Annotated in this window: 55 protein-coding genes, 4 tRNA genes and 1 pseudogene (1 of these 60 running past the window's edge); 32 read left to right on the top strand and 28 right to left on the bottom strand. The window is 70.6% G+C overall.

Annotation, left to right across the window (positions count from 1 at the left end; translation table 11 throughout):
* Window positions 1-527 carry the 3' portion of a protein translocase subunit SecF gene (gene secF / locus F0415_RS10670; protein WP_149861222.1) on the top strand. 409 nt of this gene lie to the left of the window's left edge, so the window shows 527 of its 936 coding nt (coding positions 410-936); its start codon lies off the left edge, out of view; the stop codon is at window positions 525-527.
* Between the two features lie 242 nt (window positions 528-769).
* Here secF and F0415_RS10665 read toward each other — a convergent pair whose 3' ends face one another.
* Genes F0415_RS10665 through F0415_RS10650 form a run of 4 tightly spaced genes read right to left on the bottom strand, consistent with a single transcriptional unit; the run spans window position 770 to window position 4,459 of the window.
* Window positions 770-1,123 carry an EF-hand domain-containing protein gene (locus F0415_RS10665; protein WP_149861206.1) on the bottom strand — a complete coding sequence of 118 codons (354 nt, stop codon included), beginning with the start codon at window positions 1,121-1,123 and terminating at the stop codon, window positions 770-772.
* Entirely contained in the window at window positions 1,113-2,198 is a 1,086-nt protein-coding gene (rlmM, locus tag F0415_RS10660) for a 23S rRNA (cytidine(2498)-2'-O)-methyltransferase RlmM (RefSeq protein WP_149861205.1), read from the bottom strand. The genes F0415_RS10665 and rlmM overlap by 11 nt, the downstream gene beginning before the upstream one ends.
* On the bottom strand, window positions 2,149-2,706 hold the full coding sequence (locus tag F0415_RS10655) for a nucleoside deaminase (protein WP_149861204.1): 558 nt from the start codon (window positions 2,704-2,706) through the stop codon (window positions 2,149-2,151). Before F0415_RS10655 ends, rlmM begins: the two co-directional genes overlap by 50 nt.
* 1 nt (window position 2,707) lies before the next feature.
* Window positions 2,708-4,459 carry a glutamine--tRNA ligase/YqeY domain fusion protein gene (locus F0415_RS10650; RefSeq protein ID WP_149861203.1) on the bottom strand — a complete coding sequence of 584 codons (1,752 nt, stop codon included), beginning with the start codon at window positions 4,457-4,459 and terminating at the stop codon, window positions 2,708-2,710.
* 132 nt (window positions 4,460-4,591) lie between these two features.
* On the opposite strand from F0415_RS10650, the gene F0415_RS10645 reads away from it, so the two are divergent.
* Window positions 4,592-6,778: a diguanylate cyclase gene (locus tag F0415_RS10645; protein WP_149861202.1), complete on the top strand. Its 2,187-nt coding sequence runs from the start codon at window positions 4,592-4,594 to the stop codon at window positions 6,776-6,778.
* 30 nt (window positions 6,779-6,808) lie between these two features.
* Here the strand turns inward: F0415_RS10645 and F0415_RS10640 are convergent, their stop codons facing one another.
* From F0415_RS10640 to oxyR, 5 genes are all read right to left on the bottom strand, one after another.
* Entirely contained in the window at window positions 6,809-7,453 is a 645-nt protein-coding gene (locus tag F0415_RS10640; protein ID WP_149861201.1) for a hypothetical protein, read from the bottom strand.
* 85 nt (window positions 7,454-7,538) lie between these two features.
* A complete protein-coding gene (locus F0415_RS10635) occupies window positions 7,539-8,120 on the bottom strand; it encodes a DUF3501 family protein (protein ID WP_149861200.1) in 582 nt (193 codons plus the stop codon).
* A 69-nt stretch (window positions 8,121-8,189) separates the two neighbouring features.
* A complete protein-coding gene (locus tag F0415_RS10630; protein ID WP_149861199.1) occupies window positions 8,190-8,609 on the bottom strand; it encodes a rubrerythrin family protein in 420 nt (139 codons plus the stop codon).
* A 147-nt stretch (window positions 8,610-8,756) separates the two neighbouring features.
* Window positions 8,757-9,170, bottom strand: a complete 414-nt coding sequence (rnk, locus tag F0415_RS10625; protein WP_246149942.1) for a nucleoside diphosphate kinase regulator — start codon at window positions 9,168-9,170, stop codon at window positions 8,757-8,759.
* Between the two features lie 98 nt (window positions 9,171-9,268).
* Window positions 9,269-10,210 (bottom strand): DNA-binding transcriptional regulator OxyR, encoded by a 942-nt coding sequence (gene oxyR, locus F0415_RS10620; RefSeq protein WP_149861197.1) that lies wholly within the window; start codon window positions 10,208-10,210, stop codon window positions 9,269-9,271.
* A 180-nt stretch (window positions 10,211-10,390) separates the two neighbouring features.
* Between oxyR and ahpC the strand changes: the two genes are divergently transcribed.
* The 4 genes from ahpC to prmC all read left to right on the top strand — a co-directional run bounded on the left by ahpC (window position 10,391) and on the right by prmC (window position 14,124).
* Entirely contained in the window at window positions 10,391-10,954 is a 564-nt protein-coding gene (gene ahpC / locus F0415_RS10615) for an alkyl hydroperoxide reductase subunit C (protein ID WP_149861196.1), read from the top strand.
* A 132-nt stretch (window positions 10,955-11,086) separates the two neighbouring features.
* Complete coding sequence (ahpF, locus tag F0415_RS10610; RefSeq protein WP_149861195.1) at window positions 11,087-12,664, top strand: alkyl hydroperoxide reductase subunit F; 1,578 nt, start codon at window positions 11,087-11,089, stop codon at window positions 12,662-12,664.
* A gap of 54 nt (window positions 12,665-12,718) precedes the next feature.
* Entirely contained in the window at window positions 12,719-13,291 is a 573-nt protein-coding gene (locus F0415_RS10605; protein WP_149861194.1) for a Pycsar system effector family protein, read from the top strand.
* Window positions 13,291-14,124: a peptide chain release factor N(5)-glutamine methyltransferase gene (gene prmC / locus F0415_RS10600; RefSeq protein WP_149861193.1), complete on the top strand. Its 834-nt coding sequence runs from the start codon at window positions 13,291-13,293 to the stop codon at window positions 14,122-14,124. The genes F0415_RS10605 and prmC overlap by 1 nt, the downstream gene beginning before the upstream one ends.
* A gap of 10 nt (window positions 14,125-14,134) precedes the next feature.
* Here prmC and F0415_RS12790 read toward each other — a convergent pair whose 3' ends face one another.
* The 4 genes from F0415_RS12790 to F0415_RS10580 form a co-directional block, all read right to left on the bottom strand.
* Window positions 14,135-15,844 carry an OmpA family protein gene (locus F0415_RS12790; RefSeq protein ID WP_188310367.1) on the bottom strand — a complete coding sequence of 570 codons (1,710 nt, stop codon included), beginning with the start codon at window positions 15,842-15,844 and terminating at the stop codon, window positions 14,135-14,137.
* 56 nt (window positions 15,845-15,900) lie between these two features.
* Window positions 15,901-17,793, bottom strand: coding sequence for a 1-deoxy-D-xylulose-5-phosphate synthase (dxs, locus tag F0415_RS10590; protein ID WP_149861191.1), 1,893 nt, complete (start codon window positions 17,791-17,793; stop codon window positions 15,901-15,903).
* A gap of 97 nt (window positions 17,794-17,890) precedes the next feature.
* Window positions 17,891-18,901 (bottom strand): hypothetical protein, encoded by a 1,011-nt coding sequence (locus tag F0415_RS10585; RefSeq protein ID WP_149861190.1) that lies wholly within the window; start codon window positions 18,899-18,901, stop codon window positions 17,891-17,893.
* A gap of 83 nt (window positions 18,902-18,984) precedes the next feature.
* Complete coding sequence (locus F0415_RS10580; protein ID WP_149861189.1) at window positions 18,985-19,632, bottom strand: HNH endonuclease; 648 nt, start codon at window positions 19,630-19,632, stop codon at window positions 18,985-18,987.
* A gap of 110 nt (window positions 19,633-19,742) precedes the next feature.
* Here F0415_RS10580 and pip point away from each other — a divergent pair, with 110 nt between their 5' ends.
* Window positions 19,743-20,690, top strand: coding sequence for a prolyl aminopeptidase (gene pip / locus F0415_RS10575; protein ID WP_149861188.1), 948 nt, complete (start codon window positions 19,743-19,745; stop codon window positions 20,688-20,690).
* 22 nt (window positions 20,691-20,712) lie between these two features.
* On the opposite strand, the gene F0415_RS10570 is transcribed toward pip, so the two are convergent.
* From F0415_RS10570 to F0415_RS10560, 3 genes are all read right to left on the bottom strand, one after another.
* Window positions 20,713-21,258 carry an NUDIX hydrolase gene (locus F0415_RS10570; protein ID WP_149861187.1) on the bottom strand — a complete coding sequence of 182 codons (546 nt, stop codon included), beginning with the start codon at window positions 21,256-21,258 and terminating at the stop codon, window positions 20,713-20,715.
* A 67-nt stretch (window positions 21,259-21,325) separates the two neighbouring features.
* The gene (locus F0415_RS10565) at window positions 21,326-22,204 is read right to left on the bottom strand and encodes a 5'-3' exonuclease (protein WP_149861186.1); all 879 of its coding nucleotides are present in this window, start codon (window positions 22,202-22,204) and stop codon (window positions 21,326-21,328) included.
* A complete protein-coding gene (locus tag F0415_RS10560) occupies window positions 22,201-22,767 on the bottom strand; it encodes a nitroreductase family protein (protein WP_149861185.1) in 567 nt (188 codons plus the stop codon). The genes F0415_RS10565 and F0415_RS10560 overlap by 4 nt, the downstream gene beginning before the upstream one ends.
* Window positions 22,768-22,899: 132 nt before the next feature.
* Between F0415_RS10560 and F0415_RS10555 the strand changes: the two genes are divergently transcribed.
* Both F0415_RS10555 and F0415_RS10550 read left to right on the top strand, forming a co-directional pair.
* On the top strand, window positions 22,900-25,167 hold the full coding sequence (locus tag F0415_RS10555) for a DUF1631 family protein (protein WP_188310366.1): 2,268 nt from the start codon (window positions 22,900-22,902) through the stop codon (window positions 25,165-25,167).
* A gap of 64 nt (window positions 25,168-25,231) precedes the next feature.
* Window positions 25,232-26,335, top strand: coding sequence for an NAD(P) transhydrogenase subunit alpha (locus F0415_RS10550; protein ID WP_149861183.1), 1,104 nt, complete (start codon window positions 25,232-25,234; stop codon window positions 26,333-26,335).
* A 38-nt stretch (window positions 26,336-26,373) separates the two neighbouring features.
* Here F0415_RS10550 and F0415_RS10545 read toward each other — a convergent pair whose 3' ends face one another.
* From F0415_RS10545 to F0415_RS10530, 4 genes are all read right to left on the bottom strand, one after another.
* A complete protein-coding gene (locus F0415_RS10545) occupies window positions 26,374-27,015 on the bottom strand; it encodes a DUF3106 domain-containing protein (RefSeq protein WP_149861182.1) in 642 nt (213 codons plus the stop codon).
* Window positions 27,012-27,368, bottom strand: a complete 357-nt coding sequence (locus tag F0415_RS10540; protein ID WP_149861181.1) for a hypothetical protein — start codon at window positions 27,366-27,368, stop codon at window positions 27,012-27,014. Before F0415_RS10540 ends, F0415_RS10545 begins: the two co-directional genes overlap by 4 nt.
* Window positions 27,365-27,913 (bottom strand): RNA polymerase sigma factor, encoded by a 549-nt coding sequence (locus F0415_RS10535; protein WP_149861180.1) that lies wholly within the window; start codon window positions 27,911-27,913, stop codon window positions 27,365-27,367. Before F0415_RS10535 ends, F0415_RS10540 begins: the two co-directional genes overlap by 4 nt.
* Before the next feature lie 69 nt (window positions 27,914-27,982).
* Complete coding sequence (locus F0415_RS10530) at window positions 27,983-28,318, bottom strand: hypothetical protein (RefSeq protein WP_149861179.1); 336 nt, start codon at window positions 28,316-28,318, stop codon at window positions 27,983-27,985.
* 129 nt (window positions 28,319-28,447) lie between these two features.
* Here F0415_RS10530 and F0415_RS10525 point away from each other — a divergent pair, with 129 nt between their 5' ends.
* Together F0415_RS10525 and F0415_RS10520 are read left to right on the top strand one after the other, a co-directional pair.
* Window positions 28,448-28,741: an NAD(P) transhydrogenase subunit alpha part 2 gene (locus tag F0415_RS10525; RefSeq protein ID WP_149861178.1), complete on the top strand. Its 294-nt coding sequence runs from the start codon at window positions 28,448-28,450 to the stop codon at window positions 28,739-28,741.
* Window positions 28,738-30,126 (top strand): NAD(P)(+) transhydrogenase (Re/Si-specific) subunit beta, encoded by a 1,389-nt coding sequence (locus F0415_RS10520; RefSeq protein WP_149861177.1) that lies wholly within the window; start codon window positions 28,738-28,740, stop codon window positions 30,124-30,126. Before F0415_RS10525 ends, F0415_RS10520 begins: the two co-directional genes overlap by 4 nt.
* A 19-nt stretch (window positions 30,127-30,145) precedes the next feature.
* Here the strand turns inward: F0415_RS10520 and F0415_RS10515 are convergent, their stop codons facing one another.
* Window positions 30,146-30,583: a hypothetical protein gene (locus F0415_RS10515; RefSeq protein ID WP_149861176.1), complete on the bottom strand. Its 438-nt coding sequence runs from the start codon at window positions 30,581-30,583 to the stop codon at window positions 30,146-30,148.
* A gap of 42 nt (window positions 30,584-30,625) precedes the next feature.
* Between F0415_RS10515 and sufT the strand changes: the two genes are divergently transcribed.
* The 3 genes and pseudogenes from sufT (at window position 30,626) to F0415_RS12725 (ending at window position 33,622) form a co-directional block, all read left to right on the top strand.
* Complete coding sequence (gene sufT, locus F0415_RS10510; RefSeq protein WP_149861175.1) at window positions 30,626-31,180, top strand: putative Fe-S cluster assembly protein SufT; 555 nt, start codon at window positions 30,626-30,628, stop codon at window positions 31,178-31,180.
* Between the two features lie 390 nt (window positions 31,181-31,570).
* Window positions 31,571-33,259: pseudogene (locus F0415_RS10505) on the top strand (S8 family peptidase); the annotation flags it as partial.
* Window positions 33,248-33,622: a proprotein convertase P-domain-containing protein gene (locus tag F0415_RS12725; protein WP_246149943.1), complete on the top strand. Its 375-nt coding sequence runs from the start codon at window positions 33,248-33,250 to the stop codon at window positions 33,620-33,622. The pseudogene F0415_RS10505 and the gene F0415_RS12725, both read left to right, overlap by 12 nt.
* A 72-nt stretch (window positions 33,623-33,694) precedes the next feature.
* On the opposite strand, the gene F0415_RS10500 is transcribed toward F0415_RS12725, so the two are convergent.
* From F0415_RS10500 to wrbA, 3 genes are read right to left on the bottom strand one after another with little or no spacing between them, the layout of a single operon-like run.
* The gene (locus F0415_RS10500; RefSeq protein ID WP_149861174.1) at window positions 33,695-34,183 is read right to left on the bottom strand and encodes an asparaginase domain-containing protein; all 489 of its coding nucleotides are present in this window, start codon (window positions 34,181-34,183) and stop codon (window positions 33,695-33,697) included.
* 28 nt (window positions 34,184-34,211) lie between these two features.
* Window positions 34,212-34,580 carry a DUF2069 domain-containing protein gene (locus tag F0415_RS10495; RefSeq protein WP_149861173.1) on the bottom strand — a complete coding sequence of 123 codons (369 nt, stop codon included), beginning with the start codon at window positions 34,578-34,580 and terminating at the stop codon, window positions 34,212-34,214.
* Window positions 34,577-35,170 carry an NAD(P)H:quinone oxidoreductase gene (wrbA, locus tag F0415_RS10490; RefSeq protein ID WP_149861172.1) on the bottom strand — a complete coding sequence of 198 codons (594 nt, stop codon included), beginning with the start codon at window positions 35,168-35,170 and terminating at the stop codon, window positions 34,577-34,579. The genes F0415_RS10495 and wrbA overlap by 4 nt, the downstream gene beginning before the upstream one ends.
* Before the next feature lie 67 nt (window positions 35,171-35,237).
* On the opposite strand from wrbA, the gene F0415_RS10485 reads away from it, so the two are divergent.
* The 6 genes from F0415_RS10485 to F0415_RS10460 all read left to right on the top strand — a co-directional run bounded on the left by F0415_RS10485 (window position 35,238) and on the right by F0415_RS10460 (window position 43,444).
* A complete protein-coding gene (locus F0415_RS10485; protein ID WP_149861171.1) occupies window positions 35,238-36,518 on the top strand; it encodes a YihY family inner membrane protein in 1,281 nt (426 codons plus the stop codon).
* Window positions 36,515-37,099 (top strand): TlpA disulfide reductase family protein, encoded by a 585-nt coding sequence (locus F0415_RS10480; protein WP_149861170.1) that lies wholly within the window; start codon window positions 36,515-36,517, stop codon window positions 37,097-37,099. Before F0415_RS10485 ends, F0415_RS10480 begins: the two co-directional genes overlap by 4 nt.
* Window positions 37,100-37,207: 108 nt before the next feature.
* Window positions 37,208-38,308, top strand: a complete 1,101-nt coding sequence (locus tag F0415_RS10475; protein WP_149861169.1) for a sensor histidine kinase — start codon at window positions 37,208-37,210, stop codon at window positions 38,306-38,308.
* Window positions 38,305-39,111, top strand: coding sequence for a LytR/AlgR family response regulator transcription factor (locus F0415_RS10470; protein WP_149861168.1), 807 nt, complete (start codon window positions 38,305-38,307; stop codon window positions 39,109-39,111). The genes F0415_RS10475 and F0415_RS10470 overlap by 4 nt, the downstream gene beginning before the upstream one ends.
* A 110-nt stretch (window positions 39,112-39,221) precedes the next feature.
* Window positions 39,222-42,338, top strand: a complete 3,117-nt coding sequence (locus F0415_RS10465) for an efflux RND transporter permease subunit (protein ID WP_149861167.1) — start codon at window positions 39,222-39,224, stop codon at window positions 42,336-42,338.
* Entirely contained in the window at window positions 42,335-43,444 is a 1,110-nt protein-coding gene (locus F0415_RS10460) for an efflux RND transporter periplasmic adaptor subunit (RefSeq protein WP_149861166.1), read from the top strand. The genes F0415_RS10465 and F0415_RS10460 overlap by 4 nt, the downstream gene beginning before the upstream one ends.
* A gap of 1 nt (window position 43,445) precedes the next feature.
* Here F0415_RS10460 and ppk2 read toward each other — a convergent pair whose 3' ends face one another.
* Genes ppk2 through hemA form a run of 4 tightly spaced genes read right to left on the bottom strand, consistent with a single transcriptional unit; the run spans window position 43,446 to window position 47,110 of the window.
* Entirely contained in the window at window positions 43,446-44,225 is a 780-nt protein-coding gene (ppk2, locus tag F0415_RS10455) for a polyphosphate kinase 2 (RefSeq protein WP_149861165.1), read from the bottom strand.
* Between the two features lie 19 nt (window positions 44,226-44,244).
* A complete protein-coding gene (gene moaB / locus F0415_RS10450; RefSeq protein WP_149861164.1) occupies window positions 44,245-44,766 on the bottom strand; it encodes a molybdenum cofactor biosynthesis protein B in 522 nt (173 codons plus the stop codon).
* Window positions 44,763-45,848, bottom strand: coding sequence for a peptide chain release factor 1 (prfA, locus tag F0415_RS10445; protein WP_149861163.1), 1,086 nt, complete (start codon window positions 45,846-45,848; stop codon window positions 44,763-44,765). Before prfA ends, moaB begins: the two co-directional genes overlap by 4 nt.
* Complete coding sequence (gene hemA, locus F0415_RS10440) at window positions 45,845-47,110, bottom strand: glutamyl-tRNA reductase (protein WP_149861162.1); 1,266 nt, start codon at window positions 47,108-47,110, stop codon at window positions 45,845-45,847. Before hemA ends, prfA begins: the two co-directional genes overlap by 4 nt.
* A 98-nt stretch (window positions 47,111-47,208) precedes the next feature.
* Between hemA and F0415_RS10435 the strand changes: the two genes are divergently transcribed.
* The 12 genes from F0415_RS10435 to F0415_RS10380 all read left to right on the top strand — a co-directional run.
* The gene (locus tag F0415_RS10435) at window positions 47,209-48,873 is read left to right on the top strand and encodes a tetratricopeptide repeat protein (protein WP_149861161.1); all 1,665 of its coding nucleotides are present in this window, start codon (window positions 47,209-47,211) and stop codon (window positions 48,871-48,873) included.
* Window positions 48,870-49,469: a lipoprotein insertase outer membrane protein LolB gene (lolB, locus tag F0415_RS10430; RefSeq protein ID WP_149861160.1), complete on the top strand. Its 600-nt coding sequence runs from the start codon at window positions 48,870-48,872 to the stop codon at window positions 49,467-49,469. Before F0415_RS10435 ends, lolB begins: the two co-directional genes overlap by 4 nt.
* Window positions 49,466-50,329: a 4-(cytidine 5'-diphospho)-2-C-methyl-D-erythritol kinase gene (gene ispE, locus F0415_RS10425; RefSeq protein WP_149861159.1), complete on the top strand. Its 864-nt coding sequence runs from the start codon at window positions 49,466-49,468 to the stop codon at window positions 50,327-50,329. The genes lolB and ispE overlap by 4 nt, the downstream gene beginning before the upstream one ends.
* Before the next feature lie 23 nt (window positions 50,330-50,352).
* Window positions 50,353-50,430: transfer RNA gene (locus tag F0415_RS10420), tRNA-Gln, on the top strand.
* A 49-nt stretch (window positions 50,431-50,479) separates the two neighbouring features.
* On the top strand, window positions 50,480-51,436 hold the full coding sequence (locus F0415_RS10415; RefSeq protein WP_149861158.1) for a ribose-phosphate diphosphokinase: 957 nt from the start codon (window positions 50,480-50,482) through the stop codon (window positions 51,434-51,436).
* 132 nt (window positions 51,437-51,568) lie between these two features.
* Window positions 51,569-52,252: a 50S ribosomal protein L25/general stress protein Ctc gene (locus F0415_RS10410; RefSeq protein WP_149861157.1), complete on the top strand. Its 684-nt coding sequence runs from the start codon at window positions 51,569-51,571 to the stop codon at window positions 52,250-52,252.
* A gap of 51 nt (window positions 52,253-52,303) precedes the next feature.
* Window positions 52,304-52,885: an aminoacyl-tRNA hydrolase gene (pth, locus tag F0415_RS10405; protein ID WP_149861156.1), complete on the top strand. Its 582-nt coding sequence runs from the start codon at window positions 52,304-52,306 to the stop codon at window positions 52,883-52,885.
* A gap of 13 nt (window positions 52,886-52,898) precedes the next feature.
* Window positions 52,899-53,990 carry a redox-regulated ATPase YchF gene (gene ychF / locus F0415_RS10400; protein ID WP_149861155.1) on the top strand — a complete coding sequence of 364 codons (1,092 nt, stop codon included), beginning with the start codon at window positions 52,899-52,901 and terminating at the stop codon, window positions 53,988-53,990.
* A 73-nt stretch (window positions 53,991-54,063) separates the two neighbouring features.
* A tRNA-Tyr gene (locus tag F0415_RS10395) sits at window positions 54,064-54,149 on the top strand.
* A 30-nt stretch (window positions 54,150-54,179) separates the two neighbouring features.
* Window positions 54,180-54,253, top strand: a tRNA-Gly gene (locus tag F0415_RS10390).
* 35 nt (window positions 54,254-54,288) lie between these two features.
* Window positions 54,289-54,364: transfer RNA gene (locus F0415_RS10385), tRNA-Thr, on the top strand.
* 54 nt (window positions 54,365-54,418) lie between these two features.
* On the top strand, window positions 54,419-54,545 hold a 127-nt coding region (locus tag F0415_RS10380; RefSeq protein WP_231698746.1), incomplete at its 3' end, for a GTP-binding protein.

Genomic DNA, 54,545 nt, shown 5'->3' with positions numbered 1-54,545 from the left:
ACGCGGCCGTGTTCGTGCTGCTGGGCTTTCTGGCCTACATTGCCGCCCGCTTCGAGTACAAGTTCGCGGTGGCGGCGGTGACGGCGACCTTCGGCGACATCCTGCTGGTCTGCGGCTGGTTCGCTTTCAACCAGCACGAGTTCGACTTGACGGTGCTGGCCGGCATCCTGTCGGTGATGGGGTTTTCGATCAACGACAAGATCGTGGTATTCGACCGCGTGCGCGAGAACTTCCGTCTGCTCAGCAAGATCGAGCCGAAGGAGGTGCTGAACCGGTCGGTCAACCAGACACTGTCGCGCACGGTGATCACGTCGTTCGTGGCCTTCCTGACCGTGCTCGCCCTGTACATCTACGGCGGTGCTTCGCTCAAGGGCATGGCCGAGTCGCAGATGATCGGCATCGTGATCGGCACCTTGTCTTCGATCCTGGTGGCCTGCCCGATCCTGCTGCTGCTGGGCGTCACCAAGAAGGACCTGATGCCAAAGGCGAAGACGGACGTCGAGGCGGAGCTGGCCCGTCGGCCCTGATCTCCCGCCGCATCGCCTCCGGACGGGGTCGCTTCGGCGGCCCCGTTCTTCATTGACGCGGGTTCACGCGGATCCTTTTTGCTTCGCGGGCTGCCGACTCGGCTGACCAGGGCTTCGCCGGTGCCTGCCGGTTCGCGGTGTGTTGTCTGCGCCGCGGCCGAGGCGCCGGCGAAGCTCCGGTGAGCCGATTCAGCAGCCCGAGAACCAGGAACGATCGCGTCCATCCGCGTCGAAAACCGCGTTCAGCGCCGTGGCGGAGAAAGGAGTTCGGCGCGGCTGAGATAGCCGTCGCCATCGGCGTCCTGGCGGTGGAACTGGGCGCTGAAGCGCTCGCGGTGCTGCTCGATCGTGATCGTGGGCGCGTCCGGGATGTGCTGCTCGTGCGGAGCCAGGATGCCGTCGCCGTTCACGTCCATCTGCCGGAACGCGAAACTCATCCGTTCCAGGAACTCCTGCAGCGACACCCGTCCGTCCCCGTCCAGGTCCACCCGCGAGAAGTAGTCGTCGCTGGTGCCGGCCAGCGCGGCGGCGGGCAGGTACAGGGCCAGCGCGAGCGCCGCGCGGCGGCACCACGGCCGGACATGCTCAGCCAGCATAGACGGTGATTTCCTCGCGGTCGTGGTAGAGCTGGCGTGCGCGGACATCGAGCGGCCGGCCGGCCGCGTCGGCGAACAGCGCCAGGCAGTCGCGGGTCTCGATCCAGCGCTTCTTCATCGGCAGCTTGAGGTTGAAGATGGCTCGCCGGCACCAGCCCTCGCGGAACCAGGTAGCCATGCGCGCCGCGACTTTGCGCGGCGACTCGACCATGTCGCAGACCATCCAGTCCAGCGGCTTGGGCGGTTGCCAGCGAAAGCCGTCGGCGCGCAGGTGCTCGATGATGCCGGTGGCCAGCGCCGTCTCCGCCATTGCCCCGTTGTCGATGGCGAACACGCGCACGTGCCGGCGCGCCAGCACCCAGCTCCAGCCGCCCGGTGCCGCGCCCAGGTCGGCGGCGAGCATGCCCGGCCTGAGCCAGGCCTCCCGCTCGGTCGGAGAGAGCAGGCAAAGCAGGGCTTCCTCCAGCTTGAGCGCCGAGCGGCTGGGTGCTTCCGGGTGTGCGCGCAGGCGCGGTATCCCCAGCGGCCAGGGCGCGGCATCGTCGGGGTCGGCCAGGCCCAGCAGCAGATGCTCGCCGGCGACCAGCAGCACGTGCAGGCGCGGCAGGCGCGGGTCGGGTTCGGCGGTGAGGTAGCCGCGCCGGCGCAGGGCCGGGCGCAGGGCGTTGCCGAAGGCCCGGGCCAGGCCGGCCAGCGGCTTGCCGGCTTCGGAATCGGGATGTTCGACCCAGAGCTCGCCGAAACGGCCGCGCCCCGACAGCGCCTCCAGCACCGGCGTGATGCGGTCCGCGGGGTCCAGATCGGGCAGGTCGGCCAACAGGCGCAGCTTCTGTCTGGCGAACACCAGCAGACGCCAGGGCAGGGCACGTGACAGCGTGGCTCCGTCCTCGACGCCGAGGAGCTGCACGAAGCCGCGATCGCGCTCGGCGCGGACATAGGCATGGAGGCCGGCCGCCGCCGCCCGTTCGCCCAGCTCCGCCGCCAGCTCGGGTTCGAAGCCGGCCCGGCAGTAGGCCAGCAGGCCCTCAGTAGACAATGCCGTCCTCGCCGTAGTCGCGCAGCACGTCGCGGGCATGGTCACGCATGAGGTCACGCCGTACCTGGATGCCGCGCCTGCCCAACTCGCCAATCCAGTCGGCCGGCAGCGGACCTTCGTCGAAACCGGCCAGTTCCTGCACGTCCTCGGCGCGGGCGCCGATCAGCAGCTCGTCCACGCCGGCCCAGACCAGGGCGCCGTAGCACATGCTGCAGGGCTGGGCGGAACTCGCCAGGACGATGCGGTCGCCGTCTTCGTTCAGGCGGTAGCGCTGCATGCGCTGCTGGCTGGTCGCCAGCGCCATCACCTCGGCATGTGCGGCCGAGCAGTTGTGCGGCACCACCCGGTTCACGCCGACCCCGATCAGCCGGCCCTCGCCAGTGAACACCGCCGCGCCGAACGGACCGCCACTGCGGTGGTCCACGTTCCGCCGCGAGAGCTGGATGGCCAGGGCGATCCGGCTGTCGTCGTCGGGATAGAGCCGCTGGCTGTCCACTTCCTCGTGGACCCAGGCCGGCAGGGTGAGGTGGAGCTGGGCGTACAGCATTTCAGCCGCCCTGCTTGCCGGCCCAGGTGTCGCGCAAGGTCACGGCGCGGTTGAACACCGGCGTCTGCGGGCGGTGGTCGCGGCGATCGGCGACGAAGTAGCCCAGGCGCTCGAACTGGAAGCGGGTCTCCGGCGCGGCCGCGGCCGCGGCGGGTTCGAGCCAGCCGCGCACGACCCGCCGCGAATCGGGGTTGAGGTAATCGCGGTAGGTCTTGCCCCCGCTTTCGTCGTCCGGGTCCTCGACCGAAAACAGGCGGTCGTACAGCCGGAACTCCGCTGCCACCGCCTGCGCCGCGCTGACCCAATGGATGGTGCCCTTGACCTTGCGGCTGGCGCCTTCCATGCCGGGGCGGGAGTCCGGATCCAGCCAGGCACGCAGCTCGATCACCTTGCCGTCGGCGTCCTTCACCACCTCGTCGCAACGGACGATGCCGGCACCGCGCAGACGCACCTCGCCACCCGGCACCAGCCGCTTGAAGCCCTTGGGCGGCGTCTCGGCGAAGTCCTCGCGCTCGATCCACAGCTCGCGCGAGAACGGTACCTCGCGTTCGCCCAGGGTCTCGTCCTTGGGGTGGTTGCCGAAACGCAGGCGTTCCTCGTGGCCCTCGGGCAGGTTGGTGATCACCAGCTTGAGCGGGTCCACGACCGCGAGGCGGCGCTCGGCATGTGCGTCCAGGTCGTCGCGCAGTGCCGCCTCGAGGATGGAGAAGTCGATCACCGAGTTCTGCTTGCTGATGCCTATCCGGTCTACGAACAGGCGCAGCGCGGCCGGCGTGTAGCCGCGCCGGCGCAGGCCCTGCAGGGTGTACATGCGCGGGTCGTCCCAGCCGTCCACCAGGCCGTCGGCGACCAGGGCGGTCAGCTTGCGCTTGCTCATCACCGTGTAGTTGATGTTCAGGCGCGAGAACTCGATCTGGCGCGGCTTGGCCGCCTCCAGCGGATAGCCCTTGTCAAGCAGTGGCTGCAGCAGCTCCGGGTGCTCGTGCAAGCCGACGTTGTCCACGCACCAGTCGTACAGCGGCCGGTGATCCTCGAACTCCAGCGTGCACAGCGAATGGGTGATGCCCTCGATGGCATCGCCCAGGGCGTGGGCGAAGTCGTACATCGGATAAATGCACCAGCCGGCGCCGGCGATCGGGTGCGGCATGTGCTTGATCCGGTACAGGGCCGGGTCGCGCATGTTGATGTTGCCGCTGGCCATGTCGATCCTCGCGCGCAGGGTGCGGGCGCCGTCCGGGAATTCGCCGGCGCGCATGCGCCGGAACAGGTCCAGGTTCTCCTCTACGCTGCGGCCCCGGAACGGCGAATCGCGTCCGGGTTCGGTCAGGGTGCCGCGGTATTCGCGTACCTGCTCGGCGCTGAGGTCGCAGACGTAGGCCTTGCCGTCGCGGATGAGTTTCTCGGCCGCCAGATAGTAGACCTCGAAGTAGTCCGATGCGTGACGCAGGCTGGCCCACTCGAACCCCAGCCAGCGCACGTCCTCCTGGATGGCGCGGACGAATTCCGGATCTTCCTTGGCCGGGTTGGTGTCGTCGAAACGCAGGTTGCAGCGGCCGCCGAATTCCTGGGCGATGCCGAAGTCCAGGCAGATCGCCTTGGCGTGGCCGATGTGCAGGTAGCCGTTGGGTTCTGGCGGGAACCGGGTGCGGACGGCCGAATGCTTGCCGCTGGCCAGGTCCTCGCGGACGATCTGGCGGATGAAATCGTGCTTCCCGGGCGTGCCGGGCGCGGCGGGGGCGGGCAGGGCGTTCATCACTCGGACCATGGTTCGGAAAGGGCCACAGTTTACCGGCTCGGGCCCGCGCCGGCCGGAGTGAAACCCGGTCGGCATTGAGGGTTAGAATCCGGCCGGCAGGGGGCAATGCAGGCAATGGGGAGACGGCGCGTGCGCAAGGCATGGTCGCTGCTGGTCGGCGTCGTGGTGGTGGCCCTGGCCATGGTCTCGGGCGGGGCGGTCTCGGCCGAGGCGGAGAAGGCCGGGCCGGCACTGCAGCTGGCCTGGATGGAAACGCCGCTGGGGACCACCCTGGACGACATCCTGACCGGCCGGGCCCAGCCCGGATTCACGCCGGTGCTTAGCCAGGGCCTGCCCTTCAGTGCCAGGCAGGACCGCGTCCTCTGGGTCCGCATCCGTACCGAACTGCCGGAAGCGGCGGACTGGCATCTGGACGTGAACCGGGTACCGCTGGACCGCCTGCGGCTGCGCGCCCGCGACGGCAGCGTCCTGGCGGAGGACAGTTTCTTCGCCCGTGGGCCGGAGATCGCCACCTGGCCGGCCGTGTTCGACCTGCCCTTGCCGCCCGGCCTGTCCGGCCCGATCGAGCTGTACCTGGAAACCCAGGGGACGGTGATGGGCGGCCTGCATCTGGCGATCCGGCGCCAGGCCGAATCGGACGCGCGGGAAGCCGAGGCCCGGCGCTATTTCCGCTGGGTGTATGGCCTGCTGCTGCTGGTGGCGGTCCTGTCCCTGGTCCGGCACATGGAAGACCCGCAATGCGGCGCCCTGGCCGTCGGGGCGGCGGCGTTCTGTTCCTGGCTGGCCTGCCTGGGCATCAATGGCCACCTCTACTCGCTACCGGAGATCGCCTTGCTGTCCGGCCGGGGGGCGGCGGTGCCGCAGGCCCTGTTCCTGCTCGGCGCCGGGCCGCTGGTGCTGGCGACGCGGCACTATGCCGGCATTTCGCGCTCCGCCCCGCGGCTGTCGGTCTGGAGTGCGGTGCTGGGCTGGTTGCTCGTGCTCGCCGCCCTGTACGGCCTGTTCATGGTCGAGGGTCATCAGGCAGCGGCCCTGCAGTGGATCGCCCTGGCCGGCTACGCGCTGGCCCTGGCGGCCTGCCTGTTGATGTTGTTGCTGGACTCCCGCGGCTACCGCTGGGGCCCGGTGCTGGCTCTGCTGGCGATGGCGGCGGCCGTGGCGGCGCGTCTGCTGGCCGATCGCCAGTGGCTGCCGGCCGGCCTGGCCAGCCTGTACGGCTGGCAAGCCTTGCTGGCCCTGGCGATGATGCTGTACCTGGGCTTGCCGTGGATGCGTGCCCGCATGCAGCGCTGGGCCGCCCGCAAACGGGCGGTGCCGCCGGAGCCCAGCCTGGAAGAAAAGATCGAAGCGGCGCGCCAGCGCCTCATGCAGAGCCTGCAGGCCGGCCTCGAACATGCCGACGACGACGACATGACCTGGATCGCCTACCGGCGTCTGCTCGACGGCCTGAAGTCGGTGCTGCCGCAACAGTCGTCAGCGGTGGTCGGCCTGCAGCCCGATGGTGAGCCGCTGATGTTCGTGACGCCGCCGGATGCCGAGCCCCGCTACCGCCAGTTGCTGGAACAGCGTGCCACCCTGGTGCGCAATCTCAGCAAGCTGAAGGCGCCGCAGCAGGTGGGCATGGACTTTGACGGGCCGGAGGGTCCTCTGGAGAAAGTGCAGCTGGCGGTGATCCCGCTGCCGATCCCCAAGCCCGGATGGGGTGCCTTGCTGGTGGAGCGCCCCGCCGAGCTGAGTTACAGCGAAGCCGAGCTGGCGCTGTGCGCCGAGTTCGCTGCCATGGCCAGCATGGCCGGCGAAGAGGCCGCAGGCGCCATCGGTGCGCAGCGTGCCGCCGACACCGACCCGGCCACGGGAACGTTCCGCGCCGAGGTCGCTCGCGAACTGCTGCAGGAACGCATGGCCAAGGCCCGGCTGAAGCAGCAACCGCTCAGTCTGCTGTACTTCGTGCTCGACCAACTGCCGGCCTTGCGCGAAGCCGGCGGCGAGGTCGGCGCGGTCGCCGGCCTGAGACCGCTGGCCGAACTGCTGCGCGACGAGATGGCCCACGGCGATCTGCTCGGCCGGTCCGGGCCGGACGGCTTCCTGCTGGTGGCGCACGGCAAGCGCCTGGCCGAGGCCCGCGAATACGCCGATCGCCTGCGCGCTGCGGTGCAGCGCATGCCGGTGGACCCCAGGGTGGCGCCCTTTCTCACGGTCAGCGTCGGCATCGCCCAGGCCGGCGCGGACGATCGCGACGCGACGGCCTTGGCCGATCGCGCCGGCAGGGCCGCGCACATCGCCAGCAAGAATGGCGGCAACCAGATCTTCAGCTGAGCGGGCCGCGCACCGGCCCGCGATGCGGACTCAGTAGGCCTCGAGCTCGCAGACGAAGATCAGCTCGCAGGCGCCGTCGCCGCTGTCCTCGCGGCTCAGCGAGCTGCGCCAGCGGTAGCCGTCGGCATGGCCAGCCTCGATCAGCCAGCCGCGCAGGCGCACGGTCTGGCCCTGGCGCACCCGCGACAGGGCCGCGGCCACGCGGGAGTCGGCCGGGATCATGTGCATGTTGGCGCTGGAACGGACGATCTCGTGCGCCGGGATGGGCGGGCCTTCCGCGCCCCAGCGGTAGCGGTACCAGCGGCCGGACTGGCTGATGTCGAGGCGGTCGTAGACCTGCGGGTCGGCCATGGCACCCCAGCCCAGGGCCAGGTCGGTGGGTGAAAGTGCGGCTTCGCGATCGAAGCGATAGTCTTCGCGCCCGAGCACGCGCGCCTCCAGGGCGAAGCCGGCCAGCGGCGCCAGGGTGAACTCGCCATGCCGGAAGGGGCCCACGCCGCCAGGCACGGAAGACTGGTGCGGTGGTCGGCCCAGCGCCACCGCCTCGCGAGGAACGGCCAGGCAGGCCCGCTCGGCGCCGGCGTCGGCGGCGACGGGCGTGGTCGGGCCGCGCGAGGCCGCCCAGAGCAGGGCGGCGACGGCGATGGCGAGGAAGAGCCAGATCCAGCGGGGCATGGCGGGAGCCTAGTCGGCCGGGCGGGCGTTTGTCAGCCGTGCCTCCCCCGACAGGCGGCGCACCGTCGCCGGGCCCGTCCGGTACTCAGTCGAAGTCGGCGATCAGGGCTTGCCGGATATCCTCGCCGGCCTCCGCATGCAGGCGGAGACGGTCGTCGTCGATGCCGAAGGCCAGGCCGTCGCCGTTGCGCAAGGCCGCGATCATCGCCCGCGTGAATTCGAACCGCAGGAAATGCACGGCGGCGGTCTTGTCCTGATCGCTGCGCGGCAGGTCTTCGTCGGCGATGGCGTACACAGGCGGGCTGTCCTGCACCCGGGCGTAGACCCGGTGTTCGATGCCGCCCAACCGGGCCAGCTCGCGCCGGCGAACGGCGATGTCCGGAAACTCGATCAGCATGGTGGCCTTCAGATTGTCGCCGTCCGGTATCAGGGGGTTGTAGGCGTCCAGTTCCTCCTGGATGGCGGCCGGCTCGAAGATGCGCTCGATGCGCAGCATCTCCTGCACCTGGTATTGGACGGTCAGCCTGTCCTCGAACAACAGGGTGACGTGTGCGCCCAGGTGCAGCCTGCGCTGCCTCTTGTGGGCCAGGACCCGGCTGCGGAACGCCGGGCGTCGCTCTGCATAGAGCTCGAGCGGGTACAGATCGCCGCGTTCGAGTCTCTTCATGGCCCGCTCTCCGCCATGTGGTCTTCCCCGATGCGGGCCGGCCTTGCCGGGAGCGAGGCCGGCCCCGGTTCAGGCCGCCATTTCCTGCAGCGCCTTCCGGAAGCGGTTGGCGTGCGAGCGTTCTGCCTTGGCCAGGGTTTCGAACCAGTCGGCGATTTCCTCGAAGCCCTCTTCCCGGGCAGTCTTGGCCATGCCCGGGTACATGTCGGTGTACTCGTGGGTCTCGCCAGCGATGGCCGACCTGAGGTTGCTGGCGGTGTCGCCGAAGGGCAGGCCGGTGGCCGGATCGCCGCAGCTCTCGAGGTATTCGAGGTGGCCGTGGGCGTGCCCGGTCTCGCCCTCGGCGGTGGAGCGGAACACCGCGGCGATGTCGCCGTGGCCCTCGACGTCGGCTTTCTGGGCGAAATAGAGGTAGCGGCGGTTGGCCTGCGCCTCGCTGTTGAAGGCGCGCTTCAGGTTTTCCTCGGTCCTGGAGCCTTTCAGGTTCATGCGGCTAGCCTCGTTGGCCTCGGCCGGAGCATAGCCCGGAGAGGCGGGGCGCGGCGCACCGGCGTTCGGGGCGGTCGAGCTCCGCGCTTCCTCGCCCCGTCGGCCCGATAGCTTGCGGCTATTACAGAGGACCCTTGGCGGGCGGGCTCAGGCCCCCGTATTGCCGGCTGCTTCCGGCTGGTATTGGATGGACTCGACCCGCAGCTTCAGCACGCGGCCGTTCGGGCCCGGCCAGTCGATCCCCTGGCCCACCGACAGGCCGAGCAGAGCGCTGCCGACCGGCGCCAGCACCGACACCTTGCCGGTCGCGGCATCGGCGTCGCGCGGGAACACCAGGGTGATGGCATGTCGCTCTCCGGTGGACTCGTCCACGCAGGTGACCTGCGAATTCATCGTCACCACGTCGGCCGGCATCTCTTCCGGCGGTAGTACCGTGGCGCGGTTGAGCTCACCGGTCAGCGCCTGCGCTGCCGGGTGCCGGCGCAGCTCGGGGGATTCCAGCAACTGCTCCAGGCGAGCGAGGTCGCGGCTGGAAACGGTGATCTGGGGCAACTCGGCCATGTCCGGCTCCTCGAAAAGCATACGGGCGGCCCGCCAAGCGCGCCGCCCGAGATGTCATCGGTAAGTCGGCGATACCTTAAGCCCGCCGGCGGGGCGCTTCAAGCCTTGCCGCGCCGGCCGGCGTGCGTCTGGGCGGGTGGCGTCTGCAGCAGCTCCTCGGGCAGCTCGCGCAGCAAGGCAGCCAAGGTACGCAGGAAGTTGCCCATGGCCGAACTCCTGCGCCACACCAGCGCCAGCTTGCGCGACGGCGCCGGACTGCGGAACGGCAGCAGGCGAATGTTTTCCGAGGCCGGCACCGGCGGTTTCACCGCCAGCATCGGCAGCAGGGTCACGCCAACGCCGGCTGCAACCATCTGCCGCAGCGTTTCCAGGCTGGTGGCGCGGAAACCCTCCTTCTCGCCGGCACCGGCCAGGCTGCAGACTTCGAGGGCCTGGTCGCGCAGGCAGTGGCCTTCCTCCAGCAGCAGCAAATGCTGCCTGCCCAGGTCGTCCATGCGCAGGCTGCGATGTGCGGCCAGCGGGTGGCCATCGGGAACGGCCAGCATGAACGGCTCCTCGAACAGGAACTCCGTTTCCAGCCAGTCCTCGTGCAGGGGCAGGGCGAGGATGCCCGCATCCAGCCTGCCCTCGCGCAGCATGTGCAGGATGGTCTCGGTCTTCTCCTCGACCAGCAGCAACTCCAGGCGCGGAAAGCGGGCCCGGATTCGCGGCACCACGTGCGGCAGCAGGTAGGGGCCGAGTGTCGGGAAGATGCCCAGGCGGATCGAGCCGGCCTCCGGATCCGAGGCGCGGCGGGCGGTTTCGCGCATCTGTTCGACCTCGGCCAGCACGCGTCGGGCACGGGTGGCGATGTCCTCGCCGGCCCGGGTCAGCATCACGTGCCTGGGCGCCCGCTCTACCAAGGCCACGCCCAGTTCGTCCTCGAGTTTCTTGATCTGCGTGGACAGGGTGGGCTGGCTGACATGGCAGGCCTCGGCCGCGCGGCCGAAGTGCCGCAGTTCGGCCAGGGCCACCAGGTAGCGCAGGTCGCGGAGGTTCATGGCGCCGGGATACTCCATCGTCGGGGACTATGCAATCGGCCTGAGCTGGCGATCGGCCGTGGTCAATGATAGATAAAGACTATCGCATTGATATATCCAATCTAGTTTACAGATCGATAGCTGGAGCCTACCATTGCGCCTGTCTTCAATTCACCCCTCCCATACCAAGGAGTTTTCGCGATGTCGCTGATCAATACCGAAATCAAGCCGTTCAAGGTCCAGGCCTTCCACAACGGCAAGTTCATCGAGGTCACCGACCAGAGCCTGAAGGGCAAGTGGTCGGTGCTGGTGTTCATGCCGGCCGCCTTCACCTTCAACTGCCCGACCGAGGTCGAGGATGCCGCCGAGAACTACAGCGAGTTCCAGGCCGCCGGCGCCGAGATCTACATCGTCACCACCGACACCCACTTCGCCCACAAGGTCTGGCACGAGACCTCGCCAGCCGTGGGCAAGGCCAGGTTCCCACTGGTCGGCGACCCGACCCATCAGCTGACCCGCGCCTTCGGCGTGCACATCGAGGAGGAGGGCCTGGCCCTGCGCGGCACCTTCATCGTCGACCCGAAGGGCGTGATCAAGACCATGGAAGTCCACGACAACGCCATTGCCCGCGACATGAGCGAGACCCTGCGCAAGCTGAAAGCTGCCCAGTTCGTCGCCGCCAATCCCAACCAGGTCTGCCCGGCCAAGTGGAAGGAGGGCGCCAAGACCATCGCCCCCTCGCTGGAGCTGGTCGGCAAGATCTGATCGTCGCCGGAAGCACCGGTCCCGGGCTCGCCCGGGGCCGGTCCCGTTCGGCCGAAATCCCCGGCAGGCTTGCGCGCGCCGCCCGGCGCGCCCTGGCGGCGCGCGCAAGCTTTCCCTTCCCTGGAGTACCCCATGCTGGACGACAAGCTGAAGACGCAGCTCGCCGCCTACCTGCAGCACCTGCGCGTACCGGTAGAGCTAAACGCCGCGCTGGACGACAGCGAGGCCTCGCGCGAGCTCAGGGAGCTTCTGCAGGACATCGCCGCGCTCTCGGACAAGGTCAGCGTCGGCAGCGCCGACGACCCGCGCCGGCCCTCCTTCGAAATCCGTCGCGCCGGCACCGACATCGCCGTCCGTTTCGCCGGCCTGCCCATGGGCCACGAGTTCAGCTCGCTGGTGCTGGCCTTGCTGCACGTCGGCGGCCACCCGCCGCGCGAGGATGAGGAGGTGCTGGAACAGGCCCGGGCGCTGCAGGGCGAGTACCGCTTTGAAACCTTCTTCTCACTGTCTTGCCAGAACTGCCCGGAGGTGGTGCAGGCGCTGAACCTGCTGTCGGTGCTCAATCCCGGCGTCAGCCACGTCGCCATCGACGGCGCCCTGTTCCAGGACGAGGTCGAGGCCCGCGGGGTGATGGCGGTGCCGGCGGTGTTCCTGAACGGGCAGCCCTTCGCCAACGGCCGCATGAGTCTGGCCGAGATCCTGGCGAAGCTGGACACCGGCGCCGCCGAACGCGCTGCCGCCCGTCTGGCCGGCAAGGCGCCTTACGACGTGCTGGTGGTCGGCGGCGGCCCGGCTGGCGCCTCGGCGGCGATCTATGCCGCCCGCAAGGGCATTCGCACCGGCCTGGTGGCCGAGCGCTTCGGCGGCCAGGTGCTGGACACCCTGGGCATCGAGAACTTCATCTCGGTCTCGCACACCGAGGGCCCGAAGCTGGTGGCCCAGCTCGAACAGCACGTGCGCGACTACGAGGTGGACATCATGCCGCTGCAGCGCGCCGCCGGGCTGGTACCGGCCGGCAGGGACGGTCTGGTGGAGGTGAAGCTGGAAAGCGGCGTCTCGCTCAAGGCGCGCAGCGTGGTGCTGGCCACCGGTGCCCGCTGGCGCCAGCTGGGCGTGCCCGGCGAGGCCGAGTACCGCAACAGGGGCGTGGCCTACTGCCCGCATTGCGACGGCCCGCTGTTCAAGGGCAAGCGGGTGGCGGTGATCGGCGGCGGAAACTCTGGCGTCGAGGCGGCCATCGACCTGGCCGGTATCGTCGGCCACGTCACCCTTATCGAGTTCGACGGCAAGCTGCGTGCCGACGAGGTCCTGCAGCGCAAGCTGCGCAGCCTGGGCAACGTGGACGTCCGGGTGAACGGCCAGACCACCGGGATCCTGGGCGACGGCAACCGGGTCACCGGCCTGCGCCTGCGCGATCGCGTCGGCGGCGGCGAGCAGGAGCTGGCCCTGGACGGCGTGTTCGTGCAGATCGGCCTGCTGCCCAATACCGACTGGCTCAAGGGCAGCCTGGCGCTGAGCCCGCGCGGCGAGATCGTCATAGACGAGCGCGGCCAGACCTCGTTGCCGGGCGTGTTCGCGGCCGGCGACTGCACCACGGTGCCTTACAAACAGATCGTGATTTCGATGGGCGCCGGCGCCACCGCCGCCCTGGCCGCCTTCGACCATCTGATCCGCGCCGAGGCCCCGGCCGGCGTGGCCGAGGCCGCCTGAGCCGGCCGTCGGCCGGCTCGGGCGTATGATGTCGGGCGCCAGGAGGAGCCCGACATGTCAGCCCCGACCCCTGCCAGCAACGAGGGCGATCTGGAACGCCTGTTTGCCGCCATCCCCGAGCGCAACACCAGCGACTGCCTGCTGCGGACCATGCAGCAGCACCACGTGCAGTTGTCGGTCATGGCCGACACCAAGGCCAACATCATCATCACCATCTCTTCGATCGTGCTGACCCTGGCCCTGGGCCGGCTCGGTGATCCGCTGCTGCGGCACGCCTCGCTGACCCTGGCCGGCTTCACCCTGCTGGCGCTGCTGCTGGCCGTGCTGGCGGTGCTGCCCAAGTACCGGCCGCTGCGCCTGCGCGAGGGCCAGCCGTTCCCGCCGCAGTTCAACCTGCTGTTCTTCGGCCACTTCGCCGAGCTGCCGCGCGAGCGCTTCCTGACCGAGATCGCCGGCGCGCTGAAGTCGGACGGCTCCGTCTACGAGACCATGGCCCGCGATACCTACGCCCTGGGCTATTACCTGGCCCACCACAAGTATCGTTACCTGCGCCTGTCCTACCTGTTCTTCCTCGGCGGCTTCCTCCTGGCCTGCGCCGTGCAGGTCTGGCGGCTGGTGGCCGGCTGATGGCGACGGTCGCCGACCTGATCCGCGAGGGCGCCGCGCGCCTGCCCGGGCAGGAGGCGCGCCTGGAGGCGGAACTGCTGCTGGCGCATGCGCTGGAGAAGCCGCGCAGCTGGTTCTACGCCCATGCCGGCGACGTGATGGGACCGCGCGAGATCGAGGCCTACCAGCGCCTGCTGCGCCGGCGCGCCGACGGCGAGCCGGTGGCGCAGATCACCGGCCGGCGCGGCTTCTGGTCGCTGGACCTGGTGGTCACGCCCGACGTGCTGATTCCGCGACCGGAGACCGAGCTGCTGGTCGAGCTGGCCCTGGAGCGGCTGGAGCGCACGCGTCCGGCCACGGTGCTGGACCTGGGTACCGGCACCGGTGCGATCGCCCTGGCGATCGCGGCGGAACGACCGCTGGCCGACGTCAGCGCGGTGGAGGCCAGCGCCGCGGCGCTGGCGGTGGCCAGGGAGAACGCCGAGGAGGCGGGCCTGCCATTGCGCCTGCTGCGCGGCGACTGGTTCGAACCGGTGGCCGGCGAGCGCTTCGACCTGGTGGTCAGCAACCCGCCCTACATCGCCGAGGACGACCCGCATCTGCAGCAGGGTGACCTGCGTTTCGAACCGCGTTCGGCCCTGGCCTCGGGCAAGGACGGGCTGGACGCCATCCGCGCCATCGTGGCGGCGGCGCCGCAGCACCTGAAGCCGGGCGGCTGGCTGCTGCTCGAGCACGGCCACGACCAGGGCGCCGCCGTGCGCGGCCTGCTGCTGGCCGCCGGCTTCGTCCGGGTTGGTACCGAGCGCGACCTGGAGCAGCGCGAACGGGTCGGCTTCGGCCGCTGGCCCGGCTGAGCCCGGTTCCTCACTCCGCCAGCCTCAGCTCCACCCGCCGGTTGAGCGCGCGACCGGCTTCGCTGGAGTTGTCGGCCACCGGTCGCGACTCGCCGTGGCCCTCGGCGGCCAGACGGCCGGGGTCGACGCCGTGGCCGGCCAGCCAGCCCACCACCGCTTCCGCGCGGCGTTCGCTGAGCGCCTGGTTGTAGTCGTCGCCGCCCTCGCTGTCGGTGTGGCCGGCGATCACCAGGCGCAGGGCCGGATCGTCCCGGAGCAGGCCCAGCACCTGTTGCAGCGTGGTTTCCGATTCCGGCCTGAGTGTGGCCCGGGCGGTGTCGAAGTAGATGCCGTACAGGTCTACCTTGCGCTCGCGCTGCAGCCGCGCGGCCAGGGCCACGCTGTCGTCGGCGCGCGGCCTGAGCGCAAGCCGCAGTTCCAGGCTGCCGCCGCCCTCGAGGTCGGAGGCGTCCTCGTCGCCCTCGTAGCCGGGTTTGCCGGCGCTGGTCACCACCAGGCCGGCCGGCACGTCCTCGAGCAGGAAGCGGCCGTCCTCGCCGGTCACCGCCTGGCGGACGTTGGCGGCCGATACCAGCACGCCGGCCAAGGGCTTGCCGGTGCCGTCCTCGACGGCGATGCCGCGCACCGTGCCGGTGTACCGGAATCCCCTGGGATTGATCAGCAGTCTGGCGAAATCGAAGGCGAAACCGTCGCCGGCATCGGTATGCGGGTCGTCCACGTCCACTGCCAGGCGGCCGTCGGCGATCAGGTGGTGAAACTCCGGCAGCAACTGGATGGTCAGCAGCTTGCCGATCGGCCCGGTCTGGTCCAGGGCATTGAGCGTGGCGGCGATGTCGCCGGCCTCGCGCCCGTCCAGCAGCACGCGATAGCGGCTGCCCATGCGCTCGCTCTGAAAGTCGTCCACGAACAGCTGCAGCACCACCGTGCGCACCTCGATGCCGGCCGGATCGAACTCCAGCAGCAGCGGCCGTGGCCGGTTGTCGGGCCGGCGTGTGCGTTGGGTATAGCCGTCGCGGCGGCCGCCGCCTTTGCCGGTGTGGCCGCTGACCACCATGATCCGGTCGGTGCCGTCGGGATCGTCGGCCTCGGGCAGGAAGGGATAGCGGTGTACCGGCGTGGATTCGCCGCTGAAGGGGTCGAAGCCCTCGGGCCAGCCGAAGCCCAGATTGTCGATGTCGCCCAGTTGAACCAGCAGATCGGCTTCCTCGCCGCCGCGTTCGCTGCGGCGGGTCTGGCGCCAGGCCTCGGGTATCTCCCGCTCGGTTTTCGCCGCCCGGCGCTCCGACTCGGCGCGCAAGCCGGCCTCGCCGAGGGCGTGTTGGGCCGCCTTGACCCGTTCCAAGGCGGCGGCACGTCGTTCCGGGTCGCTGCCCGCCTCGGCCAGAGCCTGCATGGCTGCCATCAGTTCGTTGATGCGGGCCTGCTGCTCGGCCATTGCGGCGGACGCGGGCTCGGCCGCCGCCTGTTCCGCCCGCCACGCCTGATCTTCAGGGCGCGTCAGCAGGCGTGCGGCCGGGTCGTCGCCGGTACCGTCGCGGTCGCCGGCGCGTTCGTCGCTGCCGGCAGCATCATCGGACGGGCTCACTGCCGACGGCGCCGGCGGCGGCGGAGCCGCGGTCGCGCCATTGGCCGCCACCGGCGGGTCCGCCGGTGTCTCCGTGCCGCAGGCGCTCAGGCACAGGCCCAGGCAAAGCAGGGCAAGGACGGCGATCGCGCGCATGGGCATCCGCTCCCCCGGAAACCGGCCGCCAATGTAGCAGAGGCCGGGCGGGCGGCTCAGGCGTTGGCGGCGGCGCGCTCCAGGCCTGGCCAGCGGGCCAGCACCGCCCGGCGGATGCCGTCGGCGTCCACGCCCGCCTCGGCCAGCAGCTGGTCGCGACTGGCGTGCTCCTGCCAGGCGTCGGGCAGGCCCAGGTGCAGGACCGGCACCGACAGGCCCTCGGCGGCCAGCAGTTCGGCCACGCCGCTGCCGGCGCCGCCGGCCACGACGTTGTCTTCGACGGTGACCAGGCCTTCATGGCTGCGGGCCAGATCCAGCACCAGCTCGCGATCGAGCGGCTTGACGAAACGCATGTTCGCCACCGTGAGACCGAGCTCGCGGCCGACCTGTTCGGCCGCCGCCACGGGGGCGCCGAAGGCCAGCAGGGCGATCCGGCCGCCACGCCGGCGCAGCTGCGCCTTGCCGATCGGCAGGGTGTCCAGTCCCGGTTGCACGGCGACGCCGGGGCCGGTGCCGCGCGGGTAACGCACCGCGGCCGGGCCAGGGTGGCGGAAACCGGTGCTGAGCAGCTTCCGGCACTCATCCTCGTCGGCCGGCGCCATCACCACCATGTCCGGCACGCAGCGCAGATAGCTGAGGTCGAAGCTGCCGGCATGGGTGGCACCGTCGGGCCCGACCACGCCGCCGCGGTCGATCGCGAACAGCACGTCCAGCTGCTGCAGGGCGACGTCGTGGATCAGCTGGTCGTAGCCGCGCTGCAGGAAGGTGGAATAGATGGCCACCACCGGTTTCATGCCCTCGCAGGCCATGCCCGCGGCCAGGGTGACGGCGTGCTGTTCGGCGATGGCGACGTCGAAGTAGCGGTCCGGGTATTCCCGGCTGAAGCGCACCAGGCCCGAACCCTCGCGCATGGCCGGGGTGATGCCGAGCAGGCGTTCGTCGGTAGCCGCCATGTCGCAAAGCCAGTCGCCGAACACCTGCGTGTAGGTCGGCCTGGCCGGGCCGGCCTTCTTGACCACGCCGACGTTCGGATCGAAAGGCCCGACCGCGTGATATTCGATCTGGTCGCCTTCGGCCAGGTCGTAGCCCTTGCCTTTGGTCGTGATCACGTGCAGAAGCTGCGGGCCCTTCAGGCCCTTGAGCGTCTTCAGCGTGGACACCAGCGCGGGCAGGTCGTGGCCGTCGATCGGGCCGGTGTAATGAAAGCCCATTTCCTCGAACAGGGTGGAGGGCACGAACATGCCCTTCCAGTGCTCTTCCCAGCGGCGCATGAAGCGGGCGGCCGGCCGGTTCTTGTCGCCCAGCAGCTTCTTGCCGCCCTCGCGCAAGGCGTTGAGCGTGCGGCTGCCGGACAGGCGGCCGAGCATCTTGGTCAGGCCGCCGACGTTCTCGGAGATGGACATCCGGTTGTCGTTGAGGATGACCAGCAGGTCGGGCTCCGGTTCCATGCCGCCGGCGTGGTTCAGGGCCTCGTAGGCCATGCCCGCCGTCATGGCGCCGTCGCCGATCACCGCCACCACCCGGCGCGGGTCGCCCTTGCGCTGGTTGGCGATGGCCATGCCCAGGGCAGCCGAGATCGAGGTCGAGCTGTGGCCGACGCCGAAGCTGTCGTATTCGCTCTCGTCGCGCTTGGGGAAGGGGGCGATGCCGCCCTTCTGCTTGACGGTGTGGATGCGGTCGCGGCGGCCGGTCAGGATCTTGTGCGGATAGCACTGGTGGCCGACGTCCCATACCAGGCGGTCGGTCGGGGTGTCGTAGAGGTAATGCAGGGCGACCGTCAGCTCGATCACGCCAAGGCCGGCGCCGAAATGACCGCCGGACTGGCTGACCTGCTCGATCAGGTAGGCGCGCAGCTCCTCGGCGACCGCCGGCAGTTCCGCTTCGGGAAACTGGCGCAGGTCGGCAGGAACGGCGACGCGGGACAGGCGCGGATAGCGCTGGGGATCCATCGGTGAGGCTGCGTGGGGAGTGCCGGAATTGTCCGGTACCCTGCCGCTCGGGGCAAGGAAACCCGGCCCGGCGTTCAGGCCGGGCCGGGCTTCGGGGTCAGCGGCGGAAGCGCGCCAGCAGGCCGCCCGCCTTGGCCGGTTCGCTCTCGTTGCCGGCTGCCGATTCCGGGGTGGCTACGCCGGCCACCAGACTGGCGTTCACGAAGTCGATGACCTCGGCCAGGCTGGCGCCGCTCTGCCCGGCGATATCGGTCAGCAGGGCCGGGCCCTTCATCATCACGGTGGCGATGCGGAAATGCTTGGGGAACTCGCGTTCGGTCTGCGGCCACTTCAGCAGCTTGTAGCGGTCGTTGGGGCTGAAGCCAGGCATCAGGGCGCCGTTGCCGCTGGCCAGGGCGCATAGCCAGATCAGCCGGGACAGCGGCTGGGCGCCGCCCGCCTGCGCTTCCAGGCCGGGCAACTCGGCCGGAGACACCGGCGCCAGCGACTCGGGCGGGAGCACCGCGGTGCAGTAGGGCAGCAGGGGCTTGAGGGCGGTGCCGCCGAAATAGACCTGGCGGCCGGGATCGATCACCAGGTCGGGTGCCCCCGCCAGGCGCAGGCGGACCGGCCCGGACAGGGCGCCGGGGCGCAGGTGGTCGAAAAGCCGGGGTTCGGGCGCAGGCTCCGGAGCGGCCGCGGGCGCCGGGCCGGGGGCGGGTGCCGCCGTCTGCACCGGGGGCGGGGCGGGCGGTTCCGCCGGGGCAGGGTCGTCGGAGGCGGCGCGGGCAGGCGCCTGCGCGGCCGCGGGTGCCGCGGCCATCGTGCCGGCCAGCTCCGACAGCATCCTTTCGATACCCTCGGCACTGACCGGGCGCTGCAGCAGGTGATCGGCGTCGGCGCGGTTGCCTGCGGTCAGGGCCACGACCCGCTTGCCGGACCCGATGGCCTTCATCAGGCTCATCTGGCCATACATCGAGTCCATGTCTATGACCACGACCTCGGCCTCGGCCTCCGGGGCCAGCACCCAGGCATTGCCCAGGCGACCATTGGCCTGCTTGAACTGCGAAACGACTTGGGCCTCCTCCTCGCGGGACAGGCCGGCAAAACAGATGCTCTGTGTACTCATTCCCTGGATTCCCCCGGTCACGCCGGTCGGGCCAGCGTGAAGGCCGGCAGTGTCGGGGACCGGCGCGCCGGCGTCAAATGCCCTCAGCTGGGCCGGGCGGTCCGCCGTGGCAGGTGACTTTTCAGGAAGGCCATCTGGTCGGCCAGGATGTGCCGGTTCGAGAGGATCAGGTGCTCGACCCAGCTGGGCCGGTAGGGCACCGCCAGCAAGGGCATGCCGGCCTGCTGCGGGGTGCGGCCGCCCTTGCGGGAATTGCAGTGGAAACAGGCCGAGACCACGTTCTCCCAGACATCGCGGCCGCCGCGCGAAAGCGGCACCACGTGATCGCGGGTCAGCGCATGCCGGCTGAACTCGTTGCCGCAGTACAGGCACAGGTTGGCGTCACGGGCGAACAGGGCGCTGTTGGTGAGGGCCGGGGACGGATCCAGCGCTTGCGGCCTGGCGTGTCCGCGGGCGGCGACGATCGGATGCAGTTCGATCACGCTCTGCCGGCCGCTGGCCCGGTTGATGCCGCCGCGTACGGTCAGACAGGGCTCGCCCAGGGTCCAGGCGACCGCGCCGCGCACGTACAGGCAGACCGCGTCCTGCCAATGCATCCAGTCCAGGATGCGGCCGTGCGCGTCCAGCGACAGCACGCGCGGCAGGGTCCGATCACGGGAGGAAGAAGCGCCCGCCGGGGGGGCATGGCCCCCGGTGCCCACGAGACTCAGGTGAGCGGGCGGTGTTCCCATCGGCGTCGAGCATACGCCTTGCGCATGACAGTTCAAGCGGATTCGAGCCCGGGGCCGCGGCCGCGCGCAAGGGCTAGAATCCCCGTCGGACCCTTTCCGCGAGGCGACCGATGCGAGGCCTGTACCCGGAGATCGAACCCTACGACAGCGGTTTCCTGGCGGTGGACGAGCGCCACCGGCTGTACTACGAGCAATGCGGCAACCCCGCCGGCAAGCCGGTGGTGGTGCTGCACGGCGGTCCCGGCGCCGGTTGCGGGCCGCGCATGCGCCGCTTCCACGATCCCGCCCGCTACCGGATCGTGCTGTTCGACCAGCGCGGCAGCGGCCGCTCCACTCCACATGCCGACCTGGTGGACAACACCACGTGGGACCTGGTGGCGGACATCGAGAAGCTGCGCCGGCACCTGGGCATCGAACGCTGGCAGGTGTTCGGCGGCAGTTGGGGCTCGACCCTGGCCCTGGCCTATGCCGAGGCGCATCCGAACGCCGTCACCGAACTGGTGCTGCGAGGCATCTTCATGCTGCGGCGGTGGGAGCTGGAATGGTTCTACCAGCAGGGCGCCTCGCGCCTGTTCCCGGATGCCTGGGAACGTTATCTGGAGCCGATCCCGCCGGTCGAGCGGCACGATCTGATGAGCGCCTACCACCGGCGGCTGACCTCGCCGGACGAGTCCGTGCGGCTGGCGGCGGCGCGGTCGTGGTCGGTTTGGGAGGCCGCCACCAGCTTCCTGCGCCAGGACGAGGCCTACGTGCAGAGCCATGAGGATCCTGCCTTCGCCCTGGCCTTTGCCCGGATCGAGTGCCACTACTTCGTGCACGGCGGTTTTTTCGACGTGGACGACCAGCTGCTGCGCGACGCCCACCGGCTCAAGGGCATTCCCGGCGTGATCGCGCACGGCCGCTACGACGTGGTCTGCCCGCTGCAGAATGCCTGGGACCTGCACCGGGCCTGGCCGGACGGGCGCCTGGAGATTGGCCCGACCTCGGGCCACTCGGCCTTCGAGCCGGAACTCACCGACATTCTGGTGCGCGCCACCGACGGCTACGCCGGCCGCTGAGCCGGCGCTGCCGCGTCGGCGCTCAGGCCGGGCTTCCGTCGGGCTCCCGGTCGAGCAGCCACAGCCCCGCCCACAGCTTCGGGTCCATGGCATAGCCTTCGGCCATCTTCGCCGCCAGCCAGCGCGGCGCCTGGTCCACCGGCACTTCGTGCACGACGATGTCCTCGCTTTCGTCGCCGCCACCGGCGTGCACCCGGGTCAGGCCGCGGGCGCGGGCGAAGGCGACCTGCTCGCTGGTCAGGCCGGAGCTGGTCGGGCCTATCATCAGCACCTTCACCTCCGACGCCAGCCAGCCGGTCTCCTCCAGCAGCTCGCGGCGGGCAGCGTCCTCGATGGTGTCCTGGGCGTCGAGGTCGCCGACCAGGCCGGCCGGCATCTCGATGGTGTTGGCGCCCAGGGGGATGCGGTACTGCTCGACGAACAGCAGTTTCCGTTCCGGCGTCACCGCGATCACGATCACCGCGCTGCCGGCATTGGTGCGCTCGGCGTATTCCCAGTGTCCGCGCCTGACCAGGCGCAGGTACTTGCCTTCGCACATCGTCTCGGGGGTGTCGTTCATGCCGGCCATCCTAGCCGGCCGCTCCGCCCTCTTGCATCCCGGCCGCGGTAGCGGCCCGGCCGTAGCGGCCCGGGAATCAGACCGACTGCAGGCGCCGCCGGCTCATCGGCCCGAAGCGCAGCTGCTCGCACAGCTGCTCGAGGGCCTCGCGGTCGGGCGGCCGTCGCTCCGCCTCGCCGAAGTCCTCGGGCAGCGGTGCGTCCAGGACGATCGTGGCCAGTTGGCGCGAAAGCAGGGCGATCTCGCGGTGGTCGCGCAGGGCCTGGGCGTGCCGGCCGGCGCCGCGCAGGCGCAGGAAGGGCAACTCGTCCAGGCGTTCGAGCAGGGCGTCCAGGCTGCCGAAATGCTCCAGCAGCGCCGCCGCGGTCTTGGCGCCGATGCCGGGCACGCCGGGGATGTTGTCGATGGCGTCGCCGGTCAGGCCCAGGTAGTCCGCCACCTGGTGCGCATGCACGCCGTAGCGGGCCTTGACGCCGTCGGCGCCCCAGCGCTCGCCGCGGGCGAAATCCCATTGCTGGTCGCCTTCCCGCAGCAACTGCGAGAGATCCTTGTCGGCCGAGACGATCACGCCGCGATGACCGGCACGACGGACCCGCGCCAGGGCCGAACCGATCAGATCGTCGGCCTCGTAGCGGTCGTCGGCCAGGACCGGCAGGCCCAGCGCACGGCAGAGCCGCCGGCAGTGGTCGAACTGGCGCCTGAGTTCTTCCGGCGCCGGCTCGCGGTTGGCCTTGTAGGCCGGGTAGAGCCGGTTGCGGAAGCAGCTGTCCAGGGCCTCGTCGAAGGCGATCGCGATGTGGCCGGGTTTCTGCCGTTCCAGCAGGTCGAGCAGGAAGCGGGCGAAGCCGTGCACGGCGTTCACCGGCCAGCCCTCGCGGTCCTGGAACTCGTCGGGCATGGAATGCCAGGCCCGGAACACGTACAGGCTGGCGTCCACCAGGTGGACGGCGCTCATGGCGTCCAGTCCGCCAGCCGCTGCATCGGGTCCGGACGCGGCCGTTCCGGCGCTTCGGCCTGGGGTGTGCCGATGTGGATGAAACCGAGGATCCGTTCGTTGCTGGCCAGGCCCAGCCGGGCCGTGATCGCCGGATCGTAGGCGGCCCAGCCGGTCAGCCACTGGGCCCCGAAGCCCAGGGCCTGGGCGGCCTGCAGCAGGGCGAAGCAGAGCGCGCCGCCGCTGAGCAATTGCTCCTGCTCCGGCACCTTGTGCCCAGGCACCAGGCAGGCGACCACCGCCAGCACTAGCGGCGCGTGGACGAAGCGCTGGCGCTCCTTGTCCAGCTGCGCGGGGGCGGCGGCCGGCTCGCGTTCCAGCAGGCGTGTCGCCAGCAGTTCGCCCAGAGCCTGCCTGGCGTCCCCCCGGATGCAAAGGAAACGCCACGGCGCCAGCTTGCCGTGATCCGGTACGCGCACGGCGGCGGCGAGCATGGCCTGCACCTGTTCTTGGGTCGGGCCGGGTTCGCCCAGCAGACGCGCCGGCACGGAGCGGCGCCGGCTCAGGAAATCGAGGCAGTCCATGGCCGCGAGCTTACCATTCGGCCGCTGGCCGCCCCCGCCCCTCGGGAAATGCGAAACCGTTCACGGAATGCCGTGGCAAGATGGCCCAGACTTCCGGCACAGGCGCGTGAACCCCCCGGACGTGCGAAGACGATGAGCGATACCTCCTTCCCCCAGGGCACCTCCTTCCCGGCCGCCGGCCGGCGTGAGGTGGTGGCCGCTTTGCGGCTGCGCAGCACCGACCATCTTCAGGCGGTGCTGGCGCGCGTGTTCGCGCGGGCCGACGACTGGCTGTTCGACCTGGCCAAGAAGGACGCCACTGCGACGGCCTCGCCCTACCTGCATGCGATGCGTGCCCTGCGCAGCTCGCGGGCGCCGATCGAGCGCGGCTTTCGCGAACACCTGGACAAGGGTTTCGATCGTTTCGAGCGCCGGGCCAGTCCGGACCCGATTCGCGATGCCGCTGCCGAACCCGCCGAACTGAGCCTGCTGGAGGAAAGCGAGCTCGAGCAGCAACTGGCCACCAACCTCACCGCCGAGGCGATCACCCGGGCCCACGGGGCCCAGCTCGAGGAACTGACCGGCCGCCTGGCGGCCATGCTGGGCGTGGCGGAGCTGGCCCCGGAGCTGCATCCGCTGAGCGCGCATCAGCTGGCCGGGGCGCTGGGCGAGGCGCATCGCGGCGTCGAGATGCCGCCGGACGTGCGCATGGTGCTGTTCAAGTATTACGAGCGCGAGCTGGTGCACGACCTGGGTCTGCTGCTGGCCGACCTCAACAAGCGCCTGGCGGCCGCGGGCTTCCATCCCCGCACTGCCGCCAAGCCTGCGCCCAGGCCGCAGCCGCGACCGGAGGCGCCGGTTGCCGAGGCCTGGGACCGGGCCGGCCAGGCTGCCCAGGATTGGGCGGGTCCGGCCGGCGCTCCGTCGCCGGCCTATGCTCCCACTGCCGAGGACCGGGCGATGTTCGACGCCCTGGTGGCGGCGCTGCGGGCCTGGCGGCCGGCACACCAGGAAGCCGCCGGCGGTCGGCAGACCGGCCGCGGCGGCCAGCGGCCCATGGTGGCCCAGGAAATGCTGTCCGTGCTGTCGCTGATGCAGAGCACGGTTCCGGAGGCTGTCACCGAGGCGCTGGAACGGCCCGAGGCCTCCCTGGCCATCCTGCTGAAGAACGAGCTGCTGCGCGGCGCCAGCCGGATCGGCCTGCCGCCCGAGCAAGTCAGCATCAGCCAGGACGACGAGGACGCCGTGGACCTGGTCGGCATGCTCTTCGACGTGATGTTCGAGGAGCGCGACTTCGAGCAGGCGGCGCGTGCGCTGATCGCCCGCCTGGTGGTTCCCTTCGTCAAGGCGGCGGTGATGGACAGGCGCCTGTTCCTGTTCAAGACCCATCCGGCCCGGCGCCTGCTCAACTCGCTGGCCGAGGCCGTGGAGGGCAACCGCGGCGAAGGTCCGCAGGAGCGCGAGCTGCTGCAGAAGGCCGAAGCCACCGTGGACCGGCTGGTGGCCGAGTTCAACGAAGACCTGGCCATCTTCGAGACGCTCGAGCAGGAGCTGCGCCAGTTCCTCGAGCAGCACCGGCGCCGGGTCGAGCTGGCCGAACGCCGGGCCGCCGAGGCCCAGCGCGGCCAGGAGCGGCTGGAGCAGGCGCGCGAACTGGCCGCCGCCGAACTGGAAAGGCGCACCGCCGGCCTGACGCCGACGCCGGCGATGCAGGATTTCCTGGCCCGGGCCTGGACGCACCATCTGTCCATGATCGCCCTGCGCGAGGGTCCGGACAGCGGCTCGTGGAAGACCGCCCTGGACGTGGCCGACCGCCTGCTGGCCCTGTTGCCGCGCGAAGGCCGGCCGCCGGCCGAGGTGGCCGGCGCCATGAAGGCCCTGCGCGAACCCCTGGAGAACGTGCTGGCCAGCTCCGGCGTGATCGGCGAGGCGGCCCAGGACGTCATCCGCGCCATCGCCGAAAGCGTGGAACATCCGGAGCGCGAGGTACCGGTGCCGGCGACCCCGGCCGCCGAGGACAAGGTCGTGCCCATGCCGGAGCGTCGCAGTCCCGCCGCGGCGGCGGCGGCGGCCCTGGCCGATCTCAAGCCGCGTCTGGAAGTGGTCGGCGGCAAGGCCGGCCTGAAGATCAACGACGCCGACGTCGAACAGATGCGCCAGCTCAAGGTCGGCACCTGGATCCACATCGCCGGCGAGGACGGCAGGCACCATCCGGTGAAGCTGTCCTGGATCAGCCCGATCTCCTCGCGCCTGATGTTCGTCAACCGGCGCGGCGTGCGCGTGCTGGTGGCCTCGGTCGAGGAGCTGGCGGCGATGAAGCAGGAAGGCAACCTGCTGGTCCGCGAGCAGGAAGGGGTGTTCGACCAGGTATTGCACCGGGTGATGGGCAAGCTGCGAGACGGCGCCGACGCGGCCGGCTGAGCCCCTGTCGCCTTCCCGACCCTTCCGGTAGCATGCCCCGGACCATTCTCCGGGAGTGTGCGGCATGGCGGTGACCATCGTTTGCGTGCGCGAGACCGCGCCCGGCGAGCGCCGGGTGGCCTTGACGCCCGAGATCGCGAAGAAGTTGTCGGCGCTGGGCGCGCAGGTACTGCTGGAGCGCGGCGCCGGCGAATCCGCGTATTTTCCCGATGCCGCCTATGCCGGCGCCGGCGCCGTTTTCGCCGACGCCCCCGAGATCGCCGTCGCCCGCGCCGACGTGTTGTGCTGCGTGCAGGCGCCGGCCAACGACCGCATCGCGAGGATGAAACGAGGGGCGCTGCTGCTGGGCTTGCTGGCCCCGCATGCCGACCCGGCCCGCGTGCAGACGCTGCTGGACGCGGGCGTCACGGCGTTTGCGCTGGAACGGCTGCCGCGCACCACCCGCGCCCAGGCCATGGACGTGCTGTCCTCGCAGGCCGGCATGGCCGGTTACAAGGCCGTGCTGCTGGCGGCCCAGCTGGCACCGCGTTACTTCCCCATGCTGACCACGGCCGCCGGCACCATCCGGCCGTCGAAGGTGCTGGTGATCGGGGCCGGCGTGGCCGGCCTGCAAGCCATCGCCACCGCGCGCCGACTGGGTGCGCAGGTCGAGGGTTTCGACGTGCGGCCGGAAACCCGCGAGCAGATCGAGTCCCTGGGCGGCCGCTTCCTGGACCTGGGTGTCAGCGCCGCCGGCGAGGGCGGTTACGCCCGCGAACTGACCGCGCAAGAGCGGGCCGAGCAGCAGCGTCGCCTGGGCGAACACCTCAAGTCGGTGGACGTGGTGGTGACCACGGCGGCCGTGCCGGGCCGGCCGGCTCCGAAGATCGTCAGCGCGGCAATGGTGGCCGGCATGAAGCCCGGCAGCGTGCTGGTGGACCTGGCGGCCGAAACCGGCGGCAACTGCGAGCTGACCCGGCCGGGCGAAACCTTCGAACAGGCCGGCGTGGTCATCGCCGGCCCGCTCGACCTGGCCAGTCAGGGCGCGCTGCATGCCAGCGAAATGTATGCGCGCAACGTCTTCAACTTCCTGGCGCTATCCCTCAAGGACGGCGCCCTGGCGCTGGACTGGGACGACGAACTGGTGGCGCGCACCTGCCTGGCGCACGAGGGCCGGCGCCGGGAGTGAGGACGCCGGTGGGGCCGGTGCCGGACGGTGTCGCGTCGTCAGCCGCTGCCGTCCGGGCCGCCGGTACGGTCGGTATCGGCGGGCGCGTCCGGCGCGGGCGCGATGGCGGGCCCTCCCGCCTCCAGCCAGGCCCGGCGCTGTTCCGGGCTGAGGCTGCGCCAGCGCTGCAGCAGGTCGCGGCGCTGTTCCGGCGGTAGCGCGCGCAGGGCCTGGAAGCTGGCGCGGGCCTTTTCCTGCAGTTCCGGCGGCATGTCGAGGAAATGACGTACGCCGGCGCGGATGCGTTCGCGCTCCTCGGGGCTCATCGCTTCCCAGCGCTGGTGTCGTTCCAGCCGTTCCAGCAGGTGCACGCGGGCCGAGGCCGGCATCTGGTCCCAGCGCTGCTCGAACCTGGCCAGGCGCGCCTGCCGGTCCGGGTCCAGCTCCGTCCAGCGCGGCACGACCACGCCCCCGGGTACCGGCACCGGGCCCATGCGCATGAGCCGGGCCAGCCAGCGGTCGCGATGGGGAGGGCGGTGCTCCGGAGCAAGGCGTGGGCCAGGGTCAGCGGCCGTCTCCTGCCGCGCCGGCGGCGGCGCCGGCTCCTCCGGCGGGCGAGCGAGCACCGGCATAGCCGGCAACAGGAACGAGGCCAGGATCAGGGCCGGCAGGGCGTACGTCTTCGCGCTGGCGAGGCTCATCGCCGTTCCCCGCCGTTCGTGGCCACCGGCGCTTCGGCGAGCCAGGCGTAGAAGTCGGCATCCTCTTCCACCAGCAGCGCCTCCAGCTCCGCCTGGCTGGGTGCCGCCGGATCGAAGGCGGCCGGCGGACCGGCATCGCGGCCCGGCCACCACCAGGCCAGGCCCAGGGCAAGCACGGTCGTGGCGAAGGCCGCCGCCGGCAGGCCCAGGGCGGACCTCCGGGGGCGGCCGATGCCGGCGAGGGCAGCGCGGCGCGCTTCGCGCAATCGCGCCGCGGTCGCGGGGTCGAGCCGGGCACTGGCCCGTTCGAACAGCGCGCGGGCATCCGGCGGGTTCGGGTCTCGACGGTTCATCGCCAGTCCTCCAGGTGCGATCGCAGGGCGGCCATCGCCCGCGACAGGTGGGTCTTCACCGAGCCTTCCGAGCAGCCCATGGCGGCCGCCGTGTCGGCCACGTCCAGGCCCTGCAGTTCACGCAGCAGCCAGGCCTCGCGCTGCCGTCGCGGCAAGCGTCGCACGGCCCGGCCCAGCGCCTGCCAGGCCCGCTGCCGGTCCAGGTGCGCGGCCGGATCCTCACCAGGGTCCGGAAGCAGCGCCAGCGGGTCCTCGCGCTGCTCCGCCGCCTTGCCCAGCACCGCCATCACCCGTTGGCGCACGGCGTTGCGGCGGTGCCGGTCGGTGATCTGCCGGCGCAGGATGCTCCAGAACAGCGGCGGCCATTCCTCCGGCGGCCGCTCCCGGTAGCCGACGAAGCGGATCATGGCTTCCTGCACCGCGTCCAGGGCGTCCTCGCGATGGCCGAGCGCCAGCTCGGCCAGGCGAAAACCGCGGCGTTCCACCGATGCCAGGAACTGGTCCAGGCTGGCGACCGTAAGGGCGGGCGCGGCGTCGAAGGGCATCACGGGGCAGCAGTCAGGCCATCGCTACCGGTGTATAACGCATCCGGGGCCGGCACCGTTGACCTGCTTTCAATGGCGCCGGTCATAGCGACTGCCGCGCCGGTCGAGCCTGCGGTCGACATGCTCGCCGCGGCGGTCGAGCCGGTGGTCGATCCGGTCGCCGCGCAGGTCCAGGCGCTCGGCGCGAACCGGGTGGCCGTTGGCTTCGGCCAGGTCGGCCCGGCGGTCCAGCCTGCGGTCGATGCGGTCGCCGCGGCGGTCAAGCCGCTCCTCGATCCGGTCGCCGCGCCGGTCCAGTCCTTGCTCCACGCGGTCGCCGTCGGGATGGGCCAGCGCCGGGCCGGCAGCCAGGAGCAGGGAGAGTGCGGACAGGGGCAGCAGGGTTTTGCCGGTCATCTTCTTCATCGCCAGTTCCTCCTTGGTCGGGTGGCAGCGAGGGGAACGCCCCCCGGAGCCGGTTGTTGACCCGACGCTGGTTGCCGTTTAGCCAGCGGTTATGATGGGCGCGTCGCGCGCCCGCGCGGGAGGAGAGACATGGACGGCTTCGTCGCGCTCTACATCTTCGTGCTGGCCGCCTTCACCGGTTACGAAATCATCGGCCGCGTCCCGGTGATCCTGCACACGCCGCTGATGTCCGGCTCCAACTTCGTGCACGGCATCGTCCTGGTCGGCGCCATGGTGGTGTTGGGTCACGCGGATACGACACTGGAGAAGGCGGTCGGCTTCCTGGCCGTCCTGATGGGTGCCGGCAATGCCGCCGGCGGCTACGTCGTCACCGAACGCATGCTCGAGATGTTCAAGCGCAGCCGGAAGGAGGGCGGCGCATGAGCTGGCTGCCGGTGGTGGTCAAGGCCAGCTACTTCCTGGCGGCCCTGCTGTTCATCCTCGGCATCAAGCGCATGGCCTCGCCGCTCACCGCGCGCAGCGGCATCCGCTGGGCCGGCCTCGGCATGGTGCTGGCCACCGCCGCCACCTTCGCCACGCCGGGACTGCACAACCTCGGGCTAATCGCCCTGGCCCTGGCCATCGGCACCGTGCTGGCCTGGGTGTCGGGCAAGCGCGTGGCCATGACCGACATGCCGCAGATGGTGGCCCTGTACAACGGCCTGGGCGGCGGCTCGGCGGCGGCGATCGGTGCGGTCGAGCTGCTGCGCTTCTCCGATGCCGGCGCCGCGCCCTCGCAGACCACCCTGGTGCTGGCGGCGGTGGGCGCGCTGATCGGTTCGGTGTCGCTGACCGGCTCGGTCATCGCCTGGGCCAAGCTGGACGGCCGCATGGACCGGCGCTTCACCTTTCCCGGCCAGCAGGTTTTCAACGGCCTGGTCTTCCTGCTGGCCCTGGGTCTGGGCGCGGCCAGCGTGTGGTGCCTGCAGCAGCCGCTGATCATCGGTTTCTTCCTGGCCGCCCTGGCGCTTGGCGTGCTGATGACCTTGCCGATCGGCGGCGCCGACATGCCGGTGGTGATCTCGCTGTACAACGCCCTGACCGGGCTGGCGGTGTCGTTCGAGGGCTACGTGCTGCAGAACGAGGCCCTGATCATCGCCGGCATGGTGGTCGGCGCCGCCGGCACCATGCTGACCCAGCTGATGGCCCGGGCCATGAACCGGCCGCTGGCGAACGTGCTGTTCGGCAGCTTTGGCGCCGCCGGCGGCGGCCAGGCCATCAGCGGCGCGCAGAAGCCGATCGAGGCCGAGGACGCGGCGGCGATGATGGCCTATGCCGAGCGGGTGGTGATCGTGCCCGGCTACGGCATGGCCGTGGCCCAGGCCCAGCACAAGGTCTGGGAACTGACCCAGCTGCTGCTCAGGCGCGGCGTGAAGGTGAAATTCGCCATCCACCCGGTAGCGGGGCGCATGCCCGGGCACATGAACGTGCTGCTGGCCGAGGCCGGCGTGCCCTACGACCTGATCGCCGACATGGACGACATCAACCCCGAGTTCCCGGCCACCGACGTTTCCCTGGTGATCGGCGCCAACGACGTGGTCAATCCGGTGGCCAGGACCGACCCGTCCTCGCCGATCTACGGCATGCCGATCCTGGACGTGGCGGCGTCGAAGAACACCATCGTCATCAAGCGCGGCAAGGGCACCGGTTTTGCCGGCATCGAGAACGCACTCTTCTACGCCGACAACACCCGCATGCTCTACGGCGACGGCGCCGAGGCGGTGGCCAGGCTGGTGGCGGGCATCAAGGCGCTGGACGGCGGGCACTGAGGCGGCAGGCCGCCGCCGCTCAGCGGCCCAGGCGCCAGGCCAGAGGCAGGGCGAGCAGGACGAAGGTCCAGTCCCAGGGACCGCTGCCGTATCGCAGCAGCTCCCAGACCAGGCTGGGCCCGATCCGCGAGGCCGACTCCCAGGGCGCCAGGCCCAGCAGCACACCGAACTGGGCCGCTGCCAGCAGCCAGGTGGAGACCAGGATGGCGAGCGCCGTGCCGGCCAGGCTGAGCCAGGCCCTGGCCCGGCCGGGGGCCATGGCCGCCAGGCGCAGCATCAAGGCCATGTCCAGCGCGGCGACTGGCGCCATCCAGCCGCACATGGCCGCCAGGCCCAGGCCGGCGGCCACCCACAGCGCGGCCACGCCCAGCACCCCGGCGGCCAGGGCGAAGGCCGGCAGGATCCAGCCGTGCAGGCTGACGGTGCGTTGGGTGGGCAAACGGTCGGTTCCGGTCATGGGGCGGGCTAAAATAGCCCCGATTCCCGCCAGGCGATACCCGTGAGCTATTCCCGCACCAGCGAGCCCGTCAAGTTCGAGCGCGATTGCGCCGCCGTGCTGGTGCCCCAGGGCGAGCAGGTCACGCTGCCGGCGGGCAGTACCGGCTACGTCACCCAGGCCCTGGGCGGCTCCTTCACGGTGTTCGTCGACGGCAACCTGTTCCGCATCGCCGGCCGGGACGCCGACGCCATCGGCAAGGAGCCGCCGGCGCCGCTGCGATTGCCCGAAGGTGCCGGCGACGAGGAAGTGGAGCGGCTGGTCTGGCAGCAACTTCGCACCTGCTTCGATCCGGAGATCCCGGTCAACATCGTGGATCTTGGCCTGGTCTACGACTGCGTGCTCGGCCGTAACGCCGAGGGCGAACGCACGGTCAGTATCCGTATGACGCTGACCGCGCCGGGCTGCGGCATGGGCGAGATCCTGGTGGATGACGTGCGGGCCAAGGTGGAGGCGGTGCCGACCATCGCCGAGGCCGATGTGGAGCTGGTGTTCGACCCGCCCTGGAACCAGTCCATGATGTCCGATGAGGCACGGCTGGAAACCGGCCTGTTCTGAGGGCCGCCGCTGCCGGAGTGTTGCGTTGCGGCAAGGCTGGTGCCGGCAGTCGCCTCCAAGTCATTGATCAGACAGCGATTTGTGTCGAGCTCGCAGACCCGGGCACGATGCCGCGCCGCGGCTTGATTTGTGACTTTCGTCACGCTAGCGTCCGGATCGTGTCACGCGGATGTGATCCGCGTCACACATCCGGGTGGCGCGTCTTTCCCGATGCGGAAGATTCGAGGCCAGAAAGGCCCGACGGGGGAGTGCGGCCAGGGGGCCCGGGGCAGGGAAGCAAGCACGGCCGGCTGACGGCCTCCTTTGCAACCATCTTTAATTCGGGGATCCAACACAGTGAGCAAGTACACACGCAAGCTCCGCCTGCGCGGCCTGGTCGTGGCCACCGCCATGGCCTTCGCCGGCTCGTCCGTGTCCGCGGCCGAGATCCATTTCGATGGCCTCCGCGACGGTGAGCGCTATGACCGCTTCATCGTCAAGTACCGCGACGGCGCGCCGGAAGCACAGAACGCCGCGGCCCTGCAGCGTGCCCTGGAGCGCGCCTCGGTCGGCGCCCAGCAGATGATCCAGGCTCAGCGCGCCCAGGCCGGCCGTATCGGCGCCGGGGACGCCAAGCCGCTGCAGATCGGCCACCTGCGCCGGCTGTCGGTCGGTGGCGAAGTGGTCCGCACCAACCGCAAGCTCAGCCGCGCCGAAGCCCAGGAGCTGATGCGCCAGCTGGCCGCCCATCCGAACGTCGAGTACGTCGAGGTGGACCAGCTGATGAAAGCGATCTTCACCCCCAACGACACCCGCTACAGCGAGCAGTGGGGTTACTTCAATGCCACCGGCGGCATCCGCGCCGACCAGGCCTGGGACGTCAGCACTGGCGCCGGGGTGGTGGTGGCGGTGCTGGATACCGGTTCCACCAACCACAGCGACCTGAACGGCAACACCATCGCCGGCTACGACATGATCAGCGACAGCACGGTCGCCGGCGACGGCAACGGTCGCGATTCCGATCCGTCCGACCCCGGCGACTACTACGGTGGCTACCCGTCCAGCTGGCACGGCACCCATGTCGCCGGCACCGTCGCCGCGGTGACCAACAACGCCAAGGGTGTCGCCGGCACCGCGTTCGGCGCCAAGGTGCAGCACGTGCGCGTGCTGGGTCGCGGCGGCGGCTACACGTCCGACATCGTCGACGGCATCACTTGGGCCTCGGGCGGCACCGTCAGCGGCGTGCCGGCCAACCCGACCCCGGCCGAGGTCATCAACATGTCGCTGGGTGGCAGCGGCTCCTGCTCCAGCACCTACCAGAACGCCATCAACGCGGCCGTGAACCGCGGCACCACCATCGTGGTGGCGGCCGGCAACAGCAACACCAACGTGTCCAATGCGGTGCCGGCGAACTGCCAGAACGTGATCGCGGTGGCGGCGACCGACATCAACGGATCCCGCGCCAGCTTCTCCAACTACGGTTCCGGCATCGACATCTCCGCCCCGGGCGTGAACATCCTCTCCACGCTCAACAGCGGCAGCACCTCGCCGGGCAGCGAGAGCTACGCTTCCTACAACGGCACTTCCATGGCGGCTCCGCACGTCGCCGGCGTGGTGGCGCTGATGCAGGCGGCGGCCAGCACCCCGCTGACACCGTCGCAGGTGGAGTCCATCATCAAGTCCACGGCGCGGCCGCTGCCGGGCTCGTGCTCGGGCGGTTGCGGCGCCGGCATCGTCAATGCCAAGGCGGCCGTGGATGCGGTGACCGGCGGCGGCGGCGACCCGGGTCCGGGCCCGAACGAGCTGACCAAGGGCGTGCCGGTCACCGGCCTGTCGGCCAGCACCGGCAACGACATCGTCTACACGATGACCGTGCCCTCGGGCGCCAGCAACCTGAGCTTCAGCATTTCAGGCGGCACCGGCGACGCCGACCTGTACGTCAAGTACGGCAGCGCGCCGACCGACAGCAGCTACGACTGCCGGCCCTACCTCAATGGCAACTCGGAAACCTGCAGCTTCGCCAGCCCGGCCGCCGGTACCTACTACGTCCGGGTGAAGGCCTATTCCAGCTTCTCCGGCGTCAGCCTGGTGGGCGACTACAGCACCGGCGGTGGCGGCAGTCCGCAGACCTACAGCAACGGCACCGATTACGCCATCAACGACCTCAGCACGGTGGAAAGCCCGATCACGGTGTCCGGTCGCAGCGGCAACGCCCCGAGCAGCACCTCGGTGGCGGTGGACATCCGTCACACTTACATCGGTGACCTGCGCGTGGACCTGGTGGCGCCGGACGGCTCGGTCTACAACCTGCACAACCGCAGTGGCGGCAGTGCCGACAACATCATCCGTACCTATACGGTTAACCTGTCCAGCGAGGCCCTCAACGGCACCTGGCGGCTGCGGGTGAGCGACAACGCCCGTCGGGACACGGGCTACATCAACAGCTGGAGCATCACCTTCTGACCCTCCGCGGCCAACGGTCGCAGTTCGGGAGACCCCGGCTTGGCGCCGGGGTCTTTTTTGTCGCCGTGCCGCCTAGCCGGCGGCCTCGAACCGGTTGGCGGCGACGTTCTTGCGGACCTTGAGCGGGTCCCAGATGCGGCCGTTCATGGCGATGTAGACGCCGGGCGGCTTGCTCTGCACGGCGCCCACCGCGGTGCCGATGTTGAACTCGGCGTCGGAACCCCGGAACCGGGCCGGATTGAGCGCGCCGGTCAGCACGATGGTCTTGTCCGGAATGCTGGCCAGTACCTTGGCGGTTTCGACCATGGTGTCGGTGCCGTGGGTGACCAGGACGTGCCTGGCCGGCTGGGCGGCAATGGCGGCGCGCAGCAGCTCGCGGTCCTCGGCGGTGATGTGCAGGCTGTCCTTGCGGATGATCGGGATGACCGTGTAGCGGAAAGCGACGCCCAGCTCGTCCAGGATGCGGCCGATCTGCGGCTCGCCGACCTGGTAGTCCGACTTGTCGTCGAAATACACCTTGTCGATGGTGCCGCCGGTGGTGACGATCAGCAGTTCATCCATGGCCCATTCTCCTCAGGCAGGGCGCGGATTATACGTCCCGGCTGCGGCCCGGAGCCCTGCCGGCCGCACGGGCGCGCAGGCCGTCCCAGCTGGCCGCCAGCACCAGTGCAGCGGCCAGGGCTGCTTCCGCCAGGGCCGGCACGCGCGCCGTCGGCGAGGCCCAGGCCTCCATCACGCCGTGGCTGAAAAGCAGCAGGGCAGCGACCGCGCCCCAGAAGAAGGCGGCAGGGCGCCGCGCCAGCAGCAGCAACAGGGCCGGCAGCATCGGCGACATGTGCAGGCCTGCCGCCAGCCAGGCCGGCATCCGCGCAGGCGGCGCCAGCCAGCCGTGCCACAACCAGGGCAGCAAGGCCAGACCGACGATGGCGGCGGCGGCGAAGCGCTTGGCCGGGCTCATGCCGACAGTTTCCGCGCCGTTTCGGCCAGGCGCCGACCCAAGGCACGGGCCAGCAGCCTTTCTTCGTCGGTCGGTTCGGTCTGGTCGTCGGCGCCGGCGACGTGGCTGGCGCCGTAGGGCGTGCCGCCGCTGCGGGTGCTGTTGAGCGCCGCCTCGGTGAAGGGAATGCCCAGCAGCAGCATGCCGTGGTGCAGCAGCGGCAGCATCATGCTCAGCAGGGTGGATTCCTGGCCGCCGTGCATGGTCGCGGTGGAGGTGAACACCGCCGCCGGCTTGCCTACCAGGGTGCCTGACACCCATTCCGCGCCCAGCCCGTCGAGGAAATGCTTCAGCGGTGCCGCCATGTTGCCGAACCGGGTGGGGCTGCCCAGGGCCAGGCCGGCGCACTCGGCCAGGTCGGCCCGGCTCACGTATGGAGCGCCGTCTTCCGGCACCGGCGGGGCGGCGGTCTCGGTGATGGGGGCCACCGGCGGCACGGTGCGCATGCGCGCCTGCATGCCGGGCACTTCGCCGATGCCGCGGGCGACGTGCCGGGCGAGCCGTGCCACCGAGCCGCCGCGGCTGTAGTAGAGGACGAGGATGTCTGCCATGACGCCAGTGTAGCCGGGCGCGGGCGGATCGGCGGCGTCGCGCGGCTTTGCGCTAGGCTTGGCGACCATGGCTCCGATCCAGACCCTGTATCGCTGGCTGGAACGCGTGGACCGGGAGCGCATCCGGTCCTTCGCCCGATTCCTGTGGTCGCGCTTCCTGGCCGACCGCTGCTTCGAGACTGCCGGCGCCCTGTCCTACACCTCGCTGTTCGCAATGGTGCCGCTGGCGATGGTGGTGTTCGGTGTGCTGTCGGCCTTTCCCGTGTTTGATCAGTGGGCCGACCGCCTGAGTGGCTTCGTGTTCTCCAACTTCGTCCCGGACGCCGCCAGGGTGGTGGAGGACTACCTGCGCGAGTTCGCCCTTGGCGCCCGCCGCCTGACCGTGCCGGGCATCGTTGCCCTGCTGGTGTCGGCGCTGCTGGCGATGTGGAGCGTGGAAAGCACCTTCAACCGGATATGGAGGGTACCGACGCCGCGGCCGAAACTGCTGCGTTTCCTGATCTACTGGACCCTGCTGACCCTGGGCAGCCTGCTGGCGGTCGCCAGCCTGGCGGTCACCTCCTACCTGTTCTCGTTGCCGGCGCTGAGCGGCGTCGAGGACATGGACTGGAGCCGGCGCCTGCTCGGCCTGCTGCCCAACCTGGTCGAGCTGGCGGTGTTCACTCTGGCCTACTGGCTGATCCCGCACCGTAGCGTCGGCTTCCGCTTCGCCCTGGCCGGGGGCCTGTTCGCCATGCTGCTGTTCGAACTGGCCAAGCGCGCCTTCGCCGCCTACCTGCTGGGCGTGCCCACGTACGAGCAGCTCTATGGCGCCCTGGCGGTCGTGCCGATCTTCATGATCTGGCTGTACCTGAGCTGGGTGGTGGTGCTGCTGGGCGCCAGCCTGGCGGCTTCACTGTCCGCGTTCCGTTACCAGCCGCGGGCCTTGCGCTTGCCGGCGGGGGCCGAGCTCTACGGCTATCTGCGCCTGCTCGGTCGCCTGCAGGCGGCCCGTCGCGAGGGCCGGGGCCTGCACCTGGCCGAACTGCAGCAGCGCGAACCCATGCTGACCGACGACCTGCTGCGGCACATGATGGCGGGACTGGCGGACCTGGGCATCGTCAGCCGCGCCGAGGACGGCGCCTGGCTGCTGGCCCGCGACCTGGACGGTGTCAGCCTGGGCGAACTGCACGAGCGGCTGGGCCTGCGCGTGCCCGGCCCCGGCCTGGTGCTGCCCGGGCACGACGACCCGATCGGTCGGGACGCCACCCGCGCGCTCGACCACCTGCGAGCGCCCCTGCAGCAACCGCTGGCCCGCAGCGTCGGCAGCTTCTTCACCACTTCCAACAGGGACGGATCCACTGCATGAACACGCGTTTTCCCGCCTCGGCGCAGGCGTTCGCCCTCGCCCTGGTTTTCGTGCTGTCCGCCTGCGGCGGTGCAGGCCCCGCGGATCAGTCAGGTCCCGCGGATCAGTCAGGCCCCGCTGCCTGCGCGGTTCCCGCCGGGGAAAATCCCGACCCCGAGCGGCCGCGCCTGGCCGTCACCACACTCGAGGGCGAGTGCTGGCGGATCGAGGACCGGCGCGGTCAGTGGGTGGTGGTCAATTTCTGGGCCACCTGGTGCAAGCCCTGCCTGAAGGAGATCCCGGACCTGCATGCCTTCGACACCGGGCGCGAGGACGTGAGCGTGGTCGGCCTGGCCTACGAGGAAATCGGTCCCGAGGACATGCGTGCCTTTCTGGCCAGCCTGCCCTCGGGACCGCCGGCCTACCCCATCGCCATCCTGGACGTCTACGCACCGCCGGCCGACTTCGAGACCCCGCGCGGCCTGCCCCTGACCTTCCTGATGGACCCGGAGGGCAGGGTGGCGAAGAAGTTCCTGGGGCCGGTGACCTCTCAGGACCTGGCCGAGACCATCGCCGCGACGGCGGCGGCCGCCGCCGACTGATTCCGCCGGGCGAACCGGCCGCGACGAAACGTGCCGCCGCCGCGCCGGGCCGTGACGCCGGTACCACGGCCGGCGCTAGGATGGCGGCAGACTTCCCAGGACCCTGCCGTGGCCGCCGCCTCCGAGGACACCCAGACCCGCCGCCTGTTCTGGTGGCTGCAGACCGGCGGCTGGGCCGGTTACGCCAGCCTGAGCTACCTGCAGGCTCTCGCCCATGGCAAGCCGCCGGGTTACTGGCGTTTGAGCGTGGGGGTGGCGATCGCCGGCTTCATCGTCACCCTGGGCGTGCGCGCGGTGCTGCGCAGGGCCTGGGGCCAGCCGCTGCGGGTGTTCATTCCGGTGGCGGCGCTGTGCGTGGCGGTGGCGACCGCCCTGGTCGGCAGCGCCTACGTGGGCCTGTTGCTGGACTGGTGCGGCGACGAATGCTGGCCGTCCAGCCGGCTGGGTTTCCTGGCGTCCGGCACCGGCCAGTTCTACGTGGTGCTGAGCTGGGTGGGTTTCTACGTCGGCCTGAAGTACTACCGGCAGCTGCAGCAGCAGACCCGCCAGGCCCTGGCCGCCAACGCCATGGCGCATCAGGCCCAGCTGAAGATGCTGCGTTACCAGCTCAACCCGCACTTCCTGTTCAACACCCTCAACGCCATTTCCACCCTGATCCTGGACCGGCAGAACGGCACCGCCAACCAGATGGTGCAGGGCCTGAGCGCCTTCCTCCGGCATTCGCTCGACAGCGATCCGATGCAGCGGGTGACCCTGAAGCAGGAGCTGGACGCGCTGAACCTGTACCTGGGCATCGAGCGGATCCGCTTCGCCGACCGTCTGCAGGTGGAGACCCGGATAGAACCGGAGTGCTACTCGGCCCTGCTGCCCAGCCTGCTGTTGCAGCCGCTGGTGGAAAACGCGATCAAGTACGCCATCGCCCGCATGGTCGAAGGCGGCCGCTTGCGCATCTCGGCATGGCGTCGCGAAGACCGGCTGGTGCTGCAGGTGGCCGACAACGGCCCGGGCATGGCCGGGCCGGAAGCGGCCGGAGCCGGCCACGCTTCCGGCAACGGCAACGGGGCCGGCGTCGGCCTGAAGAACACCCGCGAGCGCCTGCGGGTGCTCTACGGCGACCGCCAGTCGGTGGAGGTCGGCCGGGCGCCGGAGGGTGGCGTGCAGGTGAGCCTGGAGATTCCTTTCGAAACCGGAGGGGCGCCGCGGGAATGAGCCAGCGCATCCGTACCCTGGTGGTGGACGACGAGCCGCTGGCGCGACGCGGCCTGGAGTTGCGCCTGGCCGGGCATCCGGATATCGAGATCGTCGGCCAGTGCGGCGACGGCGCCTCGGCCATGAAAGCGGTATCGGAGCTGGCGCCGGACCTGATGTTCCTCGACGTGCAGATGCCCGGTCTGGACGGCTTCGGCACGCTGCGGGCGATTCCGGCGACGCAGATGCCGCTGGTGGTGTTCGTCACCGCTTTCGACCACTACGCCCTGCGCGCCTTCGAGTCCAGCGCCGTGGACTACCTGCTCAAGCCGGTGGACGACAGCCGCCTGCACCAGGCCCTCTACCGCGTGCGCGAGCAGATGGAACAGCGGGAAGCACAGCGCCACTGCGAGAGGCTGTTGCGCCTGCTGGGCGATCTCAGCGGCCGGCCGCTCAGTCTGGAAGAGGCGTTGCGGGCGCCGGGCGAACGCAAGTTGGGGCCGGGCGACCGGCTGAGCATCCGCGACGGCCAGAAGACCGTGCGACTGGAGCTGTCGAGCCTGCGCTGGGTGGATGCCGCCGGCGACTACATGTGCATCCACACCGACACCGAGACCTACGTGCTGCGGGCCACGATGCGCGAACTCGAGGAGCGGCTGGACCCGCGTCACTTCCCGCGCGTACACCGCTCCACCCTGATCAATGCAGCCAGGGTGGTGGCGATGCGTCCGCACCTGAACGGCGAGCAGTTCCTGACCCTGGACTGCGGCCACGAGATCAAGCTCTCGCGCAGTTACCGCGACCGCATTTCGCTGCTGCGCTGAAACGTTCCGGCGCGGACAGGAAACGTTCCGGCGCGACCCGTGACTTTGGTCATGCACGCCCTCGCGCGGGCGCGGGCATCGTGGCATCACCCCACCCGCAGCGCCCGCCCATGAAACTCACCGAAGCCTCGCTCGCCAATCCTGCCGCCGTCGTCGTGGTGGTGGCGCTGGCAATGCTGTTCGGCCTGCTGTCGCTGGCCGGGTTGCCGGTGCAGTTGTTTCCCGACATCGAGCGGCCGCAGATGACCGTGCAGGCCGGCTGGCGCGCCGCCTCGCCACAGGAGATGGAGGCCGAGATCGTCGAGCCGATCGAAGCGGTGCTGCAGGGTCTGCCGGCCCTGGAGGAAATGGAGGCGACGATCAACCCGGGCGGCGCCTGGATCAATCTCTCTTTCGCGGTCGGCACCGACATGGACGCCGCCCTGGTCGAGGTGCTGGCGCGCCTGAACCGGCTGCCGCCGCTGCCCCGCGACGCCACGCCGCCGCGGGTCGAACTGGGCTCGGACAACGCCAACGCCTCGTTGACCTATTTCTTCGTACAGCTGTTGCCGGGCACCTCCGGCGAAATCAACGATTACCGGCAGCTGATCGAGGACCGGGTGCTGCCCCGGTTGCTGGCGGTGGACGGCGTGGCCGGCGTGGATATCAACGGCGGCGCCACGGATGAACTGGCGATCGAGGTGGACCTGGGGATGGCCGCCGCGCTGGGCATTCCGCTGACCCAGATCGCCGAGGTCGCCGGCCGCGCCACCGACATCTCCGGCGGCAGCTTCGATGCCGGCCGCCGGCAGTACACCCTGCGGTTTGCCGGCCGCTACGCCCCCGAGCAGCTGGGCGAGCTGATCCTGGCCTGGCGTGACGGCCGGCCGGTCCGCCTGGCCGATGTCGCCAGGGTGCGCGTGCAACCGCCCGAGCAACGTTTTTTTGCCTACCAGAACGGCAATCCGGCCATAGGCCTGCGCATTCGCCGCGAATCCGGCGCCAACGTGCTGGCCACCCTGGACGAGGTCAAGCGGGTGGTCGCCGACATTCGCGAACGGGAGCTGGCACCGCTGGGCCTGGGCATCGAACAGAGTTTCGACGCCTCGCTGTTCATCAAGCGGGCGATCAACCTGCTCACCGGCAGCCTGGGCGCCGGCATCCTGTTGGCCGTCGCCTGCCTGTGGTGGTTCCTGCGCGACGGGCGCGCCACCGTGCTGATCGCCACCGCCATCCCGATCTCCCTGCTGGCCACCTTCATCGTGCTGCAGCTGAGCGGTCGCAGCCTCAACGTGATTTCCCTGGCCGGCCTGGCCTTCGCGGTCGGCATGGTGATGGACGCGGCGGTGGTGGTGGCGGAGAACATCGTCCGCCTGCGCGAGGCTGGCCTGCCGGCAGCGAAGGCGGCCCTGCAGGGCGCACGCCAGGTCGGCGGCGCGCTGCTGGCCTCGACCCTGACCACGGTGGCGGTGTTCCTACCGGTTATCTTCATGCGCGATGCCGAAGGCCAGTTGTTCGCCGATCTGGCCCTGACCATCTCGATCGCGGTCGGCATTTCCCTGCTGGTGGCGCTGACCGTGCTGCCGGCGGCGGCGGGCGGTTGGCTCAAGGGTGGGCGCGAGCGGCCGGCTTCGCCCTGGTACGCGAGGATCGCCGACTGGGCCCTGGCCGCCACCGGAACCCGCGCACGGCAGCTGGCCTGGGTGCTGGGCCTGGTGGCGACGCCCCTGCTGGCCGCCTGGCTGCTGCTGCCGCGGGTGGACTACCTGCCGCCGGTCAAGCGCGCGGCGGTGGACGCCTGGTTCAATTTCCCGCCCGGCATGAGCCCGGCGATCGTGGACCGCGAGATCGCCCAGGTGCTGCTGGAACGCATGAAGCCGTACATGGACGGGGAAAAGCAGCCGCAGCTGAGCAACTGGTACATCAACCTGTGGCCGAACGGCGGCACGCTCGGCGCCCGGGTGCGCGACGAAGAGCGGATCGGCGAACTGGAGCGGCTGGTGCGCGAGGAGGTCGTGGCCGGCCTGCCCGACACCCGCGCCTTCGTCGCCGAGGGCCACCTGTTCGGCGGATTCGGCGGCAGCAGCCGCGCCATTGCCATCCATCTGCAGCACGGCGACGGCGATGCCCTGGCCGAGGCAGCCGAGCTGGGCCGGCGTTTGCTGGCCGAACGTTTCCCCGGCGCCAACGTGCAATCCTGGCCCAATACCGACGCCGCCGAGCCGGAGCTGCGGGTCGGCCCCGATGATCGCCGCCTGGCCGAAGTCGGCTGGCGCCGGCCCGAGCTGGGTACGGTGATCCGGGTGCTGGGCGAAGGCGCCTGGCTGGGCGAGCACTTCGACGGCGAACGCCGGCTGCCGATCATCCTTCGCGCCGCCCGCGGCGAGGACGAAAGCGACCCGGAGCGGTTCGCCGCCGCGCCCTTGGCCACGCCCCTGGGTGGCGTGCTCAGCCTGGGCGAGCTGGCCAGCCTGCAAACCACCCTGGCTCCCAGCCAGTTGCGCCGGGTGGACCGTCGGCGCACGGTCAGCCTGACCCTGGATCCGCCGGCCGAGCTCTCGCTGGAGGAAGCGCTCGAGGTGGTGCAGCGCGAGCTGGTTCCGGCCTTGCGCCAGTCCCTGCCGGCCGATGCCGGTATCCGGGTGGCGGGCAGCGCCGACCGGCTCGGCGAAGTGGTGCGCAGCATGGCCGGAAATTTCGCCATGGCCTTGCTGGTGCTGTTCCTGCTGATGGCGGCGCTGTTCAAGTCGGCGCGCGACAGCGCCTACGTGATGGCGACGCTGCCGATGGCCCTTCTCGGCGGCGTACTCGGCCTGCGGGCAATGGCCCTGTTCACGCCGCAAACCCTGGACCTGCTGTCCATGATCGGCTTCATCATGCTGCTGGGCATGGTGATCAACAACGCCATCCTGCTGGTGGCGCAGGCGCGCGAGGCGCAGGCCGAAGGCATGGATCTGGATGCTGCCCTGGCGCAGGCCCTGTCGCAGCGCCTGCGGCCGATCCTGATCGCCACCCTCACCGGCGTATTCGGCGCCCTGCCGATGGCGGTCAATCCGGGGCCTGGCGCCGTCATCTACCGCGGCCTGGCCGCGGTCACCGTCGGCGGCGTGGCCCTGAGCCTGGTCTTCACCCTGGTGCTGGTGCCGGCCCTGATGCGCCTGGCCGACGGCCTGCGCCTGGGCCGCCGCCGGCCCGCCGGCGCCGTTGCCTCTTCCACGTCCGTCCGCGCCCCGGAGGTCCTGTCATGAACCGTGTCGTTCGCTTCGCCGTTTCTTTCCAGTTCCTGCTGGCCTGCGCTGGCGTGCCGGCGCAGGCACCGCCGACGCAGCCGCCGGCCCGGGTGCAGACGGCAGCCGTGGTGCAGGCGGAGTTCGCGCCGCTGCACTGGGCGCCGGGCACCGTCGCCAGCCGCGAGGATGCGCGGGTGGCCGCGGAAATCGGCGGCCGTGTGGTCGAGATCGCCGAGGTCGGCAGCGCCGTGCGCAAGGGCGAACCGCTGGCGCGCCTGGACGATGCCGAGTTCCGCCTGCGCGAGCGCCAGGCCCGCGCTGACCTGTCGCGCATCCAGGCCCAGCTCGACCTGGTGCGCAAGCAGGAAGAGCGCTACCTCACGCTGGTGCGCGACGGCGTCATCTCCGGCGCCCAGCTCGACCAGGTGATCGCCGAACGGCGCATGCGCGAACAGGATCTGGATGCCGCCCGGGTAGCGCTGGAGCAGGCCAGGCTGCGGTTGCGCCAAGCCCAGGTGCGCGCGCCCTTCGATGGCATCGTGGTCGAACGCCTGGTGGAGCAGGGCGAGTACCTGGCGCTCGGCGCGCCGGTGGCGCGCTTGGTCAACACCGGCGCGCTGGAGGTGCGCACCCGCGCGCCGGTCACCCTGGCCGGCCGCCTGCGCCCCGGCGACGGCGTCACCCTGCGGGTGGCGGGGCGCAGCAGCGCGCATCGCCTGGATGTGGTGGTGCCGGTGGGCGACGAAGCCTCGCGCCAGCTCGAACTGCGCTTCGCCCTGACGCCGGACCAGGCCGCGAAAACGGGGCTGGCGGTAGGCGCGGCGGTACAGGTCGGCGTGCCCAGCGACGAACCACGGCGGGCGCTAGCGGTGCCGCGTGACGCCCTGGTGATGCGCAAGGAGGGCACGCACGTGATGCGGGTGGCCGAGGGCGACGTCGCCCAGCGCGTGCCGGTGGATACCGGCGCCGCCGCCGGCGATCTGGTCGAGGTTCGCGGCGCATTGCGCGCCGGCGACCGGCTGGTGGTGCGGGGGAGCGAGCGTCTGCAGTCTGGCCAGCGCGTCAGCGTGGCCGACGGCGGCACGCCGGCGGCGGTGGCGGCGACGGCCAGGCCGCGGCCCTGAATCAGTAGCGGCCGCGGATCGGCTTCACCGGGCCGGCATAACGCTCGATTTCGGGCCTGCGGCGGAGCGGCGGCAACTCGATCGCCGGCGTCGGCACCTGGTGGTCGGGCAGACGGTCGAGCAGGTCGCGGATCAGGTTCAGGCGGCCGCGCTTCTGGTCGTTGAAGTCCACCACCGTCCACGGCGCCCAGGGCTTGTGGGTGGCGCGGAACATGGTGTCGCGGGCACGGCCGTACTCCACGTACTTCTCCCGGGCGGCCAGGTCGAGCGCGGAGAGCTTCCAGCGCTTGACCGGGTCGCTGCGACGCTCGGCGAAACGCTCCTCCTGCCGGGCCTGATCCACCGCAAGCCAGTACTTGAAAAGCAGGATGCCGTCGTCCACCAGCAGTTTCTCGAACACCGGCACCTGGGCCAGGAAGGCGCGCACCTGGGCCGGGCTGGCGAATCCCATGACCTTCTCGACCCCGGCGCGGTTGTACCAGCTGCGGTCGAACAGGGCGATCTCGCCGGCGGCCGGCAGGTGCGGCACGTAACGCTGGAAATACCATTGGCTCTGTTCGCGGTCGTTCGGCTTGCCCAGCGCCACCACCCGGCACTGGCGCGGGTTCAGGCAGGAGCGGATCGCCTCCACCGCGCCGCCCTTGCCGGCGGTATCGCGGCCCTCGAACAGCACCACCAGGCGCTTGCCGGTGTGGGCCAGCCAGCGCGCCATCCGGTTCAGTTCGACCTGCAGCGGCTCCAGGTGCTTCTCGTATTCCTTCCGCTTCATCTCCGCCGGCATGGCGCGTGTCCTCCCGGGGCTAGGATTCCCGCAGCCGCGGCCGCAGCATGGCCAGGTTGCAGGGCCGGGTGCGGGCGTCGAGCTGGGCGCGGATCAGCTTCTCCCAGCCGGTGCGGCAGGCCGAGGTGGAGCCGGGCAGGGCGAACAGGAAACAGCCGTTGGCCAGGCCGGCGAAGGCGCGCGACTGCAGGGTGGAGGTGCCGATCTCCTCGTAGCTGAGCGCACGGAACATCTCGCCGAAGCCCGGCATCTGCTTGTCCAGCAGTGGCTGCAGCGCCTCCGGGGTGCTGTCGCGGCCGGTGAAGCCGGTGCCGCCATTGACCAGGATGCCGTCCACCGCCGGATCGGCGATCCAGCGCGAGACGATCGCGCGCAACTGGTAGACGTCGTCGCGGACGAGGGCGCGCTCGTGCAGGCGGTGGCCGGCCTCGCCGAGCGCTTCGACGAGGTAGGCGCCGGAGCCGTCCTGCGCCAGGGTCCGGGTGTCGGAGACGGTCAGCACGCACAGCGAAAGCGGAATGAAGCCGGCGCCGGCGCTCATGCCGCCTCCGTCAGCAGTTTCAGTTCGTCGGCCTGGTGCTCGCGGGTCAGCCGGTCCACCAGCTCGTCCAGGTCGCCGTCCATGACCTGCGGCAGGGCGTACAGTGTCAGGCCCTCGACGCGGTGGTCGGTGATCCGGCCCTGCGGGAAGTTGTAGGTGCGGATGCGCTGGCTGCGATCGCCGCTGCCGACCTGCAACCGGCGCGATTGCGCCTGGGCGGCGGCCTGCTTCGATCGCTCGTCATCGAGCAGGCGCGCCTTGAGCAGGGCCATGGCCCGGGCCCGGTTCTTGTGCTGGCTGCGCTCGTCCTGGCACTCGACCACGATGCCGGTGGGCAGGTGGGTGATGCGGATGGCCGAGTCGGTCTTGTTGACGTGTTGGCCGCCGGCGCCGGAGGCGCGGAAGGTATCCACCTTCAGGTCGGCCTCGCGCACCTCGATTTCGTCGAGGTCCTCCAGCTCCGGCAGGATGGCCACCGTGGCCGCCGATGTATGGATGCGGCCCTGCGATTCGGTGGCTGGCACCCGCTGCACCCGGTGCGTGCCGGATTCGAACTTCAGGCGCGAGTAGGCGCCCTTGCCCTCGATGCGGGCGACGATTTCCTTGTAGCCTCCGTGCTCGCCCTCGCTGGCGGAGACGACTTCGACCCGCCAGCCCTTGCGCTCGGCGTAGCGGCTGTACATGCGGAAGAGGTCGCCGGCGAAGATCGCCGCCTCGTCGCCGCCGGTACCGGCGCGCACTTCCAGGAACAGGTTGGCCTCGTCGCGCGGGTCGCGCGGGACCAGCAACAGGGCCAGGCTCTCGTCCAGCCGCGCCAAGCGCTCGCGGGCGGCCTCGACCTCCGCCTCGGCCAGCTCCCGCAGCTCCGGATCGGCACGCATCGCTTCGGCATCCTGCAGGTCGCGCCGGGCGCGGGTCCGCTCGGCCAGGCCGGCGGCGATGGGCTGCAGCTGCGCGTATTCGCGCGAGAGTTCGCGGAATCGTTTGGCGTCGGCCAACACCTCCGGCTCGGCCAGCAGGCGGGCGACTTCCTCGTGGCGCTCGGCCAGGGTCTCGAGTTTGCGCAGCAGGCCTGGCGTCATCGCTGTCCGGCCTCGTCGTCGAGATAGAGCCGCTCGGCAGTGCGCAGCAGGTCCAGGTCGCCGTCCAGCGCCGCCCGGCGCAGGGCGCTGCTCGGCCCATGCAGCAGCTTGTTGGTCAACTGGTGCGCCAGCAGGCCCAGGACCTCCTCGGCCGGCTTGCCGGCGGCCAGTTGTTCGCGGGCGCGGGCGAGGGCCTCGTCACGGATGGCCTCGCCGCGGCTGCGCAGGCCGCGCAGCACGTCCTGCCGGCTCTGGGCCCGCCACCAGGCCATGAAGTGGCCGACCTGCAGGTCTATGATCGCTTCGGCCTGGGCCGCGGCTTCGCGGCGGGAGGCCCGGCTCTCCTCGATCACCTGCTCCAGGTCGTCCACCGTATACAGGTAGACGTCTTGCAGCTCGGCTACGTCGGCCGCGATGTCGCGCGGCACCGCCAGGTCGAGCATGAACATCGGCCGGTGCCGGCGCGCCTTCAGCGCCGCTTCGGCCATGTCCCTGCCGATCACCGGCTCGCGGGCGGCCGTGGCGGAAAAAACGATGTCGGCTTCCGGCAGGTGCCTGGGCAACTCGGTCAAGGGCAGGGCGTAGCCGCCGTGCCGGCTGGCCAGGGCCTGGGCATGTTCGAGGGTGCGGTTGGCGACCAGCAGGCGCCTGGCCCGCGCCTCCACCAGATGTCGCGCGGCCAGCTCGATGGTGTCGCCGGCGCCGACCAGCAGCACGGTGGCGCGGTCGAGTTCGCTGAACACCTGCCGGGCCAGGCGTACGGCGGCGAAGGCCACCGACACCGGCTGGGCGCCGATCCGGGTGTCGGTGCGCACCCGTTTGGCGACCGAAAAGCTCTGCTGGAACAACCGGTCCAGGGGCGTGCGCAGGGCCTTGCGTTCGCGCGCGGCCTGCCAGGCCTCCTTGACCTGGCCGAGGATCTGCGGTTCGCCCAGCACCAGCGAATCCAGGCCGGTGGCGACCCGGAACAGGTGCCGCACCGCCTCGTCCTCGCGGTGCTCGTAGACGTAGGCGGCCAGGGCCTCCGGGCCCAGGCCGTTGTGCCGGGCCAGCCAGTCCAGCAACGCCGCCTCACGGCCTTCGTCCACCCGGGCGTAGATCTCGGTGCGGTTGCAGGTGGACAGCAGGGCCGCCTCCTGCACGCCCGGAAGCGCCAGCAGGGCGTCCAGTGCCGCCGGCAGCCGGCCACCCTCCAGCGACACCTTCTCGCGCAGGGCGAGCGGTGCGGTCTGGTGGTTGAGGCCTAGCGCGAGCAGGGGCATGGGCAGGGCCGGCGCTCGGCGCGTTGCGCTAAGCTTGCGGCGGCTGGGTTCTCGTCCGGATTCCGGCGCCCATTCTAGCCTCTGCCTGCAGGAAGCCCATGCCCCGGCATCGTCCGTTCCCGCGACTGTCCATCCTGTTGCTGTGCCTGTCGCTTTCATGGCCGATGCAGGCGGCCGAGCGGGGACCGCTGCCGATCGGTGAACTGATGGCGGGCGAATTCGCCCTGCAGGAAGGCGACCTGGAAACCGCCAGCCAGTATTACCTTGCCGCGGCGCTGGCCTCGGACGATCCGGCCCTGGCCGAACGGGCGACCAGGATCGCCCAGGCGGCCGGCCAGCCGGAACAGGCCGCCCGCGCCGCGGCCCGCTGGCGGGAGCTGGCGCCGGAATCGCCGGCGATGCGGGGGCTGTCGCTGCTGCTGGCCTTGCAGCGCGGCGACCCGGAGCAGGCGACGGCCCTGGCGGAGGAGTTGCTGGACATGCCGGGAGAGCAGGGCTTCGCGACCCTGCTCGGCGGCTTGCGCGAGGCGGGCGGCGAGGCCGCGCCGGCGGCCCTGGACGTGTTGCGGCGACTGCGCGGGCATCCGGCCCTGCCCGAGGATCTCGCGGCCTGGTTGGCGCTGGCCGGGCTGGCGCGCCGCCTGGGCGACCGCGAGCTGTCGGATCGGTGGGTGGAAGACGGCATGCGGCGGTTCCCGGAGGACCCCCGGGCCAGGCTGTTGCAGGCCTCCGCCCAGCGCGAGGCGGGCGATACCGGCGGCGCCCGCGCCACCCTGGCCGGTTTGGGCGACCCCGCAGACCTGGCGCCGGACGTGTTGCGCCTGGCCGCCAACGAGCTGGCCCTGCTCGGGGATCCGCTCCAGGCGGCGCAGTGGCTGGCGCGGGGGCCGCAGGACGACGCCAGCTATCGCCGCCGGGCCGGCTGGCTGGTCCAGGCCGGCGATCGGGCCGGCCTGCAGGCGCTGTACGCCGAAGTCCGGGCCGAGGCGGCGGTGCCGCCACCCGCGCGCCGGCTGCTGTTGGGGCATCTGGCCGAAGCCTTGGGCCTCTGGGACGAAGCGGCAGAGTGGTACGACGGTTTGCCGATCGGCCAGGCCCGCCATTTGGCCCTGTTGCGCCGGGCCGGCGTGCTGGCGCGGCTGGGCAGGCATGAGGAAGGTGTGGCGGGCCTGCATGAACTGCAGGTGGACGAATCCGCCGACGGCGAGCTTCGCCGCGACGCCTACGTGCTGGAATCGGCCCTGCACGAAGCCGCCGGCGATCTGCCGGCGGCTAGGCGCTCGCTGGACCAGGGCCTGGCCGTGTTCGAGGACGACCCGGAACTGCTGTACGCCCGGGCGCTGGCGAACGAGCGGGCCGACCGCGTCGAGGAGGCGCTGGCCGACCTGCGTCGGCTGTTGCAGGACAATCCCGACGATGCCCGCGCCCTGAACGCCTACGGCTATACCCTGGCCGACCGGCGCGGCCGCTGGCAGGAGGCCCTGCCCTACATCGAGCGGGCCCTGGCGCTGGATCCGGACTCGCCCGCCACGCTCGACAGCATGGGCTGGGTGCTGTTCAGGCTGGGTCGCGGCGGCGAGGCGCTGGATTACCTGCGGCGCGCCTGGGAGGCCCACAAGGACGCCGAGATCGCCGCCCACCTGGGGGAGGTTCTCTGGGCGCTGGGCCGGCAGGCGGAGGCGCGGGCGATCTGGGAGCATGGCCGGCATCTGGATCCCGACAACCGGGCCATCAGGAGGGTGTACCGGGAGTTCAGTCCGTGAGCCGGATCTGGGCTGGATTCTTGCTGGGCCTGGTCCTGGCCGGTTGCGCCAGCCGGCCGGCGCGCGGACCGGAAGCGGACGAAGCGGCCTGGCTGGCGGCGCAGGCCGCCCGAGAGGCGCTGCTGGCGGAGAGCGGCGACTGGAGCTTTTCGGGAAGGCTGGCGGTCAGTGTCGCCGGCGAGGGCGGCAGCGGCCGGCTGGACTGGCGCCAGCAGGGCGACCAGGCCGAGGTCCGACTATCGGCGCCGGTGACCCGGACCAGCTGGCGGCTGTTGGTCTGGCCGGGTCTGGCCCGGCTCGAGGGCATCGAGGGCGGGCCGCAGGAAGGGCCGGATGCCGAGCGCCTGCTGCATGAGGCCCTGGGCTGGCCGATTCCGGTGGGGGCCATGGCCGACTGGGTGCGCGGCATGCGGGCGCCGGGGCCGGCCCGGATCGGCTTCGGGCCGGACGGCCTGCCGGCCTGGATAGAGCAGCAGGGCTGGCGGATCGAATATCGCGACTGGGACGGCGGCGAGCCGGCGCGTCCGCGGCGGGTGTTCGCCGAGCGGGGAGAGGCCCGCGTGCGCCTGGTCGTGGACCGGTGGGGCGGGCCGTGAGACCGGAAGGCGAAGGCTGGAGCGCCTGGCCGGCGCCGGCCAAGCTGAACCTGTTCCTGCGCATCCTCGGGCGGCGTGCGGACGGTTACCACTGCCTGCAGACCGTGTTCCAGCTTCTGGACTGGGGCGACACGGTCTGGCTGAAACCGCGTGAGGATGGCGAAATCCGTCGGGTCGGTCCCGCGTCCTATGCCGTGCCGGAAGCCGGGGATCTGGCGGTCCGTGCGGCGAAGATCCTCAAGGAAGCCGGGAAAGCCCGGCAAGGCGCGGACATTTTCGTCGAAAAGCGGATTCCTCTCGGTGGCGGTTTCGGCGGCGGCTCGTCGGACGCGGCGACCGTGCTGCTGGCGCTGGACCGCCTGTGGGGCCTGGATCTGGGCGCAGGCCGCCTGGCGGATCTGGGGCTGGCCCTGGGCGCCGACGTGCCGGTATTCGTCAGCGGCCGCAGCGCCTGGGCCGAGGGGGTGGGCGAGCGCCTGAGTCCGATGGCGCTGCCGCCCTCGGCCTATCTGCTGGTGGACAGCGGTGTCAGCGTGCCCACCGCCGAGCTTTTCCAAGCGCCTGATTTGACGCGGGATGCGCCGCCGGCGACAATGCACGACTTCGCTTCTGGCTCCGTGCTCGGCAATGCCTTCGAACCGGTGCTGCGCCGCCGTTCCCCGGCCGTGGCCGAGGTTCTGGACGTACTGGCGCAACTCGGTCCGGCGGCCTTGACCGGCACCGGCGGCGGCTGCTTCGTGCGCTTCGGCACACGGGCGCAGGCCGAGGCCGCAAGGGCGCGCCTGCCGCAGGCCTGGCGCGCCTGGGTGGCCGAGGGGGTGGCGGTGTCGCCGCTGCATCTCGCGCTGGCCCGCCGTTGAGCCCGGAGCGGACGAAACGACGTTGGGGCGTCGCCAAGCTGGCCTAAGGCACCGGGTTTTGATCCCGGCATTCGTAGGTTCGAATCCTACCGCCCCAGCCACCCGGTGCCGTCCGCGGCCCGACCTACAGCGCGCACAGGTTCACCGCCCATGAAGAAGGACAACCTGCTGGTGTTTTCCGGCAATGCCAACCGCCCGCTGGCGCTGGCGGTATGCCGGCAGCTGGGCATCCCGCTAGGCAAGGCGCTGGTGGGCAGGTTCTCCGATGGCGAGAGCCAGGTCGAGATCGAGGAGAACGTGCGTCGGCAGGAGGTGTTCGTGATCCAGCCGACCTGCGCCCCGACCGCCGAGAATTTCATGGAGCTGCTGGTGCTGATCGATGCGCTAAAGCGCGCCTCGGCCACCAATGTCACGGCGGTGGTGCCGTACTTCGGCTACGCCCGCCAGGATCGCCGGCCGCGTTCGGCGCGTGTGCCGATCACCGCCAAGGTGGCGGCCAGGATGTTCGACGCCGTGGGCACCGACCGGGTGCTGACGGTGGACCTGCATGCCGACCAGATCCAGGGCTTCTTCGACATCCCGGTCGACAACGTCTACGCCTCGCCGGTGTTGCTGGCCGACATCTGGCGCAACCAGGGCACCGACAACCTGATCGTGGTCTCGCCGGACGTCGGCGGGGTGGTGCGCGCCCGGGCCATCGCCAAGCGTCTGGACGATGCCGACCTGGCGATCATCGACAAGCGCCGGCCCAAGGCCAATGTCGCCACCGTGATGAACATCATCGGCGACGTGGCCGGCAAGACCTGCGTGCTGGTGGACGACATCGTCGACACCGCCGGCACCCTGTGCGCGGCGGCGGCGGCACTCAAGCAGAACGGCGCCCGCAAGGTGGTGGCCTACTGCACGCACCCGGTGCTCTCGGGCGCGGCCATCGCCAATATCGGCAACTCCCAGCTGGACGAGTTGGTGGTGACCGACACCATTCCGCTGTCGGAGGCGGCCCGGGCCTGCCCGCGCATCCGCCAGCTGAGCGTGGCCGAACTGCTGGCCGAAACCATCCGGCGCATCGCCTTCGGGGAATCGGTCAGCTCGCTGTACGTGGATTGAGGCGACGGGCATCCGGGATCGGCGCTGGCGCCAGCGCCGATCCCCGATTCCCGCCAGGGAACGACGCCGGGCCTGGTCGCGGGCTTGGCGGAACGCGCCGCAGGGCGCATCACAACCAAAGGCATTACGAACATGGCAAACATCGAACACAAGCTGGTCGCCAGCAGCCGCAAGGAAGAGGGGAAGGGTGCGAGCCGCCGCCTCCGCCGCAGCGGCCAGGTTCCGGCGATCGTCTACGGCGGCCACCAGGATCCGCTGAGCATCCAGGTCGAGCACAACCATCTGTGGCATGTGGCCCAGAACGAGTGGTTCTACTCCTCCATCCTCTCGCTCGAGGTGGACGGCAAGGTGCAGAAGGTCCTGCTGCGCGACATGCAGCGGCATCCGTACAAGCAGCAGATCATGCACCTGGACTTCCAGCGCATCTCCGAGAACGAGGCCCTGCGCGCCCGCGTGCCGCTGCACTTCCTGAACCAGGAGAAGTCGCCGGCCGGCAAGGCCGCCGGCGTGGTGGTCACCCACGAGCTCAACGAGGTCGAGGTCAGTGCGCTGCCCAAGGACCTGCCCGAGTACATCGAGGTGGACCTGTCGGACCTGAAGCTGGGCGACGTGATCCACCTGTCGCAGCTGAGGCTGCCGGCCGGGGTGACCATCCCCGCCCTGGCCCACGGCAAGGAGCACGACCTGGCGGTGGTGATCGCCAAGCACGCCCGTGTCGAGGAAGAGCCGGTCGAGGCGCCGGAGTCCGCCGAGGTGCCGGCCGCCAAGGTCGCCGCCAAGCCGGAAGGCGAGGGCGGGGACGCCAAGAAGAAGTGACCCGCGGCGCCGCCCCGGCCTTCGTCGGGGCGGTGCGGGGAAGCATCCGACGTGGCCTCGCTGCGACTCGTCGTCGGCCTGGGCAATCCCGGTGCCGAGCACGCCAGAACCCGGCACAACGCCGGGTTCTGGTTTCTGGACGCCCTGGCGGAAAGCGCCGGGGCGCGCTTTGGCCTGGAAGCGAAGCTGTTCGGCGAGACCGCCAGGGCCCACCTGGCCGGGCACGATCTCTGGCTGCTCAGGCCGGCCACCTGGATGAACGCTTCCGGACGTTCGGTGGCGGCGGCGCTGCGCTACTGGAAGATCGAACCGGAGCAGGCCCTGGTCGCCCATGACGAACTCGACCTGCCGCCCGGCACCGCCCGCCTGAAGTTCGACGGCGGCCACGGCGGCCAGAACGGCCTGCGCGACATCATCCAGCACCTGGGCCACGGCCGCTTCCATCGCCTGCGCCTGGGCATCGGCCACCCGGGTCACAAGGACCGGGTCACCCCCTGGGTGCTGGGCCGGCCCGGCCGGGACGACGAGGCGGCCATCTTGCGCGCGGTGGACGATGCGCTGGCGGTGTTGCCGCTGGCGGTCGCCGGCCAGTTCAACGAGGCGATGAAGCGTCTCCACACCCCGAAATCCTGAGGAATTCCCGCCCATGGGCATCAAGTGCGGCATCGTCGGCCTGCCGAACGTCGGTAAGTCCACCCTGTTCAACGCCCTGACCAAGGCCGGTATCGCCGCGGCCAACTTCCCCTTCTGCACCATCGAGCCCAATACCGGCGTGGTGCCGGTGCCGGATCCGCGCCTGCAGCAGCTGGCGGAGATCGTCAGGCCGGAGCGGGTGGTGCCGACCTCCTTCGAGTTCGTGGACATCGCCGGTCTGGTGGCCGGGGCCAGCAAGGGCGAGGGCCTGGGCAACAAGTTCCTGGCGCACATCCGCGAGGTGGACGCCATCGCCCACGTGGTGCGCTGCTTCGAGCATGGCGACATCGTGCACGTGTCCGGCCGGGTCGATCCGATCGCCGACATCGAGACCATAGACACCGAGCTGGCCCTGGCCGACTTGGAGTCGGTGGAGAAGGCCCTGGTTCGCGCCGAGAAGGAGGCCAAGGCCGGCAACAAGGAGGCCCTGGCCCGCAAGGAGGTGCTGTTGCGCCTGCGCGAGGGTCTGGACCAGGGGCGGCCGGCCCGGGCCCTGGGCCTGTCACCCGAGGACAGGGGCCTGGTCCGGGAACTGTTCCTGCTGACCCTCAAGCCGGTGATGTACGTGGCCAACGTGGCCGAGGACGGCTTCGGGGACAACCCCCACCTGAACCGGGTGCGGGAGCGGGCCGAGGCCGAGGGCGCCCAGGTGGTGCCGGTCTGCGCCGCGATCGAGGAGGAGCTGGCCCAGCTGGACGAGGCCGACCGGGGCGAGTTCCTGGCCGCCATGGGCTTGGACGAGCCGGGCCTGAACCGGGTGATCAGGGCCGGCTACGCCCTGCTGGGCATGCAGACCTACTTCACCGCCGGGGTCAAGGAGGTCCGGGCCTGGCAGGTGCGGAAAGGGGCGACCGCGCCGCAGGCGGCCGGGGTCATCCACAGCGACTTCGAAAAGGGCTTCATCCGGGCCGAGACCATCGCCTTCGACGATTTCATCCGCTACCGGGGCGAGGCCGGGGCCCGCGAGGCCGGCCGGCTGCGCCTGGAGGGCAAGGACTACGTGGTCCAGGAGGGAGACGTGCTGCACTTCCGGTTCAACGTCTGAGCGCCGGCACGGCCTTTGCATGAAAGCCGTTGACAATCAAGGAGCCCGCCGCGAGAATTACGGGCTCCCCAGCGGAGGGATACCCAAGCGGCCAACGGGGGCAGACTGTAAATCTGCTGGCTTACGCCTTCGGTGGTTCGAATCCACCTCCCTCCACCAGCTTTGCGGAAGCGGAAACGGTTTCGCAGGGCGGGAGTAGTTCAATGGTAGAACCTCAGCCTTCCAAGCTGATCATGCGGGTTCGATTCCCGTCTCCCGCTCCATTGGATCGACAGGCAACACCGAAAAACCGAATTCCGCTCATGTAGCTCAGTCGGTAGAGCACTTCCTTGGTAAGGAAGAGGTCGCTGGTTCGATTCCAGTCATGAGCACCAGACCCCCGGCCCTGGGCCGGCAGCCAACCACCTTGAATCCACCGGGTAATCGCAATGTCCAAGGAAAAGTTCGAGCGCAAGAAGCCGCACGTGAACGTGGGCACCATTGGTCACGTGGACCACGGCAAGACGACGCTGACGGCGGCGCTGACGAAGGTAGGGGCCGAGCGTTTTGGTGGCG

The sequence above is a fragment of the Arenimonas fontis genome (genome assembly GCF_008386465.1).
Taxonomy (GTDB): Bacteria; Pseudomonadota; Gammaproteobacteria; order Xanthomonadales; family Xanthomonadaceae; genus Arenimonas; species Arenimonas fontis.
Note: the sequence above shows the minus strand (reverse complement) of the source record. Positions and strands in the feature narration are given on the sequence as shown.

Coding starts and splice junctions, on each gene's coding strand:
- moaB (WP_149861164.1), bottom strand. CDS start 44,766: ATGAGCGCCGGCGCCGGCTTCATTCCGCTTTCGCTGTGCGTGCTGACC.
- F0415_RS10540 (WP_149861181.1), bottom strand. CDS start 27,368: ATGAACCGTCGAGACCCGAACCCGCCGGATGCCCGCGCGCTGTTCGAA.
- F0415_RS10550 (WP_149861183.1), top strand. CDS start 25,232: ATGGCGGTGACCATCGTTTGCGTGCGCGAGACCGCGCCCGGCGAGCGC.
- F0415_RS10480 (WP_149861170.1), top strand. CDS start 36,515: ATGAACACGCGTTTTCCCGCCTCGGCGCAGGCGTTCGCCCTCGCCCTG.
- F0415_RS10640 (WP_149861201.1), bottom strand. CDS start 7,453: ATGCCCCGCTGGATCTGGCTCTTCCTCGCCATCGCCGTCGCCGCCCTG.
- F0415_RS10435 (WP_149861161.1), top strand. CDS start 47,209: ATGCCCCGGCATCGTCCGTTCCCGCGACTGTCCATCCTGTTGCTGTGC.
- ahpC (WP_149861196.1), top strand. CDS start 10,391: ATGTCGCTGATCAATACCGAAATCAAGCCGTTCAAGGTCCAGGCCTTC.
- hemA (WP_149861162.1), bottom strand. CDS start 47,110: ATGCCCCTGCTCGCGCTAGGCCTCAACCACCAGACCGCACCGCTCGCC.
- F0415_RS10410 (WP_149861157.1), top strand. CDS start 51,569: ATGGCAAACATCGAACACAAGCTGGTCGCCAGCAGCCGCAAGGAAGAG.
- rnk (WP_246149942.1), bottom strand. CDS start 9,170: ATGGCCGAGTTGCCCCAGATCACCGTTTCCAGCCGCGACCTCGCTCGC.
- ychF (WP_149861155.1), top strand. CDS start 52,899: ATGGGCATCAAGTGCGGCATCGTCGGCCTGCCGAACGTCGGTAAGTCC.
- F0415_RS10555 (WP_188310366.1), top strand. CDS start 22,900: ATGAGCGATACCTCCTTCCCCCAGGGCACCTCCTTCCCGGCCGCCGGC.
- F0415_RS10580 (WP_149861189.1), bottom strand. CDS start 19,632: ATGGGAACACCGCCCGCTCACCTGAGTCTCGTGGGCACCGGGGGCCAT.
- F0415_RS10650 (WP_149861203.1), bottom strand. CDS start 4,459: ATGAACGCCCTGCCCGCCCCCGCCGCGCCCGGCACGCCCGGGAAGCAC.
- F0415_RS10585 (WP_149861190.1), bottom strand. CDS start 18,901: ATGAGTACACAGAGCATCTGTTTTGCCGGCCTGTCCCGCGAGGAGGAG.
- F0415_RS10630 (WP_149861199.1), bottom strand. CDS start 8,609: ATGAACCTGAAAGGCTCCAGGACCGAGGAAAACCTGAAGCGCGCCTTC.
- F0415_RS10570 (WP_149861187.1), bottom strand. CDS start 21,258: ATGGCCGGCATGAACGACACCCCCGAGACGATGTGCGAAGGCAAGTAC.
- F0415_RS10655 (WP_149861204.1), bottom strand. CDS start 2,706: ATGCTGTACGCCCAGCTCCACCTCACCCTGCCGGCCTGGGTCCACGAG.
- prmC (WP_149861193.1), top strand. CDS start 13,291: ATGGCGACGGTCGCCGACCTGATCCGCGAGGGCGCCGCGCGCCTGCCC.
- F0415_RS10495 (WP_149861173.1), bottom strand. CDS start 34,580: ATGAGCCCGGCCAAGCGCTTCGCCGCCGCCGCCATCGTCGGTCTGGCC.
- F0415_RS10465 (WP_149861167.1), top strand. CDS start 39,222: ATGAAACTCACCGAAGCCTCGCTCGCCAATCCTGCCGCCGTCGTCGTG.
- dxs (WP_149861191.1), bottom strand. CDS start 17,793: ATGGATCCCCAGCGCTATCCGCGCCTGTCCCGCGTCGCCGTTCCTGCC.
- F0415_RS10530 (WP_149861179.1), bottom strand. CDS start 28,318: ATGAAGAAGATGACCGGCAAAACCCTGCTGCCCCTGTCCGCACTCTCC.
- F0415_RS12790 (WP_188310367.1), bottom strand. CDS start 15,844: ATGCGCGCGATCGCCGTCCTTGCCCTGCTTTGCCTGGGCCTGTGCCTG.
- F0415_RS10560 (WP_149861185.1), bottom strand. CDS start 22,767: ATGGACTGCCTCGATTTCCTGAGCCGGCGCCGCTCCGTGCCGGCGCGT.
- F0415_RS10520 (WP_149861177.1), top strand. CDS start 28,738: ATGAGCTGGCTGCCGGTGGTGGTCAAGGCCAGCTACTTCCTGGCGGCC.
- oxyR (WP_149861197.1), bottom strand. CDS start 10,210: ATGAACCTCCGCGACCTGCGCTACCTGGTGGCCCTGGCCGAACTGCGG.
- F0415_RS10415 (WP_149861158.1), top strand. CDS start 50,480: ATGAAGAAGGACAACCTGCTGGTGTTTTCCGGCAATGCCAACCGCCCG.
- F0415_RS10515 (WP_149861176.1), bottom strand. CDS start 30,583: ATGACCGGAACCGACCGTTTGCCCACCCAACGCACCGTCAGCCTGCAC.
- ppk2 (WP_149861165.1), bottom strand. CDS start 44,225: ATGCCGGCGGAGATGAAGCGGAAGGAATACGAGAAGCACCTGGAGCCG.
- F0415_RS10665 (WP_149861206.1), bottom strand. CDS start 1,123: ATGCTGGCTGAGCATGTCCGGCCGTGGTGCCGCCGCGCGGCGCTCGCG.
- F0415_RS10485 (WP_149861171.1), top strand. CDS start 35,238: ATGGCTCCGATCCAGACCCTGTATCGCTGGCTGGAACGCGTGGACCGG.
- F0415_RS10500 (WP_149861174.1), bottom strand. CDS start 34,183: ATGGATGAACTGCTGATCGTCACCACCGGCGGCACCATCGACAAGGTG.
- rlmM (WP_149861205.1), bottom strand. CDS start 2,198: ATGCCCGCGACGTGCTGCGCGACTACGGCGAGGACGGCATTGTCTACT.
- wrbA (WP_149861172.1), bottom strand. CDS start 35,170: ATGGCAGACATCCTCGTCCTCTACTACAGCCGCGGCGGCTCGGTGGCA.
- F0415_RS10470 (WP_149861168.1), top strand. CDS start 38,305: ATGAGCCAGCGCATCCGTACCCTGGTGGTGGACGACGAGCCGCTGGCG.
- F0415_RS10460 (WP_149861166.1), top strand. CDS start 42,335: ATGAACCGTGTCGTTCGCTTCGCCGTTTCTTTCCAGTTCCTGCTGGCC.
- F0415_RS10565 (WP_149861186.1), bottom strand. CDS start 22,204: ATGAGCGCCGTCCACCTGGTGGACGCCAGCCTGTACGTGTTCCGGGCC.
- F0415_RS10635 (WP_149861200.1), bottom strand. CDS start 8,120: ATGAAGAGACTCGAACGCGGCGATCTGTACCCGCTCGAGCTCTATGCA.
- pip (WP_149861188.1), top strand. CDS start 19,743: ATGCGAGGCCTGTACCCGGAGATCGAACCCTACGACAGCGGTTTCCTG.
- ahpF (WP_149861195.1), top strand. CDS start 11,087: ATGCTGGACGACAAGCTGAAGACGCAGCTCGCCGCCTACCTGCAGCAC.
- F0415_RS10535 (WP_149861180.1), bottom strand. CDS start 27,913: ATGCCCTTCGACGCCGCGCCCGCCCTTACGGTCGCCAGCCTGGACCAG.
- F0415_RS10545 (WP_149861182.1), bottom strand. CDS start 27,015: ATGAGCCTCGCCAGCGCGAAGACGTACGCCCTGCCGGCCCTGATCCTG.
- F0415_RS10605 (WP_149861194.1), top strand. CDS start 12,719: ATGTCAGCCCCGACCCCTGCCAGCAACGAGGGCGATCTGGAACGCCTG.
- prfA (WP_149861163.1), bottom strand. CDS start 45,848: ATGACGCCAGGCCTGCTGCGCAAACTCGAGACCCTGGCCGAGCGCCAC.
- F0415_RS10525 (WP_149861178.1), top strand. CDS start 28,448: ATGGACGGCTTCGTCGCGCTCTACATCTTCGTGCTGGCCGCCTTCACC.